The organism is Curtobacterium sp. PhB78 (assembly GCF_003751685.1).
Classification (GTDB): domain Bacteria; phylum Actinomycetota; class Actinomycetes; order Actinomycetales; family Microbacteriaceae; genus Curtobacterium.
In genome coordinates this window covers 229361-286003 of sequence record NZ_RKIA01000004.1, presented here as the reverse complement: position 1 = coordinate 286003, position 56643 = coordinate 229361, and the positions used below count along the sequence as shown (strand labels likewise).

Annotated in this window: 56 protein-coding genes (1 of these 56 running past the window's edge); 20 read left to right on the top strand and 36 right to left on the bottom strand. The window is 70.0% G+C overall.

Translation table 11 applies throughout. The annotated features are described in order from the left end of the window. A protein-coding gene (locus EDF53_RS11160) for a catalase (protein WP_123293639.1) crosses the window boundary here: on the bottom strand, positions 1-282 show its beginning. The gene continues 1248 nt to the left of window position 1, outside the view; the window shows 282 of its 1530 coding nt (coding positions 1-282); its start codon is at positions 280-282; its stop codon lies off the left edge, out of view. A gap of 50 nt (positions 283-332) precedes the next feature. After that, positions 333-812, bottom strand: a complete 480-nt coding sequence (locus EDF53_RS11155) for a Fur family transcriptional regulator (protein WP_123293638.1) — start codon at positions 810-812, stop codon at positions 333-335. Between the two features lie 169 nt (positions 813-981). Here EDF53_RS11155 and EDF53_RS11150 point away from each other — a divergent pair, with 169 nt between their 5' ends. Further along, on the top strand, positions 982-2295 hold the full coding sequence (locus tag EDF53_RS11150) for an acyltransferase (RefSeq protein ID WP_123293637.1): 1314 nt from the start codon (positions 982-984) through the stop codon (positions 2293-2295). Between the two features lie 148 nt (positions 2296-2443). Beyond that, positions 2444-3262 carry a cytochrome c oxidase assembly protein gene (locus EDF53_RS11145; RefSeq protein WP_123293636.1) on the top strand — a complete coding sequence of 273 codons (819 nt, stop codon included), beginning with the start codon at positions 2444-2446 and terminating at the stop codon, positions 3260-3262. A 233-nt stretch (positions 3263-3495) separates the two neighbouring features. Here the strand turns inward: EDF53_RS11145 and EDF53_RS11140 are convergent, their stop codons facing one another. Both EDF53_RS11140 and EDF53_RS11135 read right to left on the bottom strand, forming a co-directional pair. Further along, on the bottom strand, positions 3496-5145 hold the full coding sequence (locus EDF53_RS11140; protein WP_123293635.1) for a DHA2 family efflux MFS transporter permease subunit: 1650 nt from the start codon (positions 5143-5145) through the stop codon (positions 3496-3498). Then, positions 5142-5756 (bottom strand): PadR family transcriptional regulator, encoded by a 615-nt coding sequence (locus EDF53_RS11135; protein ID WP_123293634.1) that lies wholly within the window; start codon positions 5754-5756, stop codon positions 5142-5144. The genes EDF53_RS11140 and EDF53_RS11135 overlap by 4 nt, the downstream gene beginning before the upstream one ends. 188 nt (positions 5757-5944) lie before the next feature. Here EDF53_RS11135 and purS point away from each other — a divergent pair, with 188 nt between their 5' ends. From purS to EDF53_RS11115, 4 genes are read left to right on the top strand one after another with little or no spacing between them, the layout of a single operon-like run. After that, positions 5945-6196, top strand: coding sequence for a phosphoribosylformylglycinamidine synthase subunit PurS (gene purS, locus EDF53_RS11130; protein ID WP_017886272.1), 252 nt, complete (start codon positions 5945-5947; stop codon positions 6194-6196). A 5-nt stretch (positions 6197-6201) separates the two neighbouring features. Beyond that, the gene (purQ, locus tag EDF53_RS11125) at positions 6202-6897 is read left to right on the top strand and encodes a phosphoribosylformylglycinamidine synthase subunit PurQ (protein ID WP_111085606.1); all 696 of its coding nucleotides are present in this window, start codon (positions 6202-6204) and stop codon (positions 6895-6897) included. Between the two features lie 35 nt (positions 6898-6932). Next, a complete protein-coding gene (purL, locus tag EDF53_RS11120) occupies positions 6933-9314 on the top strand; it encodes a phosphoribosylformylglycinamidine synthase subunit PurL (RefSeq protein ID WP_243692490.1) in 2382 nt (793 codons plus the stop codon). 16 nt (positions 9315-9330) lie between these two features. Continuing rightward, entirely contained in the window at positions 9331-10251 is a 921-nt protein-coding gene (locus EDF53_RS11115; RefSeq protein ID WP_165901503.1) for a 2-hydroxyacid dehydrogenase, read from the top strand. A 13-nt stretch (positions 10252-10264) separates the two neighbouring features. Here EDF53_RS11115 and EDF53_RS11110 read toward each other — a convergent pair whose 3' ends face one another. From EDF53_RS11110 to EDF53_RS11100, 3 genes are read right to left on the bottom strand one after another with little or no spacing between them, the layout of a single operon-like run. Beyond that, entirely contained in the window at positions 10265-10684 is a 420-nt protein-coding gene (locus EDF53_RS11110; protein ID WP_123293631.1) for a GNAT family N-acetyltransferase, read from the bottom strand. Between the two features lie 2 nt (positions 10685-10686). Next, positions 10687-11820 (bottom strand): beta-propeller fold lactonase family protein, encoded by a 1134-nt coding sequence (locus tag EDF53_RS11105; protein ID WP_123293630.1) that lies wholly within the window; start codon positions 11818-11820, stop codon positions 10687-10689. Continuing rightward, positions 11817-12152 carry a chorismate mutase gene (locus EDF53_RS11100; protein WP_123293629.1) on the bottom strand — a complete coding sequence of 112 codons (336 nt, stop codon included), beginning with the start codon at positions 12150-12152 and terminating at the stop codon, positions 11817-11819. Before EDF53_RS11100 ends, EDF53_RS11105 begins: the two co-directional genes overlap by 4 nt. A 60-nt stretch (positions 12153-12212) precedes the next feature. Here EDF53_RS11100 and EDF53_RS11095 point away from each other — a divergent pair, with 60 nt between their 5' ends. Continuing rightward, positions 12213-12617, top strand: a complete 405-nt coding sequence (locus EDF53_RS11095) for a DUF1304 domain-containing protein (protein WP_123293628.1) — start codon at positions 12213-12215, stop codon at positions 12615-12617. A gap of 110 nt (positions 12618-12727) precedes the next feature. On the opposite strand, the gene EDF53_RS11090 is transcribed toward EDF53_RS11095, so the two are convergent. Continuing rightward, the gene (locus EDF53_RS11090) at positions 12728-13735 is read right to left on the bottom strand and encodes an iron-siderophore ABC transporter substrate-binding protein (protein WP_123293627.1); all 1008 of its coding nucleotides are present in this window, start codon (positions 13733-13735) and stop codon (positions 12728-12730) included. Positions 13736-13793: 58 nt separating this feature from the next. Between EDF53_RS11090 and EDF53_RS11085 the strand changes: the two genes are divergently transcribed. Continuing rightward, positions 13794-14660: a shikimate dehydrogenase gene (locus tag EDF53_RS11085; RefSeq protein ID WP_123293846.1), complete on the top strand. Its 867-nt coding sequence runs from the start codon at positions 13794-13796 to the stop codon at positions 14658-14660. A 26-nt stretch (positions 14661-14686) separates the two neighbouring features. Here EDF53_RS11085 and EDF53_RS11080 read toward each other — a convergent pair whose 3' ends face one another. The 3 genes from EDF53_RS11080 to EDF53_RS11070 are packed head-to-tail and all read right to left on the bottom strand — an operon-like array spanning position 14687 to position 16496. Then, complete coding sequence (locus tag EDF53_RS11080; RefSeq protein ID WP_123293626.1) at positions 14687-15640, bottom strand: SDR family NAD(P)-dependent oxidoreductase; 954 nt, start codon at positions 15638-15640, stop codon at positions 14687-14689. Between the two features lie 34 nt (positions 15641-15674). After that, positions 15675-16061: a YchJ family protein gene (locus EDF53_RS11075; RefSeq protein WP_123293625.1), complete on the bottom strand. Its 387-nt coding sequence runs from the start codon at positions 16059-16061 to the stop codon at positions 15675-15677. Between the two features lie 9 nt (positions 16062-16070). Next, entirely contained in the window at positions 16071-16496 is a 426-nt protein-coding gene (locus EDF53_RS11070; RefSeq protein ID WP_123293624.1) for an organic hydroperoxide resistance protein, read from the bottom strand. 248 nt (positions 16497-16744) lie between these two features. On the opposite strand from EDF53_RS11070, the gene EDF53_RS11065 reads away from it, so the two are divergent. From EDF53_RS11065 to EDF53_RS11055, 3 genes are all read left to right on the top strand, one after another. Next, on the top strand, positions 16745-17437 hold the full coding sequence (locus tag EDF53_RS11065; protein ID WP_123293623.1) for a hypothetical protein: 693 nt from the start codon (positions 16745-16747) through the stop codon (positions 17435-17437). A 3-nt stretch (positions 17438-17440) separates the two neighbouring features. Then, positions 17441-18067, top strand: coding sequence for a hypothetical protein (locus EDF53_RS11060; RefSeq protein WP_123293622.1), 627 nt, complete (start codon positions 17441-17443; stop codon positions 18065-18067). A 133-nt stretch (positions 18068-18200) separates the two neighbouring features. Beyond that, on the top strand, positions 18201-18950 hold the full coding sequence (locus tag EDF53_RS11055; protein ID WP_123293621.1) for an SOS response-associated peptidase: 750 nt from the start codon (positions 18201-18203) through the stop codon (positions 18948-18950). Between the two features lie 28 nt (positions 18951-18978). Here EDF53_RS11055 and EDF53_RS11050 read toward each other — a convergent pair whose 3' ends face one another. The 4 genes from EDF53_RS11050 to EDF53_RS11035 all read right to left on the bottom strand — a co-directional run bounded on the left by EDF53_RS11050 (position 18979) and on the right by EDF53_RS11035 (position 26435). Further along, positions 18979-19680, bottom strand: coding sequence for an SDR family oxidoreductase (locus EDF53_RS11050; protein WP_123293620.1), 702 nt, complete (start codon positions 19678-19680; stop codon positions 18979-18981). A gap of 142 nt (positions 19681-19822) precedes the next feature. Continuing rightward, positions 19823-25372 carry an Ig-like domain-containing protein gene (locus tag EDF53_RS11045; protein ID WP_148058329.1) on the bottom strand — a complete coding sequence of 1850 codons (5550 nt, stop codon included), beginning with the start codon at positions 25370-25372 and terminating at the stop codon, positions 19823-19825. Positions 25373-25642: 270 nt separating this feature from the next. Next, positions 25643-25972, bottom strand: coding sequence for a hypothetical protein (locus EDF53_RS11040; protein ID WP_260215450.1), 330 nt, complete (start codon positions 25970-25972; stop codon positions 25643-25645). A 133-nt stretch (positions 25973-26105) separates the two neighbouring features. After that, positions 26106-26435 carry a hypothetical protein gene (locus EDF53_RS11035; RefSeq protein WP_123293618.1) on the bottom strand — a complete coding sequence of 110 codons (330 nt, stop codon included), beginning with the start codon at positions 26433-26435 and terminating at the stop codon, positions 26106-26108. A 260-nt stretch (positions 26436-26695) separates the two neighbouring features. On the opposite strand from EDF53_RS11035, the gene EDF53_RS11030 reads away from it, so the two are divergent. Further along, positions 26696-27166, top strand: coding sequence for a VanZ family protein (locus EDF53_RS11030; protein ID WP_173169755.1), 471 nt, complete (start codon positions 26696-26698; stop codon positions 27164-27166). A gap of 64 nt (positions 27167-27230) precedes the next feature. Here EDF53_RS11030 and EDF53_RS11025 read toward each other — a convergent pair whose 3' ends face one another. The 11 genes from EDF53_RS11025 to EDF53_RS10970 all read right to left on the bottom strand — a co-directional run bounded on the left by EDF53_RS11025 (position 27231) and on the right by EDF53_RS10970 (position 40280). Next, positions 27231-27791, bottom strand: a complete 561-nt coding sequence (locus EDF53_RS11025) for a sortase (protein ID WP_123293616.1) — start codon at positions 27789-27791, stop codon at positions 27231-27233. A gap of 86 nt (positions 27792-27877) precedes the next feature. Next, positions 27878-29692, bottom strand: coding sequence for a DUF4012 domain-containing protein (locus tag EDF53_RS11020; protein ID WP_123293615.1), 1815 nt, complete (start codon positions 29690-29692; stop codon positions 27878-27880). Positions 29693-29701: 9 nt separating this feature from the next. After that, positions 29702-30880 carry a hypothetical protein gene (locus EDF53_RS11015; protein ID WP_148058328.1) on the bottom strand — a complete coding sequence of 393 codons (1179 nt, stop codon included), beginning with the start codon at positions 30878-30880 and terminating at the stop codon, positions 29702-29704. A 70-nt stretch (positions 30881-30950) separates the two neighbouring features. Further along, the gene (locus EDF53_RS11010) at positions 30951-31862 is read right to left on the bottom strand and encodes a glycosyltransferase (RefSeq protein WP_185021015.1); all 912 of its coding nucleotides are present in this window, start codon (positions 31860-31862) and stop codon (positions 30951-30953) included. Further along, entirely contained in the window at positions 31859-33058 is a 1200-nt protein-coding gene (locus EDF53_RS19360; RefSeq protein WP_185021014.1) for a hypothetical protein, read from the bottom strand. The genes EDF53_RS11010 and EDF53_RS19360 overlap by 4 nt, the downstream gene beginning before the upstream one ends. Continuing rightward, on the bottom strand, positions 33051-33791 hold the full coding sequence (locus EDF53_RS10995; protein ID WP_185021013.1) for a glycosyltransferase: 741 nt from the start codon (positions 33789-33791) through the stop codon (positions 33051-33053). The genes EDF53_RS19360 and EDF53_RS10995 overlap by 8 nt, the downstream gene beginning before the upstream one ends. A 194-nt stretch (positions 33792-33985) precedes the next feature. Next, complete coding sequence (locus tag EDF53_RS10990; RefSeq protein ID WP_148058327.1) at positions 33986-35146, bottom strand: hypothetical protein; 1161 nt, start codon at positions 35144-35146, stop codon at positions 33986-33988. Between the two features lie 91 nt (positions 35147-35237). Next, positions 35238-36383: a glycosyltransferase gene (locus EDF53_RS10985; RefSeq protein ID WP_123293608.1), complete on the bottom strand. Its 1146-nt coding sequence runs from the start codon at positions 36381-36383 to the stop codon at positions 35238-35240. A 24-nt stretch (positions 36384-36407) separates the two neighbouring features. Further along, a complete protein-coding gene (locus EDF53_RS10980) occupies positions 36408-37883 on the bottom strand; it encodes a sugar transferase (RefSeq protein ID WP_123293607.1) in 1476 nt (491 codons plus the stop codon). Continuing rightward, positions 37877-38830 carry a hypothetical protein gene (locus tag EDF53_RS18970; RefSeq protein ID WP_148058326.1) on the bottom strand — a complete coding sequence of 318 codons (954 nt, stop codon included), beginning with the start codon at positions 38828-38830 and terminating at the stop codon, positions 37877-37879. Before EDF53_RS18970 ends, EDF53_RS10980 begins: the two co-directional genes overlap by 7 nt. A 13-nt stretch (positions 38831-38843) precedes the next feature. Then, positions 38844-40280, bottom strand: a complete 1437-nt coding sequence (locus EDF53_RS10970) for a polysaccharide biosynthesis tyrosine autokinase (protein ID WP_123293605.1) — start codon at positions 40278-40280, stop codon at positions 38844-38846. Positions 40281-40436: 156 nt separating this feature from the next. On the opposite strand from EDF53_RS10970, the gene EDF53_RS10965 reads away from it, so the two are divergent. From EDF53_RS10965 to EDF53_RS10955, 3 genes are all read left to right on the top strand, one after another. After that, positions 40437-41159 carry a CPBP family intramembrane glutamic endopeptidase gene (locus EDF53_RS10965; RefSeq protein ID WP_148058325.1) on the top strand — a complete coding sequence of 241 codons (723 nt, stop codon included), beginning with the start codon at positions 40437-40439 and terminating at the stop codon, positions 41157-41159. Positions 41160-41230: 71 nt separating this feature from the next. Beyond that, a complete protein-coding gene (locus tag EDF53_RS10960; RefSeq protein WP_123293603.1) occupies positions 41231-42442 on the top strand; it encodes an acyltransferase in 1212 nt (403 codons plus the stop codon). 78 nt (positions 42443-42520) lie between these two features. Next, positions 42521-43819, top strand: a complete 1299-nt coding sequence (locus tag EDF53_RS10955) for a PP2C family protein-serine/threonine phosphatase (RefSeq protein WP_123293602.1) — start codon at positions 42521-42523, stop codon at positions 43817-43819. 5 nt (positions 43820-43824) lie between these two features. Here EDF53_RS10955 and EDF53_RS10950 read toward each other — a convergent pair whose 3' ends face one another. From EDF53_RS10950 to EDF53_RS10940, 3 genes are all read right to left on the bottom strand, one after another. Further along, positions 43825-44268, bottom strand: a complete 444-nt coding sequence (locus tag EDF53_RS10950) for a hypothetical protein (protein ID WP_123293601.1) — start codon at positions 44266-44268, stop codon at positions 43825-43827. Between the two features lie 57 nt (positions 44269-44325). Next, a complete protein-coding gene (locus EDF53_RS10945; RefSeq protein ID WP_123293600.1) occupies positions 44326-44787 on the bottom strand; it encodes a GNAT family N-acetyltransferase in 462 nt (153 codons plus the stop codon). Positions 44788-45081: 294 nt separating this feature from the next. Continuing rightward, entirely contained in the window at positions 45082-45705 is a 624-nt protein-coding gene (locus EDF53_RS10940) for a TetR/AcrR family transcriptional regulator (protein ID WP_148058324.1), read from the bottom strand. Between the two features lie 124 nt (positions 45706-45829). Here EDF53_RS10940 and EDF53_RS10935 point away from each other — a divergent pair, with 124 nt between their 5' ends. Next, positions 45830-46303 (top strand): hypothetical protein, encoded by a 474-nt coding sequence (locus EDF53_RS10935; RefSeq protein ID WP_123293598.1) that lies wholly within the window; start codon positions 45830-45832, stop codon positions 46301-46303. Here the strand turns inward: EDF53_RS10935 and EDF53_RS10930 are convergent. Next, positions 46216-47064: a helix-turn-helix domain-containing protein gene (locus EDF53_RS10930; protein WP_123293597.1), complete on the bottom strand. Its 849-nt coding sequence runs from the start codon at positions 47062-47064 to the stop codon at positions 46216-46218. The genes EDF53_RS10935 and EDF53_RS10930 overlap by 88 nt on opposite strands. 54 nt (positions 47065-47118) lie before the next feature. Between EDF53_RS10930 and EDF53_RS10925 the strand changes: the two genes are divergently transcribed. Further along, positions 47119-48345: an MFS transporter gene (locus EDF53_RS10925; RefSeq protein ID WP_123293596.1), complete on the top strand. Its 1227-nt coding sequence runs from the start codon at positions 47119-47121 to the stop codon at positions 48343-48345. A gap of 9 nt (positions 48346-48354) precedes the next feature. On the opposite strand, the gene EDF53_RS10920 is transcribed toward EDF53_RS10925, so the two are convergent. From EDF53_RS10920 to EDF53_RS10900, 5 genes are all read right to left on the bottom strand, one after another. After that, entirely contained in the window at positions 48355-49023 is a 669-nt protein-coding gene (locus tag EDF53_RS10920; protein WP_123293595.1) for a response regulator transcription factor, read from the bottom strand. Continuing rightward, on the bottom strand, positions 49020-50327 hold the full coding sequence (locus tag EDF53_RS10915) for a sensor histidine kinase (protein WP_123293594.1): 1308 nt from the start codon (positions 50325-50327) through the stop codon (positions 49020-49022). Before EDF53_RS10915 ends, EDF53_RS10920 begins: the two co-directional genes overlap by 4 nt. Beyond that, on the bottom strand, positions 50314-51288 hold the full coding sequence (locus EDF53_RS10910) for a CPBP family intramembrane glutamic endopeptidase (RefSeq protein ID WP_123293593.1): 975 nt from the start codon (positions 51286-51288) through the stop codon (positions 50314-50316). The genes EDF53_RS10915 and EDF53_RS10910 overlap by 14 nt, the downstream gene beginning before the upstream one ends. 226 nt (positions 51289-51514) lie before the next feature. Continuing rightward, complete coding sequence (locus EDF53_RS10905) at positions 51515-52075, bottom strand: low molecular weight phosphatase family protein (protein WP_123293592.1); 561 nt, start codon at positions 52073-52075, stop codon at positions 51515-51517. 2 nt (positions 52076-52077) lie between these two features. Further along, entirely contained in the window at positions 52078-53373 is a 1296-nt protein-coding gene (locus EDF53_RS10900; protein ID WP_123293844.1) for an adenylosuccinate synthase, read from the bottom strand. A 382-nt stretch (positions 53374-53755) separates the two neighbouring features. Here EDF53_RS10900 and EDF53_RS10895 point away from each other — a divergent pair, with 382 nt between their 5' ends. From EDF53_RS10895 to EDF53_RS10885, 3 genes are all read left to right on the top strand, one after another. Continuing rightward, positions 53756-55126: a hypothetical protein gene (locus EDF53_RS10895; protein ID WP_123293591.1), complete on the top strand. Its 1371-nt coding sequence runs from the start codon at positions 53756-53758 to the stop codon at positions 55124-55126. Positions 55127-55202: 76 nt separating this feature from the next. Beyond that, positions 55203-56084: a L,D-transpeptidase gene (locus EDF53_RS10890; protein ID WP_123293843.1), complete on the top strand. Its 882-nt coding sequence runs from the start codon at positions 55203-55205 to the stop codon at positions 56082-56084. Between the two features lie 106 nt (positions 56085-56190). Beyond that, positions 56191-56364: an antitoxin gene (locus EDF53_RS10885; RefSeq protein WP_123293590.1), complete on the top strand. Its 174-nt coding sequence runs from the start codon at positions 56191-56193 to the stop codon at positions 56362-56364. Between the two features lie 87 nt (positions 56365-56451). On the opposite strand, the gene EDF53_RS19355 is transcribed toward EDF53_RS10885, so the two are convergent. After that, positions 56452-56616 carry a hypothetical protein gene (locus EDF53_RS19355; protein ID WP_159573348.1) on the bottom strand — a complete coding sequence of 55 codons (165 nt, stop codon included), beginning with the start codon at positions 56614-56616 and terminating at the stop codon, positions 56452-56454. Positions 56617-56643 lie beyond the last annotated feature (27 nt).

The window sequence follows — 56643 nt, the reverse complement described above, 5'->3', positions numbered from 1 at the left end:
CTGGCCCGGCTGCAGGAATGCGGCGCGGGTGTACTTGCTGACGTCCTGCGTGACGGTGAAGGTACCGAAGGCGCCGCCGCCCTTCGCGTGGACGACCCGCTCCGGCACACGCTCGCGGTTGAACTGGGCGAGCTTCTCGACCAGGTAGTGGTCGTGCAGCGCGAGGGGGCCGTCGGCCCCGACGCCCATCGAGTGCTCGTCGCTCGAGACGGGAGCGCCGGAGTTGGTGGTCGTGGTGGGGGTGCCGGCCGGCTGGCCGGGCGTCGTGTTCTGGTCGGACACGGTTCCTCCTTGGGTGAAACGGTTGGTTCGGTCAGGGGTGCTCGGGTGGTTCAGGGGACGCGCGGGGCGTCGGGCGCGGCTGCGTCGCCGGCTGCGTCATCGCCCGCGTCGTCGCGCTCGGCCGCGGCGCACCGCTCGCAGATGCCCCAGTAGGTGACCTCGGCGGTGGTGACGGCGAAGCCGTGCGCGTCCGACGGGGTCAGGCAGGGCGAGTGCCCGACGGCACAGTCGACGTCCTCGATCGCGCCGCACAGGGTGCAGACGATGTGGTGGTGGTTGTCCCCGGTGCGTCGCTCGTACCGAGCGGGGCTGCCGGCCGGCTCGATGCGTCGGACGAGGCCGACGCCGGTCAGCGCAGCGAGCACGCCGTACACGGCCTGGTGGCTGGTCGTCGGGAGTTCCGCCGTGAGCGCCGTGACGATGTCGTCGGCGGTGGCGTGCGGCATCGATTCGGTGGCCCGCAGCACCGCGAGTCGCGGCGTCGTGACCCGGAGGCCCGAGGTGCGGAGCAGATCGGCGTCGGCGTCCATGCTGAGCCTTTCTTTTGCAAGAATCAAGACAACACGGCCACTGTACACGAGCCGTCGTGGCGCGTACCCGTCGGAACACATTCCGCGACCGGTATGCGACGTGTCACGATCTGGCGGCGATCACCTGGAGGGACCCTGGAACGATCGGTCTGCACGCTAACGTCCCGACATGTCCACGAGCCACGGCCTGTCTGAACAGGCGAACAGCGCACCGGACGTCCGGGGGATCATCGCGAAGCGGGACCTGGTCGTCGACCTCATCCGGACGGCCTGCGTCGTCCTCGTCGTCATCGTGCACGTCACGATGGTCGGCGTCGCCGCCGACGACCAGGGGGTCCGGGTGACGAGCCCCCTGCAGGAACTCCCGTGGTACGTCGCCGCCACCTGGGTCGGGCAGGTGATGCCCCTCTTCTTCGTGGTCGGCGGCTTCGCGAGCGCAGTCGGCTGGCGCAGCACCGTCGCCCGCGGTGCGCCGAGCCCTGCTCGCGACTACCTGGCCACCCGCCTCGTGCGCCTGTTCCGGCCAGCGGTCCCGCTGTTCGTGTTCCTCGCGCTCGGGCTCGGTGTGGCCACGGCCGTCGGCACCCCGCCGGACCTCCTCGCCGAGGTCGCGTTCGGCATCGGCTCACCGCTCTGGTTCCTCGCCGCGTACGGCATCACGCAGTGCTGCGTGCCGCTGATGATGCACCTGCACGAGCGGGCACCATGGGCCGCCCTCGGCGTCCTGCTGCTGCTCGCCGGAGCGGTCGACGCGATCCGCCTGGCCACCGGGGTCGCCGAGGTCGGACTGCTCAACCTCGGGCCGGTGTGGCTCTTCGCGCAGCAGCTCGGGTTCCTCTGGGCCGACGGGTGGTTCGCACGGCGGTCGAAGGCGCTCCTGCTCGCGGTGGCGGTCGTCGCCTACGCCCTGCTCGTCCCGATGACCTCGATCGGCTTGTGGGCACCGGACATGCTGCAGGACCTCAACCCGCCGATGCTCCCGCTGGCGTTCCTCGCGATCGCGCAGGCCTGCCTGGTCCAGCTCGTGCACGCCCCGCTCAGTCGCCTGATGCGCACCAGGGCCGCACTCGGAGCCGTGTTCGTCCTCGGCCGCGACGGCATGACCATCTACCTCTGGCACTTGCCGCTCTTCATCGCGCTGAACGGGGTCGCCCTGCTGGTCGGGGTGCCGTTCCCGTCGCCGGGCTCGGGCGGGTGGTGGGCGTCCCGGCTGATCGCGCTGGTCGCGGTGCTCGCCGTCGCGCTCGGGGTTGCTCGCGCGCTCCGTTGGTTCGACCGCCCGCTCCCCCGGCTGCTGCCCCCGGCCGACCGCCCGTCCTGGCCGGTCGTCGCTGTCGCTGCGCTCTGCACGATCGGTCCGGCGTTCCTGGTGATGCAGCTGCACCTGTCGTTCGGGGTCGCGGTCATCGGCGCCGTGGCCGTGCCGATCGGGGTGTGGTTGCTCTCGCGGACCACGCCCGCCCGGGGCGTCACCCGGATCTGAAACGGTTCTCACCGTTCGGGGCCACCCGGGCCTGCACCGGCACACGCGCCGGGCAGAGGATGGCGGCAGGCCGATCCCCTGGAGGCACCCGACGCCGTCGACACCCGAGTTCTGGAGCACCTGGCGGTTCGATCCCCTGTCCGCGGTGATGATCGCCGTCGCCGCGGTCGCCTACGGCTGGTGGGTCGTCGCTGCCGCACGTCGCGGCGCACGCTGGCCCTGGTGGCGCACCCTCGCGTTCGTCGCCGCACTGGTGCTGTTCGGGATCCTGCAGTTCGGCATCGTCGGCGTGTACGACCAGCAGCTGCGGTGGGCGTTCGTGCTGCGGTCCGCCCTGCTCTTCTTCGCGGTCCCCACCTTCGCCGCGCTCGGTGCGCCCGTCTCGTTGCTCCGGACAGGAGGCCCGGATCGCCTCACGCACGCCGCCGACGCCGCCATGCGGTCGCGTCCAGTGCGCCTGCTCGGCAACGCGATCGTCGCGCCGCTCGTCGCCCTCGTCCTGTTCGGCCTGTTGCTGACACTGTTCGCGGCGACCCTGCGCGAATCGTCCGTCTGGTCCGTCGTGATCACGGTGACGGTCCCGATGCTCGGGTTCGGGTTGCTCGCTCCGCTGTCGGAACCCGGGGTGCTGCGGTCGTCGACGTTCGTCACCGCGGAGTTCCTGCTCGCCTTCGTGGAGCTGATGATCGACGCGGTACCGGGCATCGTGCTCCGGATCACGAACCACGTGCTCGACGGGTCGGTGGTGCAGGCCGTGGGGCAGCCGTGGTTCCCGTCCCCGCTGCGCGACCAGCACCTGGCGGGCGACCTGCTGTGGTTCATCGCCGAGGTGGCGGACATCCCCGTGCTCATCTCGCTGTTCATCCGGTGGCAGCGGACCGATCGCCGCGAGGCCCACGCCGTCGACGCCCTGACCGACGAGCAGATCGACGAGTTGACGCGGGAGCACCTGCAGCGCCGGGGTTGAGCGCGCGGGCGGGGCGCCGACCCGGAACGACGACCTCGATGTCGTACGACGTCGAGGGTGTCGCACCCCCGCGGCCGCAACTGTTGCAGACGCGGGACTGCGACGAACCCGTTGTCGTACGACGTCGACGGTGTCGCACCCCCGCGGCCGCAACGACTGCGCCGGGACCCCGGCTACACGCGGGCCCCGGGCCGCTCGTGGGAGCAGCCCGGGGCCCGGGTGGTCGGCGCGGGTCAGGCGTCGGCGTGCTTGCCGTGGTGGTCGATGGCGGCGAGCTCGGCCTCGGCCGTCGCCGGAGCAGCGGCCGCAGCGTGCACGCCGTGCTCGGTCGGCTTCGCGTCGCCCTCGGCCGGCGCAGTGCCCTCCGCGTCGGGCTGCGCGGTCACGCCACCGGTCTGCTGCCAGGCGACGGTCTGCTTCGGCTTCGCCAGGAACAGCGCCGCCACGATCGCCGCGATGAGCACGATCGCCGGAAGGAACAGCGACTCACCCATGGCCCGCGAGAACGGCTCGAGCAGGAACCCGGGCAGCCCGCCGACCTGCTGCTCGGCACCACCGGCGGAGGTCCCACCGGTCGAGGCCGGGAAGTTCGCGGTGATCCGGGCCTCCATCAGCGCCGCGATGCCGGCCGAACCGAGCACGGCACCGATCTGGCGCGTGGTGTTGTAGACGCCCGAGCCGGCACCGGCCAGCTTCGGCGGCAGGTTGCGCGTCGCCGAGACGGACAGCGGACCCCACATGCAGGCGTTGGCGATGCCGAGGAGCGCGCTCGGCAGGAGCACCCATCCCCAGTCGGCACTCGACGACAGCAGGGCTCCGAACCAGAACAGCCCGGCCGAGAAGCACGCGAGGCCGAACGCGGCGACCCAGCGCGGGTTCCACCGGTTGAGGTTCTTGCCGACGAGCGGTGCGAGGCCGGCGGACAGCACGGCCTGCGGCACGAGGAGCAGTGCAGCCTGGGTCGGCGAGAACCGCAGGACGTCCTGCGCCCAGAGCATGATCGGCAGCGCGAACGAGGCGATCGCGACACCGACGGCCGTGATGGCGACGTTGGCCAGGGTGAAGTTGCGGTCCTTGAACAGGCCGAGAGGCAGCAGCGGCTCGCCCTTCTGCACGCCCTGCCAGACGACGAACCCGGCGAGCACCACGAGCCCGACGATGATGAGCGACCACACCGAGATCGGTCCGGCGATGGTGCCCCAGTCGTAGGTCTCGCCTTCCTGGATGCCGAAGACGAGCAGGAACAGGCCCGCTGCGGACAGGAAGATGCCGAGGTAGTCGAAGCGGTGCCCGTGGCGGTCGAACGACGGCACGAAGCGCTGCGCGAGCACGAATGCCACGACACCGACGGGGACGTTCACGAAGAAGATCCACTCCCAGCCGAAGCCGTCGACGAGCAGGCCACCGACGATCGGGCCGACGAGCGAGGCGACACCGGCGACGGCGCCCCAGAGACCCATCGCGGCACCGCGGTTCTGCGGCGGGAAGATGCGCGTGATGACGGACATCGTCTGCGGGCTCATCATCGCGGCGCCGAGGCCCTGCACGACGCGGGCCACGATGAGCATCTCGATCGAGCCGGCCAGACCGCACCAGAGGCTGGCGAGCGTGAACACCACGAGGCCGATCTGGTACATGACCTTCGGGCCGAAGCGGTCACCGAGGCGGCCGGTGATGAGCAGCGGCACCGCGTAGGCGAGCAGGTACGCGCTCGTCACCCAGATCACGGAGTTGATGTCCGCGTCGAGCTTCTGGGCGATGGTGGGGGTGGCGACCGACACGATGGTCGAGTCGACGAGGATCATGAAGAAGCCGACGACGAGCGCCCAGAGGGCGGGCCACGGCTTCTTCTCGGTCGTCCGCGGAGGCGTGACGGTGGTCATCGAGTGGTGTCCTTGCTGTTCGTGGGGAAGTCAGTGTCTGTGGGGACGGCCGGGCCGTCCCACGGGAGGTCGCCGCTGGCGATGCGGTCGACGGTGGTGCTGAGCCACTCGATCTGCGCGGCGAGCATCGCACGGACGTACGACACGTCGAGCCAGTACCGCTCGGTCAGCTGCTTGGCCTGCACGCGCTGGAGTGCCTGGTCGTAGTCGTCGCGCTCCTGTTCGAGTGCGACGATCCGGGCCCGGACGGCATCGACCGCCTCGGTGTGCGGCAGGTTCTCGAGCACGGAGAGGGCCAGGTGGAACTCCGGGTACTCGTCCGCGGGCTCCGCCACCATGCGGCGGAGGCCGTACGCGAGCGCTGCGCGACCGGCGTCGGTGATCGTGTAGGTGGTGCGTTCCGGCCGGTTGCCGTCGCGGTCGGTGCCCACGACCTCGGCGAACCCGAGCTCGGCGAGGCGGCCGACCTGGTGGTACAGGGTGCCCGGGCGGACCTTGACGTTCCGCTCCTCCTGCCGGTGGACCATCGTCTGGAACATCTCGTACGGGTGCATCGGTGCCTCGTTCAGCAGGTCGAGCGCGGCGAACGCGAGGGGCGTGAGCGACGCCATGCGGGCCTCCTGACGGATCGATGCGGCAGTCTTCCGACTGGACTATTCGACTTCGAATATACGGAGTCGAACACAGGTGAGCAAACGCACAGCACGTTCTCCACAGGAGGCCCGGATCCGTCCCGGCGTGTCGCGCGCGCCCCGTAGACTGGTCGCGTCCCCCACCCCTGAAGCGCTGGAGAGAACACGTGCCAACGATCGTCGTCGAGGTCATGCCCAAGGCTGAGATCCTCGACCCCCAGGGCAAGGCGGTGGGCAACGCCCTCGCCCGTCTGGGCAAGGCCGACCTGACCAACGTCCGCATCGGCAAGCGCTTCGAGGTGACCGTCGACGGCCCCGTCGACGACGCCAAGCTGGCCGAGGTCCGCGACATCGCCGCCGACGTCTTCTCGAACGCGGTCATCGAGGACGTCGTCTCCGTGACCGTCGAAGGTCAGTGACCCGGATGCGCATCGGCGTCATCACCTTCCCCGGCTCCCTCGACGACCGTGACGCCCAGCGCGCGGTCCGTCTCGCCGGTGCCGACCCCGTCGCCCTCTGGCACGGCGACCACGACCTGCAGGGCGTCGACGCCATCGTGCTGCCCGGCGGGTTCTCGTACGGCGACTACCTGCGCGCCGGAGCGATCGCCGCGAAGGCGCCGATCATGGCCGAGGTCATCGACGCCGCCGGCAAGGGCATGCCCGTGCTCGGCATCTGCAACGGTTTCCAGATGCTGGCCGAGGCCCGCCTGGTCCCCGGGGCCCACACCCGCAACGCGCACCAGCAGTTCATCCGCCGCGACCAGAAGCTCCGCGTCGAGACCACCTCGACCGCCTGGACCTCCGGGTTCACCGCGCAGCAGGAGATCACGATCCCGCTCAAGAACGCCGACGGCCGGTTCGTCGCCGACGCCGACGAGATCAAGCGCATCGAGGACAACGGCCAGGTCGTGTTCCGCTACGTCGGCGTGAACCCGAACGGGTCGATCGACGACATCGCCGGCGTCTCGAACGAGCGCGGCAACGTCGTGGGCCTGATGCCGCACCCCGAGCACGCGACCGAGCCCGGCTTCGGCCCGGACACCGCCGCTGCCATGGCCTCCGGCACGGACGGCCTCACCTTCTTCACCTCCGTGATCGAGTCGACGCTCGTCAAGTGACGGCCGCGACTCCAGTGACAGGGAACGACAACACCGTGACGACTTACGTGCGCCCGAAGCCCGACACCGTGCAGGATGCCGCGGCGACTCCCGACAAGGACCAGCCGTACGACGCGCTCGGCCTGAAGCCGGACGAGTACGCCCGCATCAAGGAGATCCTCGGCCGCCGCCCCACCTCGGGTGAGCTGGCGATGTACTCCGTCATGTGGTCCGAGCACTGCTCCTACAAGTCCTCGAAGAACTACCTCCGTCAGTTCGGCAAGAAGGTCACGCCGGAGATGACGAAGAACCTGATGGTCGGCATGGGCGAGAACGCCGGTGTCGTCGACGTCGGCAACGGCTGGGCGGTGACCTTCAAGGTCGAGTCGCACAACCACCCGTCCTACGTCGAGCCGTACCAGGGCGCCGCGACCGGTGTCGGCGGCATCGTCCGCGACATCATCTCGATGGGTGCCCGCCCGGTCGCCGTGATGGACCAGCTCCGCTTCGGCGCGATCGACCACGAGGACACCGCACGCGTCGTGCACGGCGTCGTCGGTGGCATCTCGTTCTACGGCAACTGCCTCGGCCTGCCGAACATCGGCGGCGAGACCTACTTCGACCCGGTGTACCAGGGCAACCCGCTCGTCAACGCCCTCGCGGTCGGCGTCCTGCGGCACGAGGACCTGCACCTGGCGAACGCGTCCGGAGCCGGCAACAAGGTCGTGCTGTTCGGTGCCCGCACCGGTGGCGACGGCATCGGTGGCGCGTCGATCCTGGCGTCCGACACCTTCACCGAGGGCGGCCCGACCAAGCGTCCCGCCGTCCAGGTCGGCGACCCCTTCGCCGAGAAGGTCCTGATCGAGTGCTGCCTCGAGCTGTTCCAGAAGGAACTGGTCGAGGGCATCCAGGACCTCGGCGCCGCGGGCATCTCCTGCGCCACGTCCGAGCTCGCGAGCAACGGCGACGGCGGCATGCACATCTCGCTCGACGACGTCCTGCTGCGGGACCCCACGCTCACGGCCGAAGAGATCCTGATGTCGGAGAGCCAGGAGCGCATGATGGCGGTCGTCCGCCCCGACAAGCTCGACGAGTTCCTCGCCGTGGTCGGCAAGTGGGAGGTCGAGACCAGCGTCCTGGGCGAGGTCACCGGCACCGGCCGTCTCGTCATCGACTGGCAGGGCCAGGAGATCGTCAACGTCGACCCGCGCACCGTCGCCGTCGACGGCCCGGTCTACGACCGCCCGGTCGCCTACCCGACCTGGATCGACGCGCTGCAGGCCGACACCGCGGCGTCGCTCGACCGTCCGGCCGACGGCCCCGCGCTCAAGGCGCAGTTCCTCAGCCTGCTCGGTTCGCCGAACCTGGCGTCGAAGAACTGGGTCACGAACCAGTACGACACCTACGTGCTCGGCAACACGGCCCTGTCGTTCCCCGACGACGGCGGCATGATCCGCGTCGACGAGGAAACGGGTCTCGGCGTCGCGATCGCCACCGACGCCAACGGCCGCTACTGCCAGCTCGACCCGAAGCAGGGCGCGCGTCTGGCCCTGGCCGAGGCGTACCGGAACGTCGCCGTGACCGGTGCCGTCCCCGCTGCGGTCACCGACTGCCTGAACTTCGGCTCCCCCGAGAACCCCGAGGTCATGTGGCAGTTCTCCGAGGCGGTCGAGGGACTGGCCGACGGCTGCATGGAGCTCGGCATCCCGGTCACCGGCGGCAACGTGTCGTTCTACAACCAGACCGGCTCGACCCCGATCCACCCGACCCCGGTCGTCGGTGTGCTCGGTGTCATCGACGACGTCGCCAAGCGCGTCCCGTCGGGCTGGCAGGACGACGGCCACAACATCTACCTGCTCGGCACCACGAGCCTCGAGCTCGACGGGTCGGCCTGGGCCGGCACGGTGCACGGACACCTCGGCGGTCGTCCGCCGGCGGTGGACCTCGGTCGCGAGAAGGAGCTCGCCGAGCTGCTCTTCGCAGCGAGCGGCGAGCAGCTGCTGACGAGTGCGCACGACCTGGCGGACGGTGGCCTCGGCCAGTCGCTCGCCGAGTCGGTGCTCCGCTTCGGCCTCGGCGCCCGCGTGGTCCTCGACGAGCTCGAGTCCCGCGACGGCGTCGACACGGCGACCGCGCTGTTCTCCGAGTCGACCGGTCGCGTCATCGTGACCGTCCGGCGCGAGGACGACGTCCGCTTCCAGGGCCTGTGCGCCGGTCGGGGCTTCCCGGTCCTGCGCATCGGCGTGACCGACGCCACGTCGAACGCGCTCGAGGTCCAGGGTGCGTTCACTGCGACGCTCGACGAGCTCCGCGGCACGCACAACGCGACGCTGCCGGCCCGCTTCGGCGACGTGATCGTCGAGGACGTCACCGAGGGGTACGTCGGCCGCGGGCCACTCGACTCCGACGGTGCGTTCTCGCCGCGCACGGACTCCTAGGCCCGGCGGACACCGCGTGCCCATCGTCACCCTGCCCTTCGCGGAGCTCGTCGACCGGTTCGGCCCCGTGCCGGACGGCATCGAGCTGGACGTGTGGGACGTCGAGGCGCCGTACGGTCGCCCGGACGACGTCGCCATAACGTTCCTGCCGTTCTACTTCGGTGGACGGCACCGCTGGCAGTTCGTGCACGACCTGCCGGCGCTCGAGCTCCTGCAGCTGCCGAGCGCCGGCTACGAGCACGCGGTGCCGCACGTGCCCGGTCACGCCCAGCTGGCGAACGGTCGGGGGATCCACGACGACGAGACCGCCGAGCTCGCCGTCGGCCTGGCGCTGACCTCGCTGCGTGAGCTCGGAGCATTCCAGGCCGATCGCGCCAACGGTGTCTGGGACGCCCGGAAGACCCGTTCCCTGGCCGACCGCCGGGTCACGGTCGTCGGCTACGGCGCGATCGGGTCGGCGATCGCCACCCGGTTCGAGGCGTTCCGCACCGAGGTCACCGTGGTGGCCCGCACCGCTCGCGACCAGGACGGTCGCCACGTGCACGCGTTCGGCGAGCTGCCCGAGCTGGCACCGACGACGGACGTCCTCGTGCTCATCGCGCCGCTGACGGACGAGACCGAACGGCTGGTCGACGCCGAGCTGCTGGCCGCGCTGCCCGACGGCGCCCTGGTGGTGAACGTCGCCCGTGGCAAGGTCGTCGACACCGATGCGCTGGTGGCGGAGCTGCAGTCCGAGCGGCTGTTCGCGGCGCTCGACGTCACCGACCCCGAGCCCCTGCCAGACGGCCACCCGCTGTGGACGACGCCGAACACGGTCCTCACGCCGCACGTCGGGGGCAACACCGACCTGAGCGTCCCGCGGTCGATCGAGCTGATGCGTCGGCAGGTCGCCGCGCTGGCCGAGGGTCGCCCGTTCGAGAACCTGATCGAGCGCTAGCGACCTGTCGGCGTCAGTCCAGTCGGAGTGCCATGCCGAGACTCGGCGCGACGTCGTCGAACCCGAGCGATCGGTACAGCCGCTGACCGGGCGGATCCCCGACGAGCGTGACGTAGGCCCCGGCGGGTGCTCGGTCGCGGACGTCCTCGAGCAGCCACTCGACCACACGGCGTCCGAGCCCACGGCGCTGGTGGTCGGGATCGGTGGCGATGTCGGCGATGTGGAAGTACCACCCGCCGTCGCCGATCGTCCGGCCCATTGCCACCGGTGTGCCGCCGGCGTCCACGACGTGGCACGCCGACCAACTGCCGGCGATTGCCCCGGCGCCCTGCTCGGCGTTCTTCGGTGAGAGTCCGGAGTCCTGGCGCAGACGCAGGTAGTCCGCCAGCGGCGGTGCCCCGACGACCAGGGTGTACGGGTCGACCTCGGTCACGGTCAGAGCGGGACGATGCACGTCGGGGTCCCGACGGCGATCTGCTCCACGGCCTCGCCCGGCACACCGTCGGCACCGATCGGCAGCACGGCGATGGCGTCCGACCGCTCGTTGGCGACGAGCACGTACCCCGGCACCCGGGCGAAGTGCCGCGGCCAGGCTCCCCCGCACGACGCGGACCCGACGAGCGCGAGCCCGTCGTCGGCAGCGTCGAGCACCACGATCAGGTCGCGGCCACGGACGGCGACGGTGACGAGTCCGGCGTCGTCGACCTCGATGTGGCTGAGGAGCGACTCCCCCACCGCACCCTCGAACGTCGGGGTTGAGGCGATCGTCACGAGCGAGCCGGACTCGTCGCGGCGGAGTCGGTGGACCGCGCCGTCGAGCTCACCGGCGACGAACAGGTCGCCTGCGTACCAGGCCAGGTGCCGTGGGCCGACGCCGGGCGCCACGTGGTGCACGCCCAGCGCCTCGAGCGTGGGGACGCCGTCGGCCGACACGGTCACGCGGAACTCGTGCAGCGCGTCGCCACCGAGGTCGGCGACGAGCACCGTGCCGTCCGGCGTCGCGACGGACTGGTGCGCGTGCGGCGCATCCTGCCGGTCCTGCACCGGGCCGGTGGCGGCGGGCAGGGTCGCGACGGCGATGGCCGAGGCGGGGACGGCGAGCCGGTCGGTTCGGCCGTGCACGCCGTCTGCGGGCAGGACGACGCCGTCGCTCGCGAGGACCGAGGCGGAGAACGACTCGGCCGCCGCCAGGGACACGGCGGTGACGGTGCCGGAGACGTAGTTGGTGACGATGAGCGCCCCGGACGGGTCGACCCGCAGGTGGCACGGGGCGTCACCGCCGGCGGAGGCGTCCCACAGGTGTTCGAGCGCGCCGTTCTGCATCCGGAAGGCGGAGACGCCGCCGTCGTTCGTCTCGGACACGGCGTAGACACGGTCGCCCGACACGGCGAGGAACGAGGGATCGTCGAGCACCGCGACGGTACGAGCGACCGCGTCGGCACGAGCGACCGCGACCGTACGAGCGCCCGCGCGGGCAGCGCCGCCGTCGACCAGGGAGATGCCGGTCGCGTTCCCGCCGCCGGTGGCGGTGTAGGAACCGACGAGCAGGGTCGGCAGGTCGACGCTCATTCGTCGCGCCCGGCGATGCGCTCGTGGTGGTGGATGACCTCGGCGACGATGAAGTTGAGGAACTTCTCGGCGAACGCGGGGTCGAGGTGCGCCTCGGCGGCGAGACTCCGGAGCCGTGCGACCTGGATCTGTTCCCGGTCCGGGTCGGCGGCGGGCATGCCCGATTCGGCCTTCAGGTGCCCCACTCGCTGGGTGTACTTGAAGCGCTCGGCGAGCATGTGGATGACGGCGGCGTCGATGTTGTCGATGCTCTGCCGGATGCTCCGGAGTTCGGCGACAGCCGTCGCTTCGGCCGTCGCTTCGGGCTCGGGCGGGGTGACGTCGTCGCTCATGCCCCGAGCCTACTGGCGGACGCGCAGCCGAACCCCGCCGACGCCTGCGAGAATGAGCACATGTCGGTCTTGCTCGTGATCTCGGGCGTGTGTGCGGTCCTCGCTGGCCTCGTCCACGTGTACATCTGGTTCCTCGAATCCATCATCTGGACGAGTCCACGCGCCCGCAAGGTGTTCGGCATCGCGACCGAGACCGAGGCCGACGCGACCCGCTCCCTCGCGTTCAACCAGGGGTTCTACAACCTGTTCCTGGCGATCGGCGCGATCCTTGGTGTCGTGCTGGTGCTGGCGGGCAACACCGCGACCGGCTGGACCCTCGTCGTGTTCTCGACCGCGAGCATGCTCGGCGCCGCGGTGATCCTGGTCGGCTCCGGCCGCAAGTACGTCAACTCCGCGTTCAAGCAGGGCACGCTCCCGCTGATCGCGCTGCTCTTCGCGCTGCTCGGCTCGAGCTTCCCCGTCTGAGCCGTCTCGACCAGATCGTCAGCCCCGCCACGCAAAAGCGACAGGGTGCCACCGAAGTTCGGCGGCACCCTGTCGCTTTTGCGGGTGAGAAAAGGCCAGGCCCGGCCAGGTCAGCCGAGCTTGTCCTCGAACTGGGCCGGCAGCTTGTCGAGCGCCCACTCGATCGCAGCGGTGGTGCCCATCGAGAACGCCGACGACACGTCCTTGTCGTCGAAGACGATGTAGTGACCGGCCTCGACCGACGGCACCTTCTGGAACAGCGGGTCGGCCTCGGCCTTCGACGCGTCGACGTAGATCGGCAGGACCAGCGTCAGGTCGGCGTCGAGCAGGTCGAGGTTCTCGTCGGACAGCGTGACGGAGAACGCCTTGCCGGCTTCCTTGTCGATGGCCGACGGGATCGTGAACCCGAGGTTCTTCATGAACGACGAGCGGCTGTCGGTGGAGGCGTACGCGCCGAAGCCCTCGGAGCTGTACGCACCGACGACGGCGGTCTTGCCCTCGAAGTCCGGGTGGGCCTTGCGCGCCGTGGCGTAGGCATCGTCGAGGTCGGAGAGCAGCTTCTTGCCCTCGGACTCCTTGCCGAGCGCCTTCGCGATCATCGTGGTCTGCTGCTCGGTCGAGGCGAGGTAGTTCTCGCCGCCCTTCGGGATCGCGACGGTCGGCGCGATCGCGGACAGCTTGTCGTAGCGGTCCTTGTCACCAGACGACTTCACGTCGAGGATCAGGTCCGGGTTGAGCTTGAGGATGTCCTCGTAGCTCGGCTCGAGCGTCTGGATGATCTTCGGCGACTTCGTGTACGCGTCCTTGAGCCACGGTCCGACGCCGTCGCCACCGAAGGCGAGCCAGTCGCTCGCGCCGACCGGCTGCACGCCGAGCTCGAGCGCGGTCTCGGCGTCACCCCAGCCGAGGGCGACGACGCGCTTCGGCTGCGAGTCGATCGTCGTGGTGCCGAGGCCGGTCGTGATGGACACCGGGAAGGCCCCGTCGGACGAGCCGGACGAAGCCGTGTCGGTGGACGAGCCGGAGCCCGAGGCACAGCCGGCGAGGACAAGGGAGGCTGCGGCGACGGCACCCGCAGCGGCGAGGACACGTCGGAGACGAAGGGATGATCGGATCACGAAGGGTAGCCTAACCTAACGGGGCGTACAGGAAATCAGCTGGATAGGCTGGGTGATCGTGGCCGTCCCAGATCCAGACCGCACGCGCCTCGCGGTGCTCGGCTCCCCCATCGCGCATTCGCTCTCCCCCACGCTCCACGAAGCGGCCTACGACACGCTCGGGTTGGGGTGGTCGTACGGGAGGCACGAGGTCGCGTCCGGCGGGCTCGACGCGTTCGTCGCGGGGCTGGGTCGCGGATGGCGCGGGCTGAGTCTCACGATGCCACTCAAGCGCGAGGCGCTGCCGCTCCTCGACCGCACGACCCCGTTGGTCGACGAGCTCGGGGTCGCCAACACGGTGGCGTTCCGCCACGAGGGCGACAGCATCGTCCGCGCGGGCGCGAACACCGACGTCCAGGGGCTCGTCCGTCCGGTCGAGGCCCTCGGGCACCTTCCCGGCGAGGCCACGATCCTCGGCGGCGGGGCGACCGCGGCGAGCGCCCTGACCGCAGCCGTGCGGCTCGGGGCGTCACTCGTGCGGGTGTTCCTGCGCGACACCGCGAAGGCTGGCTCGCTCGTGGAGCTGGCTGTGCGGCTCGGCGTCTCGCTCGAGGTCCTGCCGCTCACCGACCTGCCCGGCACCCGCCACGGGTTCGTCCTGTCGACGCTTCCCGGCGGCGCGGCCGACCCGCTCGAGCTGGTGCCGTCGGGGTCGGACGCCGTGCTGTTCGACGTCGCCTACGAACCGTGGCCGACCGCCGTCGCGTCGCGTTGGGCCGGTGCGGGCGGCCGGGTGCTGAACGGTCTCGACATGCTCACCGAACAGGCCATCGGCCAGATCCGCTTCTTCCTGACCGGTGACGAGGACGAGCTGCTGCCCGACGAGGCCGCCGTCCGTCGTGCGATGCGCTCGGCTGTCGGCCTGCCCGCCGTCATCAGCAGCTAGCCGACGACGACACCGGCGACCCGCGGTCAGCCGCGGGACCGCGCCTCGGCGTCGAGCAGGGCGACGGACACGTCCCACAACCGGTCGGCCTGGTCCGGGTCGAGCGCCCAGGGCAGCACGCCGTGCAGGCCGTCCTCGATCCGCTCCACCACCGCGGCTTCGTGGCAGTCCTCGAAGTAGCGGCCCGTGACGCCGTCGAGTTCCGGTGCGGTGGCGAGCAGGACCGAGGTCGCAGCTCCCTGCTCCGGTGTCTTCACGGCGTCGGCGGCGGCGATCTTCGTGGCGGCGAGGACCTCCGGGTCCCAGTGCTTCTGCAGCCCGGTCCAGATCCCGCCGGGCATCAGGGCGTTCGCGGTGATGCCGTCGGCGGCCCACCGCCGGCCGGCAGCGACGGCGAACAGCACGTTGGCGGTCTTCGACTGGCCGTAGGCGAGGCCGGGCTCGTAGGGACGCCGGCGGAAGAACAGGTCGTCGAACACGACGGGCGAACCGCCGTGACCGCTCGACGACACCGAGACGATGCGGGCCGAACCCGAAGCGGCCAGGGCGTCGTGCAGCCCGAGCGCGAGGGCGAAGTGGCCGAGGTGGTTGGTCGCGAACTGCGACTCCCACCCGGCGGGCGTGTACGACTCGGGCGCGTCCATGATCCCGGCGTTGGCGACGAGGACGTCGAGCGGCCCCGACCACGCTGCGGTGAACGCCTCGACGGAGCCCGGGCGGTCCAGGTGCAGTTCGACGACGGCCGGTGCGTCCGTCCCCGTCGACCGGGCGATGTCGTCCGCGACCCGTCGGCCGGCGTCGACGTCCCGCACGGCGAGCGTCACGCGCGCCCCGGCTCCGGCGAGTGCTCGGGCGGTCTCCACCCCGATGCCGGACGCGGCGCCGGTGACGATCGCCGTGCGTCCTGTCAGGTCGAGGCCGTCGACGACCTCGGCGGCCGTGGTCCGGTCGCCGAAGCGGGCGAGGTCGCGTGCGGGCATGTCGACTCCTGTCAGCTGGCGTGGTGCGGAGCCGTCAGGCGACGACACCGTCCACGTAGAACCATCGTCCCTGCTCGCGGACGAACGCGCTCGTCTCCTCGAGCGTCCCGCGGTCGTCGTCGGAACGCCACCACGCGCGGAACGCGACCGTGCCCTGGGAGTCGAACGGGCCTCCCGAGGTCGTCGTCAGGACGTCCAACCGGGTCCAGCGCTGGGACGCGTCCAACTCGAGGGCTGCCGGTCGGGTGCGCGGGTGCCAGGTGAGCAGCAGGTACTCCGGCAGTCCCAGCGCGAACGCGCTGAAGCGTGAGCGCATCAGGCGTTCCGCGGTCGGTGCGGCCGCTCCGCGGTGCAGGGGGCCGCAGCACTCGCCGTAGGGATTGCCGCTCAGGCAGGGGCAGCGCGTCTCGTCGGTGACCACGCCGGAACGCTAGTCGACGATCGACAGCGCGACGGTGATGTTGCCGCGGGTGGCGTTCGAGTACGGGCAGATCTCGTGCGCGCGCTCGGCCAGGCGCTGGCGCTGCTCCTGCGGGGCGGCGGGTGCGTAGACGTCGAGCTCGACCGCCAGGCCGAAGGTGCCGTTGCCGGCGCCGCCGATGCCGACCTCGGCGGAGACCTCGGCGCCGGTGGTGTCGAGGTCGAGTTCCTTGCCCGCGGCGTGCAGTGCACCGAGGAAGCACGCGGCGTACCCGGCGGCGAACAGCTGCTCGGGGTTGGTGCCCTCGCCGCTGCCGCCCATCTCCTTCGGCGGTCGGGTGTCCAGGTCGAGCCGGTCGTCCTCGCTGCGGACGTGCCCGTCGCGGCCGCCTCCGGTGGCGTGGGCGGCTGCGGTGTAGACGATGTCGAGACTCATGGAGCCGAGGTCATCGCGCCCACCTGGACGTGTGCTGCGCGTGCCCGGGGCGCCGGGGCCGGGCGCCCGCGCGTGCCCGCGCCGCCGGGCGTGTCCGCGCGTGCCGCGGGGTGCCCGCGGCGCACTTCGTGAACTTCGTGAGCAGAAATGGTCGGGCCCCACGAGCGCACTCGACCATTTCTGCTCACGAAGTACCGAACGCCCGAGCGCCCGCGCCACAATGCCCCGCGCCCGGGTAGACATGACACGTGTTCAAGATCGGGTGGCAGGTGTACCGGGAGCGACTGCCCGAGGTCATCGGTGAGCGCATCCGCCGACGCATGGTGGTCGTCGGCGCGATCGTCGCGGCGACCGCGTTCGTCGTGCTGCTGTTCGTCGGCGTGCTCCTGGACCGCCTGGACGACCCCGTTCCCGGTCCCGCCGGTGTCGTCGTCGCGGTCGTGGTGGCCGCCGGCTTCGGGTGCTTCGGCGCATCGCTGACGCCGGTCGGTCCGAAGGGATGGGCCGTCCCACCGATCCCGGGCATCGGCTGGCGCACGCAAGAGGCCATCGCCCGGTACTACGGCAGGAACCCTCCGGCGGTGGACCCGCAGCACCGCGATGCCGTGCTCCACGGCCTGCTGGAGAGCCGCGACCAGATCGTCCGCGTCGCCACCCGTTCGTTCCTGCAGTTCGTCAGCTGGGTGGGTCTCGTCCTCGGCACGGTGGTCTTCGTCCTCACGTTCCCCGTCGACGGCGACCGGATGATCGTGTTCCTCGGTGTGTGGTCCATGTGGCTCGTCTTCTCGAGCGGCACGGGCGTCATGGGGATCCGCACCCTCGGCCGTCAGGAGCAGCTGCGCGTCGAGGCCGAGGCCCTCCCGCCCGTCCCGCCGGCACCGCCCGCCCGCGGCCGGCCCGGCACCCCGAAGGGCAGCAAGCTCTCGCTGCCGGGCGACTGAGCCGTGTTCGCACTCGGTTGGCGGATCTTCTTCCGGCACGTCGACGACGTACTGGACCCACGTCGTGTCCGCCGCGCAGCAGCGTGGTCCGGCGCAGCGGCCGTGGTCGCGTTGGTCGGCATGCTCGCCCTGGAGGCCCGGCTCGGCTGGACGGCACAGCCTCCGCTCCGCAGCGTGGCGGCCATCGTGCTGCTGGCGGCCGGCGTGGGTCTGCTCACGTTCGCGTGCTTCCCGACGCGGCGCCCGCCGGACCCCTCGGCGACGATCAACGGGCGGCAGGTGCGGGCCTCGTGGCAGAACTCGGTGCGGACCTCGGTGCAGCCGTACCTGCTGCGACGGCCACGCCCCGTCCGTCCAGACGACCGCGAGGCGGTCCGCACCGACACGGTCCTGCTCCGCCGCGGCCTGATCGGCACGCTCGCCCGCGTCACCCCGCTGCTGGGGGCAGGGGTCGCCGCCGTCGGTGCTGGCCCGTTGCTCGACGTCGCGCCCTGGTGGCCCGTGGTGTCCGTCGCGCTCTACGTCCTCGTGCTGCCCGAGTACGTCGTCCGCCTCGGCCGCTCCGAACGCGCGCGGGTCGCCGCCGAGGCCGCCGAGCCGTTCGAGGTCCCCGCCGGCCCGACTTCGTGAGCAGAAATGGTCGGGTGGCGTGACGGGACCCGACCATTTCTGTTCACGAAGCGGAACGGGACAAGGGAACAGGCCGACACGACGCAACAGCCCCGCCCGCGCGACTGTCGGGGGCACGGGGCACACTGGGCGCATGTGTGGAAGGTTCGTCGTCTCCGACACCACGGCCGATCTGTTGCCCGAGCTCCTCGGTGAGCTCGCCGACCGGACCGAGCACGTCGACCAGGACACCGGCGTCGTGGGGACCGGCCTGGTGCCGAGCTGGAACGTCGCCCCGACCGACCCCGTGTCCGCGGTGCGCCAGCGGCACGGCGAACGCGAGCTGCCGCAGATCAGCTGGGGCTTCGTGCCGAGTTGGGCGAAGGACTTCCAGAAGCAGCGCCCGAAGCCGATCAACGCCCGCATCGAGACGGTGGCGACGAGCGGCATGTTCAAGCGGGCCTTCGCGACGAACCGGTGCATCGTGCCGGCGCAGGGCTACTACGAGTGGGTGGTGCGCGAAGACGGCAAGGAGCCGCACTTCGTGCACGAGCCCGGCGGTGCCCTGGCGATGGCCGGGGTCGTGAGTGCCTGGCCGGACCCGACCAAGCCCGAGGGCGACCCGGACAAGTGGCGGCTGTCGCTGGCGATCATCACGCGCGACGCCCACGTGGCCCCGGGCGAGGTGCACGACCGCATGCCGGCGTTCCTGACGCCCGACGGCTACGACGACTGGCTCGGCGGCGGCACCGGTGGCGCCGGGGGCCTCGGCACCGACGACCTGCTGGCCCTGCTCGACCACGAGTCACTGACGGTCGCGGCCGGCCTGGAGCAGTACGAGGTCGCCCGCACCGTGAACAGCGTGAAGAACGACGGCCCGCAGCTCATCGAACCGGTGGCGTAGCCAGCGAGACGCAACCCGGCCCGGCGCCCTACTCGACGCTCGGACGCACCCACAGTTCGGCGATCTGGGAGTCCCGCGGAGCGTCGATCACGAACCGCACGGCCGAGGCGACGGTGGATGGTTCACTCCGCACCACGTCGGGGTCGGCCGGACCGTACCGATCGCCGGTGTGCGCGAGCGGGGTGTCGGTCGGTCCCGGCGCGACGGTGCTCACCCGGATCCCGTCGGCGCTGACCTGCTGGCGGAGTCCGTCGGTGACGGCCTGCAGCGCGTGCTTCGACGCGGAGTACACGGTGCTGTTCGGCACGGCCCGTCGCGCGGCACCCGAGCTGATCACGACGACCGACCCGGCGGCCCGGCGCAGGTGTGGCAGGAACACCCGGCTCAGCTCGGCCGGCGCGATGACGTTGGTGGCGAAGGCGCGCTGCCAGTCCTCGGAGCGGGCGTCCTCGACACGCAGGCGTTCGACGATCGCTGCGTTGTGCACCAGGACGTCGAGCTCCGGTACCGAGTCGGCGAAGGCCGGGAACCCGGCGGCGTCGGTCAGGTCGAGCTGCACGGCGGTGACGTGGTCGAGCGCCCCGACCTCGTCGAGCCGCACGCGGTCACGCCCGACGGCGATCACCTCGTGGGTCCGGCGGAGCTCCTCGACGACGGCGCGTCCGATGCCGCTGGTCCCACCGGTCACGATCGCGGTGGGTCGGCCGGGTGCGGTGGGTCGGTCGCTCATCCTCCGAGGCTAGCGAGCGGCGGAGCCGCACCGCCCCGCGTGACGGCGTGCGTCGGACGCGACCACGGCACGACGACGGGAGGCCCGGATCACGTGCGCCTGTCGGCTGACGTGATCCGGGCCTCCCGGTCGACCGCGGTGGTTACGGACGCGCGCTGCGTCGGATCCCCGGGGCGGCTGCGATGCCCGCCGCGATGCGGCGACGCGTCACGAGCAGCACGCCGGCCAGGAGCAGTGCGATCGCAGCGAGGCCGAGGCCGACGAGGCCGGTCGCACCGGTGAAGGCGAGCTCCGCGGTGTGGACCGCTGCCGCGATGCCGGTCGGGTAGGTGACCGTGATGGTCGCCGTCACCGTCTGGCCGTTGCTGTCCGTCACCGTGTACCCGATGAAGGTGGTGCCGGTGTGGCCCTTCGCCGGGGTGAAGACGACCTTGCCGTCGCGGACGGTCCAGGTGCCCTCGTGGCTGACGACGACGCGGTCGGACTGCTTGCCCGTCTCCGGGTCGATCAGGTGCAGGGTGCCCGTCTCGAAGGTGGCACCGCCCGAGGCGGAGTCGTTGTCGAGCGGGTCGATCGTGACCTGGTGCCCGACGGTCCCGGTGGCGGCGTCGTCCTTCGCGACCGCGGCGGCGACGACCGTCATCGTGGCGGTGGCGGTGGTGGTCTGCCCCGAGGCGTCCGTCACCGTGTAGGTGAAGGTGTCCGTGCCGGTGAAGCCGGCGGCCGGGGTGTAGACGTACGCGCCGGTGGGCTGGACCGTCACCGTGCCGTGGGCCGGCTTGCGGTCCAGCGCTGCGGTGAGGCGGGTGCCCTGGTCGTTGGTGAGCAGACCGTGGGCGGCGTCGCGGGAGATCGGGGTGCCGGCGATGGTGTGGCCGGCGTCCTTCGTCGCGTCGATGCCGACGGTGACGGTGACGGTGGCGTCGACCTGCTGACCCGAGCCGTCCTGTGCCCGGTAGGTCACGGTGTCGGTGCCGGAGAAGCCCTTCGCCGGGGTGTAGACGAACGTGCCGTCCGCGGCGATCGAGACCGTGCCGTGCCCCGCCTTGCCGGAGGTCACGACCGTCAGGTCGCTGCCGTGGTCGTTGCCGAGCACGCCGGGGCCGGCGACGGTGACCGGCTTGCCGGCCTTCGTGGCTGCCTTGTCGTTCGTCGCCGTCGGGGTGACGGTGATCGTCACCAGGCCGGTCGCGGTGTTGCCGTCGTGGTCGATCGCCGTGTAGGTGAAGGTGTCGATGCCGGACCAGTCGCGCTCCGGCGTGTAGACGTACGAGCCGTCCTTCGCCAGCGCCACGGAGCCGTGTGCCGGCTTGCGGTCGATCTTCGCCCACAGGTCGGTGCCCTCGTCGTCGGCGAGGACGCCCGTGCCGACGGTCGCGGTCACGGTGCCGTTGGTGGCGGTGCGGCCGGTGTCGGGGGTCGCCATGGTGCCGACCAGGACGGTGACGGTCGCCGTCGTGGTCTGGCCGGAGCCGTCCGTGACGGTGTACGTGAACGTGTCCGTGCCGGAGAAGCCCTTCTTCGGCAGGTAGACGAGCGAGCCGGGCTCGGTGCCCTTGGTCACGGTGCCGTGCGCGGCGTCGCCGTGACCGGTGACCGTGAGCGTCGTGCCGTGGTCGTTGGCGGTCAGCGTCGTGCCGGCGATGGCCAGCGCGGTGCCGGCGCTCGTGCGCACGGTGTCCGCGACGGCGACGGGCTTGACCGTCACCGTGACGGTCGCCTTCGCCTTGCCGCCGGTCGGGTCGGTCACCGTGTAGGTGAACGTGTCCGTGCCGGAGAAGCCGTCGGCTGGCGTGTACGTGACGGTGCCGGTTCCGGTTCCGGTTCCGCCTCCGGTGATCGCGGCCTCGCCGTGACCGGGCTTGGTGACCGCGGTGACGGTGAGCTTCGTGCCGGAGTCGTTGCCCGTGACCACGACGTCGACCGGGGTCGAGGCGGTGGTGGTCGCGGTGTCGGCGACGGCCTTCGGGGCGACGGCGATCGTCACGGTGCCGGTCGTGGTGCCACCGGCGCCGTCGGTGACGGTGTACTCGAACGAGTCCGGGCCGGAGTAGCCGGGCTTCGGCGTGTAGGTGTACCCGCCGTCCTCGTCGACGACGACGTCACCGCGCGACGGGTCGGTGTTGTCCGTGACGTGCAGGTCGGTGCCGGTGGCGCCGTCGAGCACGCCCTTGTCGGCCGGCACGGTGATGGATCCGTCGGCGTCGGTGGTCGTGGAGCCACCCGCCGTGACGGGTGTGACCCGGACGGAGACGGTGCCGGTGTTCGTGAGGCCGTTGCGGTCGGTGACCGTGTAGGTGAACTCGTCGGTGCCGGAGAAGCCGGGCTTCGGCGTGTAGGTGACGGTGCCGTCGTCGTTCCGGACCGCGGTGCCGTTCGTGCCGCTCTTGCCGACGGGGATGTCGAGCACGGACAGGCCGGTGCCGAGGTCGTTGCCGGTCAGGTCGGCCGAGGTGACCGTCTTGCTGCCGCCTGCCTTGACCGTGATCTCGTCCGGCTCGGTGCCGGGCTTGACCGTGATGGTCACGACACCCGTGGCCGTCCCGCCGGAGGGGTCCTTCGCCGTGTAGGTGAAGGTGTCCGTGCCCGAGAAGCCGTCCTTCGGGGTGTACGTGTACGACCCGTCCTCCGCCAGCTCGAGGTCGCCGTTCGCGGGCTCGAGGTCGACCGTGGCGGTGAGCTTCGTACCCTCGTCGTTCCCGAGCACGCCCGAGCGGTCGTCGCCGTCTCCGCCCACGCTCAGCGTGGTGCCGGCGGTGGCGGTCGCGGTGTCCGGGGTGGCCATCGGGCCGACGACGACGGTGATCGTGCCGGTCGTGGTCTGGCCGGAGTCGTCCCGCACCGTGTAGGTGACGGTGTCGGTGCCCGAGAAGCCGGGCTTCGGCGTGTACGTGATCACGCCGGTGGTCGGGTCGATCGTGACGTCGCCGTGCGTTGTGCCGTCGGCGTCCGGCACGGCGGCCGCGTCGGTGACGGTCAGCTTCGTTCCCTTGTCGTTGCCGGTGAGCGTCTCCGGCGCGATGGTCAGCGTCTCGCCGGACTTCGTCGACACGGTGTCGCCGTTCGCGACCGGCTGGACGGTGACGGTGACCGTCGCCGGGCCGGTGGTGACCTTCGAGCCGTCGGTCACGGTGTAGGTGAACGAGTCGGTGCCGGAGAAGTCACCCGTCGGCGTGTACTCGACGGTGCCGTCCTCGGCCACCACGGCGGTGCCGTTCGCCGGACCGGTGACGATCGTGGTGACCAGGTCCGAGCCGCGGTCGTTGTGCTGCACGTCGACGTTCACCGGGGTGCCGGCGCTCGTCGTCGTGGTGTCGTTCGCGATCGCCGGGTTGACCGTGATGGTCACCGTGGCGGTCGTCGGAGCACCGGCGGTGTCCGTCGCGGTGTACCGGAACGAGTCCGTGCCCGAGAAGCCGTCGGCCGGCGTGTAGGTGATCGCACCGGTCGCCTTGTCGAGGGTGAGCTCGCCGTGCGCGGGCTTCGTGTTCGACGAGATCGTCAGGCCGGTGCCGAGGTCGTTGCCCAGGACGCCGGTGGCGCGGGTGTCGGCGGTGTACGTGGTGCCGGCGGCGACGCGGACGGTGTCGTCCTTCGCCAGCGGGGCGACGTTCACGGTCACGGTCACGGTGTCGGTCCCCCCGGTGCCGTCGGTGACGGTGTACGTGAAGGAGTCGGGGCCGGAGTAGCCGGTCGTGGGCGTGTAGGTGTAGCTGCCGTCCTTCGCGACGACGACGTCACCGTGAGCGGGCTTGGTGTTGCCGGTGACCGTCAGGTCCGAGCCGAGGTCGTTGGCGAGCAGGCCGGGGGCGGTGCCGGGGGTGCCGGTGCCGGGGGTGCCGGTGCCGGGGGTGCCGCTTCCGCTTCCGCTGATCGGCGAGCCGGCCGTCGCGGTGACGGTGTCGGCGACCGCGGTCGGCAGCACCGTGATGGTGACCGTGCCGCTGATCGGCGCGCCGTCGCCGTCCTTCGCCGTGTAGGTGAAGGAGTCCGGGCCGGAGTAACCGGCGGTCGGGGTGTACGAGTACGAGCCGTCCTTCTCGACGGTCAGGTCACCGTGGGCGGGCTTCGTGTTGCCCGTGACCGTCAGGCCGGTGCCGTGGTCGTTCGCGAGCAGACCCGTCTTGGCGTCCGCGGTGGCGGTCTGGCCGGCGTGCACGCTGAACGCGTCGTCGGTGCCCGCCGGGGCGACGGTGATCGTCACCGTGCTGGTCGACGTCTGGCCGGACGAGTCCTTCGCCGTGTACTGGAAGGTGTCCGTGCCCGAGAAGCCGTCGGCCGGCGTGTAGGTGTACGAGCCGTCGGGCTTCACGGTCGCGGTGCCGTGGGCTGGCGTGGTGTTCGACACGACGGACAGGCCGGTGCCGCTGTCGTTCGACAGGACGCCCTTCGACGCGGGCACCGTCAGCGTGGTGCCGTTCGGCGTGTTGCCGGTGTCCGAGGTCGTGGTGACGTGGACGGCCTTGAGCGTGTTGGTGAAGGTCACCATGACGTCGGTGCCGTCGGCGGTCGTGGCTGCGGGGAACGTGAAGGTGCCGGTGTTCCCGGTGCCCCTCGCGATGACCGCACTGGTGGTCTGGTTCAGCGCCACCCACGACGTGTCGTAGTTCGCCAGGTCGGTGGTGCCCGAGGCGGTCTGCGTGACCGTGTAGTCCTTGTTCGGCGTGCTCAGGACCGCGCCGGCACGCTGCGACTGGGTGCCGGTGCTCTGGCCGGTCGTCGTGGCCGAGGTGCCGCTCTTGGTGGGGTCGATGCCGCCGCCGGTGATGGCGAGGCCGAACTGGTCGCCCGTGTTCCAGCGCTTGTCGACGCTCGACTCACCGGTGACGGTGTCGGCGTAGTTGCAGCTGGCCAGGTCGCTGGCGGCGTAGTTGCCGACGATCGGGAAGCTGCGGACCTGCGCACCCGAGGTGGGGTCGAGCTGGTAGATCGTGGTCGTCGAGACGCTGTTCGCGGTCACGGTGTTCGAGACGTACAGGTAGCCGTCGGACGAGAACGCGATGCCCGGGCTGCTGGTGCCTGCCGGCAGGGTCGCGATCGCGGACGTGGTCATGACCGTGCTGCCCGAGGCGCTCGGGACCTCGTCGGTGTTGACGCGGTAGACCGTGTCGGCCGCCACGACGAAGAACAGGCCGCGCGAGCTGAACGCGAAGTCACCGTTGCCGGCCTTCAGCCCGTTGATCTGTCCGACCTGACCGAGGTACGTCTTGGTCGCGGGGTCGTAGGCACCGAGCCACCCGGTGTTGTCGCCGTAGTAGTAGATGCCGTTCTTCGGGTTGACCGCACCGCGGATCACGGTCCGTGTCTTGTCCGTGGCGATCGGATCCGACGCGACGTTGGTCTTCGGGTCGTACTGCCGCAGCGTGGCGCTGACGTTGTTCGACGCGGCGAACATCGACAGGCCCTCACGCGAGATGCCGAGGCCGTTGTTCGCGCCGGTGCCGAGGTTCGTGACGTCGGCGGTCGTGCCCTTGGAGTCGCCCGTGGTGATGTCCACCGCAACGACCTTGCCCGTGCCGTCGATGGCGTAGAGCGTGTTCTGGTCGCACACCAGTGCACCGTTCGAGATCGCGGTGACGGCCGAGGCGGGCTCAGCGGCGATGACCGCCGTGGTCGTCGAGAGACCGGCGCCGACGAGCAGCGCGGCACCGAACATGGCGACGGTTCGGACGCCGAAGCGGCGTCGAGGCACAGCGGTGCCCTGGTTCCCAGGCAGCATGATCACTTTCGGGTCGAGACGATGCGGGCGCTGATCAACAGCCGTCGGTTCAGGGAGAACGGTCGTTGGCGCCGGGTCGATACTGGCAGGTCTCGATACCGAAGTGGGGACGGAACGGGTCCCCAATAGGGGGGACCACTCGTTGTGGGGGTAGGCGCGTCACAGGCCCACGTCACCCGCTCGGGGCACAGCAAAACCCCACCGGGATCCGGTGGGGTTTCAGGGGCTCGAGCGTGGTCCGGATCAGGCGGTGGCGCGGATCACGTCGGGCAGCAGCACGTGCAGCCGTTCGGCCAGACGGCCCTTGGCCTCGTCGAGGGAGCGGAAGTCCCCCACGTACTCGCCGAACGTGTCGGCGACGAAGAAGTGCGTGCCCTGCCGGTCGACGGTGCCGCCGTAGTACCCGCCGTAGTTGGCGACCCAGAGCCCGGTGTCGGGCTGCGCCCAGCTGATGCGGACGCGAGCCGGCGCGGTGTCGGCGACGACCTGCGCCTCGATCTCGGCGATGACCTCGATCGTCCGGGTGTCCAGCGTCACTTCGGTCTGCTGGCGGTGATCGGCGGTCATGCTCATGGTGGTGCTCCTTCGGGCTGTGCTGCGTGCTGGTGCTGCGTGCTGCGTACTGGTGCTGTGGGCGTCGCGGACGCCGATGGTGCGCGATGGGACGGATGCCGGCGGTGCGGTGGCGCCGTGGCGCCGGTGACGCCTACTCGACCGGTCGGATGACCGACGGGAGCATGACGTGGAGCTGGTCCTCGAGCTTGGTCTGCGCTTCTTCCAGCGATGGGAACTCACCGACGACCAGGCCGAAGGTGTCCGAGGCGACGAAGCGGCCGTCGCGCTTGTCGACGCTGCCACCGAAGTACCCGCCGTAGCCGGCGATCCACTCGCCCTGGTCTTCCTGCACCCAGGTGACCTTCGCGCGGGTGGGACGCGTCGAGGTCGCCGCGTCGGCTTCGAGGATCGCGATGGTGTCGACCGTGTCGGTGTCGAGGGTGACCTCGGCCTGCGTCGCGTTGTTGACGGTGATGCTCATGTCGCTCTCCTTCACGATCCGGGGTACATCTGCTGACACCAGAACGCTACGAGAACCGCGGCCCGAACCGCCAGCGATGCCCGTTGATTCACGGGTTCCGTCAATGCGACCCATCGGCGTCCCCCGGGTTTCCGGGGTGGTGTGACGTCTTTCCGGGGTACACGGGTCAGATCGGGGTACTCGTTTTCCGGACCTCCGAGATGCGTCACGGAATGACGGAGACACTCATCCGGGAGGCCCGACTCACTACCGTCGGTCGGGTGACCTCCGACAGTCCCCGCGATCCAGGGCGCGCCCCGGCCACCGGACGCAGCCGTCGGGTGGCGACGTGGCTCGCCGCCGCCTACGGCGTCGCGGTGGTGCTCGTCGGGTTCTGGGGTTCACCCGTCGACGCGGCAGCCGGTCCGACGCTCGACCGGGTGATCGAGGTCGCTCATCGCCACGGGGCCCCCGGCTGGTTCGGCTACGGCACGATCGAGTCGCTGTCGAACGTGGTCTTCTTCGTCCCGCTGGGCCTGCTCGTGGTCCTGCTCGCGGGCGCTCGGTGGTGGTGGGCGGCTGCGGCTGCGGGCGTGGTCGTCAGCGTCGGCATCGAGACCGGCCAGGCGCTCTTCCTGCCCGCGCGCACCGCGTCACTGGCCGATGTCCTGGCGAACGGCCTGGGTGCGGTCCTGGGCTCGCTGCTCGGGGTGCTGGTGCTGTCGTGGGCGGCGCACCGACGGCGTCGCTGACACCCGGACACGACGAAGCCCCCGGAGCGATGCGCTCCGGGGGCTTCGTTCAGTAGCTCGAGACTCAGACGGACTCGCGCTGACGACGGACCGAGGTGCGGACCAGCAGCAGGCCACCACCGAGCACGACGGCGCCGCCGGCGACCCAGATCGCGAGCATCGAGATCGTGGAACCGGTGAAGGCGAGCTCGCCGTTGCCGTTGGTGCCGGCAGCAGCGGCCGGGACGACGGCGGTGCCGTCGGCCGGGACGACCGTCAGGGCCGAGGTGGCCACGTTGCCCGAGGTGGCGCCGGTCGCGGTGAGCGAGTAGGTGCCCGACGCGCCCTGCGGCAGCGTGACGGAGACCGCAGCGGCACCGGTCGACGACGCCGTGTAGGTCTTGGAGACGGTGGTGATGGGCAGCGCGCCCAGCGTGACGGCGCCAGCACCGGTCACGGAGACGGAGACCGTCTCGTTGGCGACGAACGAACCGGCGGCGAAGCCGACGGTCGCGGTGCCACCGGAAACGGCTGAACCCGAGACGCTGACGTTCGACGCGGGCACGTAGCCGGCGGCGTTGGCAGCGGACGGAACGGCAACGAACGCAGCAGCGGCCAGGACGACCGCAGCGATGATCTTCTTCATGGATGTGTCCCCTAGACCCTGATGGCTTCGCGCGGATGGAAGTGCGACCAGCCCCGAGTACTTGCAGGCGCGATTGCGAAGTCGGCTCAATCTACCGGGGATTCACAGCTGGTGGCCAGGGGCTTTGTAACCGACTGGTGAACACCGGGGGTCGACACCGCGTCAACCGGCGTTCGTCCCTGGTCCGGTCCACCGAGGTACTGAACCCGGATCGTCGTGCTTTTCCCTGGTGAGAGGGTGGTCTGGAACTGCGCGACGGGATGGTCGCCGTCCGTCGCCGTCTGCGGGGACGCAGTCTTGCCATCCTGAGTGGATGTGACGTACACCCCTGAAGAGGGGGCGTAGACCGCGACGTTTGTCCGGACTGCGCCGGGCGCCACGCCGAACGCTCCGGCCCCAGTGACGTACTCCGGCAGGCTCGTCGCTGCGTCCGCCGGGGCAGTACTCGTCAACGTGACCTCGACCGTCCACGTCGGTCGGCCGTCCTTCCGGCACACCTCGCTGCCGACCGAGACGGTCTTCTCGAGGTAGTAGTCCATCTTCGCGCCGGTGGCGTCGTTCAGGTAGACGCCGAACTGCTGCGAGCTCGAGTCGCTCGTCGGCAGACCACCCGCGATGGCGGTCCCGGTGAGCTCCGACTGCTCGCTCTTGTCGGCGCTCCAGAGCTTGACCCGCCCTTCGTCGACGCCGGTCGTCAACGCCGCGATGAACTCCTTCGGGTCGAAGCCGCCCTCGGACACCTTCGTGAACACCGCACTGGCTGCTGAAGCGAAGAACAGGTCTTGCACCGCCGGGTCCGGATACTTGGCGTACGCGTCGCTGAGCAGCAGCTGCACCGCGTTGTCCGACGTCAGCTCGTCACCGGTGGCGAGCTTCACCGGTCCGGTCGCCTTCAGGATGTAGCCGAGCGTCACGGGGTCGATCGACAGCACGCCGTCGACCCGCTGCCCGAACTGCCGCTTCCACATCTCCCGGGCGAGCTTCGCCGAGGTGTCGAACCGTGGCGTCAGAGTCACGTCCTGGATGAACTCCCCCGTGATCGAGCCGTACAGGCCCTGCGTCTCCGTGGTCAGCGGCAGCACTGGCTCGTCGGCCTGCGGGAAGTCCGACGTCGACGCTTGCTGCCCCAGCGAGATCGCACCGTCCTTGACGTCCAGCAGCGCCACCGCTCCGGGGATCCCCCCGCCGGCACGCAGCTCCGCGTTGTTCTGGAAGAGCACGAGGTACTGCTTCGCGCCACCGTCGCCGAGCATCGCCGGCGCCAGCTGCACCACCTTGTCCGCGACAGCCGCCTGTTCCGAAACAGACGCCAAGGAGGCCCGGAGCTGGTTCACGGCGTCCGTCACCGCCGACACGGTGTCACCGGTGTCGATCCGGTCGGCCGCGCTGGTCGCTTTGCTGAGCGCGGTGGTCGCCTTGGCGACCGCCGGCTGCGCCGCCACGAGCGGCTGCAGGTCGATCTTTCCGTCCTCGGGTTTGAACGCGTCGACGTCCACGTCGCCCAGGACCCCGGCGACCGGACGGACGGCGTCACTCGCCACGTCGTCCACGATCGCGGACACCTGGCGGACGGCGCGGAGATTGCCCCCGATGAACGGCGTGTGCTCGAAGACGGCCCACACCGGGTCACTCGTCTTCGCCCGTGCGTCGGCGGCACTCGACTCGAGCTGCACCGCCGTGCGCTGTGCAGCTGCAGTGTCGCCCTTCGCCAACTGCGACCGCAGGGTGTCGACGTGTGCGACGGACGACTCAAGGTCCTGCTTCGCCAGCGCCCCGCGGATCGTCACCCAGGCGACCGCGGCGATCACGAGCAGGACGATGAAGAGGACGCCCCACAGGAGCCAGCGACGTCGAGGCCCCCGGGTCCGAGCAGCACGTCGAGACTCGGGTTCGTCCGACATGGCCTCAGCTTACGAGACGGGAATGGGTTGCGAACGCCCCTTGCCGGGTGGGCGTGACCGCGAGATCAGGAGAGCGCATTGCGGTACGAAGGCGACCATTTCGCCGATGGCGACGCCAGCGGCTGCGCCGAGAGCGCCGAACCCGACCACGCCGGCCGCCACGAGCGGCACCGAGGCGATACCGCCGATAAGTGTGTACTTCGCCAGCTGCTTTCCCTCGCCGAGCGCTAGCAGGCAGACCAACCCGACAACCTGGGCAGCCACGAGCAGGACGAGCACGAGGGAGAAAGCTATGACGAGGGGCCAAGCAAGCTCGATCTGGCCGTGACTGAGCAGCTGCGCAGCCCATGGCGCAACAACGAGGAAAGCACTCGAACCAATCACTACAAGCCCGAGGCCGATGAGCGCCGCGCGTCTGACGCGAGACGCCATCGCGCCTGGTCCGCCTGCGGGCACCCATCCTTGGAGGAACTGCACGAACGGTGAAGCTGCCGTTGTTCCGAAACGCAAGAGCTTGTCACCCAGTGCGAATGCTGGAAGAGCAGCTGGCGCAAGCGCCGCGACGAGGATCGCTGGTAGCGCGGCGTTCGCCGCGGAGACGGAAGCGAGAACCAGCCCGTGCGACTGTCCTCGGAGCACTGCGAGGGACCGACGCATCCGGAGACCAGTGACGACCGCCTTCCCGCCCGCGATCGACGCGGTCGAAGCGATCACCCCGACCGCGATACCGACCAACTGCAACCCGGGGTAGAGCGCGAGCGGTCCCCCCAGTAGGAGAGCGATCACGCCTGCCGCTGCGCCGCCGACACGTGGAGCCGTGTCGAGGAGGATGAAGGAGTTGGGCCGTGCGGCACCGGTGAAGAACCAGCCGGCCAGCAGCCCGGTGAGCGCGTAGGCCGCGCAGTTCAATGCCGCTTCCCACCGCGCGGACGGCACCACGTAGTAGGTCAGGATGACTGCCGCTGCCGTGATGGGCAGCGCGAGGAGGAGCCGCGCGCGGTAGGACTCCAGGTAGAGCGCGCCCCGGTCGCCGGGCGCGGCCCGCGCGATGTCAGTCGGACCGGTTGTCCCCCAACCGAAGCCGATGAGGACGGACGCTCCCGTACCGATCGATTGAGCCGCGGCAAGGGCCCCCCAGGACACGGGGCTGGCGTGTGCGATGACGATCGGGATACTGACGAGCGTCACCAGCGCTGAGACAACAACGGAGCTCGCATACGTCGCGACTGCGCGGAAGTGCCGCGATCGAGAAGTCATCTCAACGCGTTCTCGTGAGAGCACGACGAACTGACGAGGGTGCCTTCGAACGACGGCCAAGCAGCCCATCCCGGACGCCCATGAGGAATCCTGCAACTTGCGCGACAGGGTTCGGCCCGAAGACAAGGGACAACACGAGCGTCCTCGCCTCCGCGAGCGTGTCACGAGCGATCCACCCGGGTGCCGCGCGCAAGTACCGCGGGTACACGAGCAGTCGGTTCCGGGTGATGTAGTAGCGCCGGATCGACGAGTGCACCGACACGGACCGCGCACGACCACGCACGATGAGCCGCCGTCCCGCAACTTCGATCGGGTAGGGCTCGCCGACTGGATGTGCCATGTCCGTTCCGGCTGCCAAGACCACATCGAGACCGCGCCGACGGGCTCGGAGACACCATTCGGTCTCGACTCCGTCGATGACGAGGGAGTCGTCGAACATTCCGACGAGTTCGAAACTGGCACGCGGGAACAGCATTCCGGACTGCGCAACGTGCAGCGCCGTCTGGAATCCTGACGTGCTTCCGATCGACTTCGCTGGCTTGCCGTTGTACCGCGCGGTCGCCGTCGCCGCGACGCCGATTCCATCCGCCGCCGCTGTCTGGGCCACACGAGCCGAGGTAGCGACGAAGTCGGGCCCGAGTACGGAGTCCTGATCCACAGTGAGGAGATACTCCAAGCCCTCGCGCTCTGCCAGGGCTCTCCCGACGCCACGGTTGATCGCGTTCGCGATTCCGGCGTTGTGCTGACGCTCCAGGACGACGTCCTTCAGGTGTGTCGGCAGCACGATGGGTGTCTCCGACCCATCATCCACGACCACGATGAGACCGACCTGCCCCTTGAGCAGCAGGAGGCGATCGATGAACCCTGGATCGGGGTTGAACGCCGGCACAACCGCCGCGACTGTCAGATTCACCGGCGAACGCGTCCCGCGTCGAGCAGCCGCTGCCGGAGCGCTCCGAATCCGGGCAGCCGCTTCTTCACAACGGAGAACTCGTCCGGGAACGTGTACTTCGCTGCGATGGAGGCGTCGCCGAGAGTCAGAGCGAGCCGCGACACCAGCGCTCGGCGACGCCACGCACGGAATCGCGCGACCTCGTGCCCGACGAAGGGTGACGGCAAATGACTGCCAGCTGGCATCTCGAGGAGTTGCTTACGGTAGGCACGCCGGGTTCGCTTCGACAAGAGTTGCCCGTCGGCGTCCCGAGCGAACCCGTACTCCGGAGAAGGCCCGAGTTCGCCCTGCGCCGCGATGACGGCGGCAGCGTAGGCACGGCTCACCTCACCGAGCGCAGGGAAGGAGTCGCCGACCTCACGGAGGTCGACCGAAAGACGAACACTGACGGCCTCCGGTTGAGCCGGGTTGAATCCGCTGAAGTGCAGGAGGCGAAGTTCACCGCCGGGTTCCTCCATCGAGTACCCAGCCTCCGCACCCTCGAAGCGTCGTTCGTGGAGGTTCCAAGGCCCGACGTTGTAGCCGCGATGACGGAGCGAGTGGGCGCCGAAGTAATTGGCTCCCACGTCTACCCACTTCTGATCGACGAACATGCCGAGCAGCGGGTAGATCAGACACTCACGCTCCAGGTGTGACCACCACCAGTCGAGGAACGAAACAGCGGAACGGCCGACTGCGCAGAAGCCGAGGTTGTAGATGCCGACCGTCAGGTCGTGTCCCTCGGTGATGTGCTCGACGGATCGGGGAATCGGATCGAGGAAATGCGGTGTGAGCACGATTCCGTGCGCATCGACGAGTTCCTCGAGCTCCGCCAGCGGAGAGGCGATGACCATGTCCGGGTCGAGATAGACGACCCTCTCCGCCTCACCCAGAAGCGCCTTGAAGAAGAGCGGCTTGACGGACGTAGAGAATTCGACGACGTCGTAGATCGCCGCGAGCTCGAGTACCGCACGTGACGATAGACCCAGCACTTCCGTGGTCACCACGCGGAGCCCGGGGCGCCCTGCTTCGAGTTCGCGTCGGTCGCCGTCGACGACGAGGACGACGAGTTCCTTGTCCGGCTCGATCCTTCGAACACTGTCGTAGAGCGCCAGCGCTTGGGGCAGGTAGTTCTGCGCGACGACCGTGCAGTAGATCGTTCCGGTGATGTCAGACACCCAGTTCCCTCTCGATTGAATGCTGCACAGCAGCGGCGACATCGGACCAGGTTCTCATCACGGGTCCGTTTGCGAACGTGTTGCCCCATTCGCCTTTTTGCAGCTCGTCGAAGCCCTCCGCCCATGCCTCCGGCGACGACGCGTCCTCGACCGGCACACCGTGCGCGCCGACCGTCTCGGCCACGACGGCGCACGCCGATGCGAATGCGACCGGCACCCCGCTTGCTCTCGCCTCCAGAGCCGGTAGCCCGAACCCTTCGTGGAGCGAGGGGAACACCAGGCCCGACGACGACGCGTACAACGAGGCGAGCTGCTCATCGTCGACGCTGCTGCGGACATCGACGCGTTCGGTCAGGCCTGCCTGCTCCGACCATGCTCGCGCTCTGTCCGCGTCGCTCGTGACGACCGTCAGGTGGTAGTCGGGCCGGTGCCGGAGCGCGTCCCAGAGCACAGCAGCGTTCTTGTGGGGTTTGAGATTGCCGACGTAGAGGAGCTTTCCGGGAGTGGGCCTCGGCACGTCGCGCCCGAACACATCCGTGTCCACCGAGTTTCCGACGTTCACGACATCAATCCGATCGTCCCGCAACCACTCTTGGATCCGTCTTCGAGAGTGCTCGGACACCGTGTGGACCACCCGCATTCGTTTGATGGCGGGCCGCAGTACCGACTCGTAGTAGAACGTCTTCTTCGCGGTCGACTCCGCGGCATCGTCCAAGTGGATGAGGTCGTGCACCGTCAGGAGCTGACGCTGGTGCAGTGAAACGTTGAAACCCGGAGAGTAGCGCAAGTCTCGGAGGCCTCCCCCAAGAGGCAGCCACGGTGAGCCCCGGTCGATTCGTCGCCACTCTGCGGGGAGCCGACTCACCACTTCGGCCCCGAAGCGAGCGATCCCGAAGTGCCCTGTCCACCGGTTGTCGAGCAACGGCGTCATAGCTGCCTTTCCGTTCTGATCGGCGTACAGAACTCGAACGCGAAGCTCAACGCAACAAGGGCATTCAGTGGGAACACCGATTGCACGGGGAGGTTGACCAACGCAACCAGGATCGCCACCGAGAGCGTCGCTGACGCGAGGTGGACGGCTCTCGAGCGGTCATCCGTGCCACGTGCGTTCACCATCGAACGGTGGAGGAGCGCAAGAAGCGCAAGGACGTAGACGACAGCAAACGGAACACCTTCCGTGCCGATCAGATCGACATAACCGCTCTCGACCGTGGCCAGCATCGGGTCAAATCCGAGGAGTTGACCGAGGCCGAGCCCGTCGAGGATGGTCAGCGCCTCCAGATGCCCCTGTACGCTGCCGGACTTTCCTTCGACGAACGCTTCCACGACCGGGTTCGATACCAGCGATGCGAGTCTGACCGCTGCAGCGATCACGACCACCACGAGGAAGGCTGGGATCCAAGTTGATGTGAGACGCAGCCGAAGGACCCACACGATGACGACAGCTGCCAGGGTCGCGACGATCCCCGTCACGGACTGCGTCAGGACGAGGGAACCCAGAAGCAAGAGCACCATGAGGATTCGGAAACGCCGGAACCCAACTGCTGCGACGGGAAGCAGGTAGGCGATCACGACCGCGAAACCATTCGGGTCGTCCCAAAGGGACCCGAACCGGATCGAGGTGGTCCCCTCGTAAGCGAGTGCCGGCAATCTGCCGACAGCAAGGTACAGGCCGATCTGCAGCAGGTTGACGGCTAGGGCGATGACGACGAAGGCCTTCGCGGTTCGAAGTGTCCCGCTCACGTCGAGTTCCGGCGCGACGAGGAGGTAGAGCACTGTGAGGACGAAGAACACTCCGGTCTCGACGAGGTCAGGCCGTCCGAAGAGCATGGCCTGCGCCACCGGCCACAGGGCCACGACGCTCAAGCCGAGGACGACGAGGGGCGGTACCGACACACGAATGAAGGGTCGACGCGCCCGAGACACCGAAAAATACACGAGCGCCGTCGCGGCAATGCCGACGAACAGGCCGTACTTGGCCGCCTGCAGCGTGGCTGGCGTGTCCTGGTACGACGGACTCGTCATCGACGAGTTGATCTGGAACGGGTACCGGTAGGAAAGGTAGTAGAACGCGACGACAAGGGCCACCGTCGCCAGCCTCGTCGCACCGCGGTCGGGGATATCGATAGCGCCTCGCGGCACGAACCGCTCTCGGGCGGTGATCGTTGTCGATCGTCGGCTAGCCACAGGACCCGCTACCTCGCCCGGCTGTATCGCTGGCACCGACCCAGTCATGCATCTGCTGCACGAAGTTGCCGTGACCGAATGATCGCGCACGCTGCGCCGCACGTACGCCGACATCACTGCGAGTCAGCCGGTCCAGGACCTCGCGGATTTGAGATCGATCGTCCGGTGTGACATGCGCACCTGACACACCGTCTTCGACCGTCTCCGCCGCGCCGCCGATGCAGTTGACGATCACCGCAGCGCCCGCAGCCATGGCCTCCACCGGGACGATGCCGAAGTCCTCCACTGATAAGAACAGGAGCGCGAGCGCACGCTGGTACAGGGCTCGCAACAGAGGCGTCGAGGGCGCGATGACGAAGTCCGCGCTGACTCCGAGGTCAGCGGCCAGTGCCCGCAGACGCGCCTCATCCGGACCAGCCCCCGCGATGACCACCGGAAGACCTTCCGCGGCGCCTATCTCCAGCACGGCATCAAGCCGCTTGTACGGCACGAACCTCGAGACCCCCAGTAGGAAGTCCGCCGGGAGAGCATCGAGACGAGTTCGGTCCGGTTCGCTGAGCGACTCAGCCCAGACCCCGATCCGCTGGATCGATTCAACCGGAACCGGCGGATGGATCACGCGACTCTGCACGTTCCAAGCGCGAAGCATCCGTTCCCGGACGAATTCGCTGTTCGCAGCGAACGAAGCCGACCGGTCCACAGCAGCGCGGTCCATCGCCCGAAACGCAGGACGAACCGCCTGGACGATTCGGCTCGTACTCCGCTGATCCAGGGCCGGATCCCACACGTAGCGGGCCGGCGAGTGGGTGTAGACGTACTTTGGGATCCCACGGTGCGTCCGTAGCCGCGCCTGGTGCGCGAATGCGTTCGAACTGACAAGCATCCAGTCGGGCGCGTCCTCGACTCGCACGCCCCGCCACACCATCGGCATGAACGGAAGGGCAGCCGCCTTGTGCCGTCTGAGCGGCGTGCCCGCGAGCCAGGATTGATGCACGGTGGTCCGAGCGGAGAACCGTTCCCCGGCGTCGTCCCAGAGCGCAAAGAGCTCAGCGCCAGGGAACGCATCAAGCATTGCGTCCACGACGACTTCGGCTCCGCCGCGTTCTTCGAGCCAGTCATGCACGATGAGACCGCTCATTCGAGGTCGCCTCCGTCTCGGGTCTCAGTACGCACCGCGACTCCTGATGACAGCGTTAGCCGTTCTCCACAGGATGACCAGGTCACCGGCCGTGGACCAGTTCTCGACGTAGAAGAGGTCCAGACGGACTGAGTCTGACCACGAAAGGTCAGAACGGCCGCTGACTTGCCAAAGCCCGGTGATACCCGGCTTGACGAGGAACCGCCGATGGACGTGCGCGTCGTACCGTTGGACCTCACGCTCGAGTGGCGGTCGGGGACCGACGAGGGACATCGTTCCAGCAAGAACGTTGAATAGCTGAGTGAGCTCGTCGAGGCTGAACCTCCGTATGATCCGTCCGATCGGGGTCACGCGTGGATCGACCCGCATCTTGAAGAGGACGTCGTTGCCTTCGGCTCGATCGAGTGCGCTCAACTCCTGCAGTCGATCCTCGGCGTCCGCGACCATCGACCTGAATTTGATCATCATGAACGGACGCCCATTCAGCCCAACACGCTCCTGTCGAAAGAGGACCGGTCCTGACGAGGTGAGCTTCACGGCAAGTGCGAGCACAAGCAGCAGCGGAGACAGTGCAGCAAGCAAGACGATGCTGCCGACGACGTCGAAGGCTCGTTTCGCATAGAGCTTTCGTCCCTCGTACGTCGGCGTCTCCACGTGGATGAGAGGGAGCCCCTGCACCGGACGTGTGTGGATCCGAGGACCGCCGATGTCCGTCAGACTCGGAGCCACGACGAGGTGCTGTCTCCCGGGTTCAAGAGTCCAGCTGAGCTCTCGGACACGCTCTGGGGGGAGATCGTCCGCACTCGTGATCACGACGGTGTCGGCGCCGCTGTGCTCGAGCGCGGTCTGAAGGTCGTCGAACCCGCCGTAACTTCGGATGTCCGAACCGGGAAGTGTCCCGACGCGACCGCTGGAGACTGCAGCCCCAAGGACGCGGTAGCCGGCTTCGGGTGACCGCGCGAGTTCTCCCGCGATGTGCAGGACGCTCGGTTCTGAACCGACGAGCAACACCTTCGCCGAGTAGCGGCCGGATCGCCGCTGCGCGACTAACCACTGACGCCACATCCAGCGGGAGAGCAAGAGCACGAGTATGCCGACGGGGAACGCGATCAGTACGTACCCTCGCGCGAGCTCCAGATGGAACAAGAACGCAGCGATCGCGAGTATCCCGAACACACGGGCGCTCGAGTCCGCGACGAGCCGGTATTCGGCGCTCCCGACCCCGAGCACGCGAGCGCCGCGCGTGCCATAGGTCGCGAGGGCTCCGAGCCAGAGCAGGATCACGAGGAGAGAAACTCCGGTGTACGAAAGCCGGAGATCGTTCTCATTGGCTGCCAGGTTCGAGTCGAAGCCCAACCATGCGATCTGCACTCCGAAGACAACCCAGAAGAGCACCAGGAAGTCAGTAAAGAGCACGCGTCGCGCGTAGGTGCGAGTCCAGTTCGTCGCCGACGGAGCCGTCTGATCGACGTTCGTGGAGTCGGGTGCACGCATCACCATGAGGTGCCGCCATCGTTCGACACGAGTACGTCGTCTCCTGCCCACAGCCACACGGCTGAGCCGGAGCGAGCGAGCGCGGGCGTGCCATCGGCCTCGGCCTCCGGCGCACAGCCGACCGGGGTCGCCGACGTGCTCGGCGTCACACCACTCGCGGGCATCGACACGATCTGCACGCCACCACAAACATCGGCGCCCGTTCGCGCGAGGGTGTACTCGCCGCCTTCGACCGCGATCGATCGAACGCCTTTCAGAGGTACTGGCACCCACTCGGTCGCACCGGTGCGCCACTGGACCGTACCGTCGCAGACGACAGCCGTCGTTTGCTCGCCCTGATACACCGCGCGTGGGTCAACACACGGCGAATCGCCGATCCCGTTCGACAGCACGAGTCCGTCGGGTCCGATGCCCGCGCCAGCGGTCCCTGCCGCACCCGCGTGCCAACTCCTGCCGCCGTCAGTGGAGGTCCGGACGGTCGGTTCGCAGTCGTCGCCCTCTCCGACAATGAGCGAAACACCGTCGGTACTGGAACGCAGAGCGAGTATGGCCCCGGTCCCCGGTCCGAACCCCACGGCCGTCCAAGTCACCCCGCCGTCCACGGTGTGTTCCAGCACACCCTCTGCTCCGCCACACACTCCGCTGGAGGCGCGCCATGCATCGCGATTGTCGACAGCGGACAGCAGACGGCGGCCGGGCGCGACCATGCCTGCGGGATCCGCCGTGGCGGTTCCGGAAGGCTTGGTCGTCGCGGAGCCTGGCGACCGGGGAGAGCTCGAGAAGGTCGGCACCGGCCCAGGAGTTCCGTTCGATGAAGGTGCCGTGCGTGCCAGCGCGAGTGCGACGAGCACCACGTCCACGACCACCAGGACGACGACGATGACGGCGACCCAGACGAGCGTACGGCGCGAGAAGACGCTGCCGAGGGTGCGGAACCCCCGGCGCGGACTCACGTGCGGACCGCCGTCATCGAGCGGCTCCGCGGGTGGCTGCGACGCGGCCGCGCTTCGGGGGCTTCGGCATGGGGGTGTCCTCGTCCTGCAGGCCGTAGCCGTACGCGTAGCCGTAGCGGCCGTAGCCGTAGGCACCCGGGCCCTTGGTTGGCATCATCGTCATGACGAAGCCGGCGATCGGGGCACCCACGTTCTCGAGCGCACTGACCGCGCCGGCGAGCTGGCCCTTGTGGGTGCGGCCAGAGGCGACGGCGACGATCGCGCCGGAGGCCTTCTTCGACAGGATCGCGGCGTCCGTGACGGGCAGCAGGGGCGGGGCGTCGAACAGGACGTAGTCGAACTGCTGCTCCAGACCGGCGATCAGATCCTGCATCGCGCGGGAACCGAGCAGCTCGGACGGGTTCGGCGGGATCGGCCCAGCGGGGAGCACGACGAGGTTGCCGCGGCCCCACGGCACGGCGACGTCCTCGATCGTCGCGCGTCCGATGAGCACGTCGGTGAGACCGGCACCGCCCTCGAGGTCCATGTACGTCGCGATCTTCGGGCGGCGCAGGTCGGCGTCGATCAGGATCACGCGGAACCCGGCGCTGTCGAGCGCGATGGCGAGGTTCGCGACGGTGGTGCTCTTGCCCTCGGACTCGACCGACGACGTCATCACGAAGGTGCGCGAACCGGTGCCGAGGTCGAGGAACTGCAGGTTGGTGCGGAGCGTGCGGAACGACTCCGCGCGCGGGCTGCGCGGGTCGACCTGCACGATGAGCGGGCGCTCCGAGGCCTTGCTGTCGTAGGCGATCCCGCCGACGACCGGCTTCTCGCTGATCTTCTCGACGTCCGACTCGGTGCGGACACGGTTGTCGAGCGTCGAGCGCAGGACCGCGACGCCGACGCCGAGCGCGAGGCCGACGAGCAGGCCCAGCACGACGTTGACCGGCACGTTCGGGCTGACCGGTGCGCTCGGCACCTGGGCTTCCTTGACTCGGGTGAGCTTGACCGTGCTCGTCCCGTCGGCGTCGGTGGCCTCGATGTTCTGCACGACGTTCGTCAGGCTCTCGGACGTCGCGTTGGCGATGTCGGCGGCCTGCTTGGCGCTCGTGTCGTTCACGGTGATGGAGATGAGCGTCGTGTTGGCCGGCGCGTCGGCAGTGACCAACTCCGCCAGCTGGTCCGAAGTCATGTCGAGCTTCAGGCTGGAGATGACCGGCAGGAGCACGATCGGCGTCTCGACCAGGTTCGAGTACGTCAGCACACGCTGCTGCGTGAAGGTGTTGCCCTGCGCGAGATCGCTTGCGCTACCGCTGGTCTGCGTCGAGACGAAGACCTGCGCGGAGGCGGAGTAGACCGGCTGTTTCAACAGCGAGAAGCCCGCGGCGGCGGCGACGCCGACCAGTGCCAGCACCAAGATGAAGACCCACCCCTTGCGCAAGACCGCGATGTAGTCGCGTAGCTCCACGCGGCACCCTTCCCCGAATGTCGCCGCGTCCTGCAAGTCCCGTCACAGGTCGGCCAGGATTGTCCTAGCGTTCGGCAGGGAAATACTGCCACACCGATGAGACGCGCTCGGGTCGTGGGACGTCGAGTCTCGTTCTGCGTCCCGTACGGTGGCGGCATGCAGCCCGAACCGGACGCGTCGACCGCCGCCCGTCCCTCCTCGGCGGTGCGGGACCTGCAGGTCATCGTGATCGCGCTCCTGGTCGCCGTGCTGCTGTCCCGCATCGTCGGTGGAGTCGCCCGGACTGGGGGTCTGCCTGCGCCGATCACGCAGGTGCTCGCTGCGGACCTGGCGGTGTGGGTCCCGCTCGTGCTCGGTGTCGGGTGGGTGCTCCGGAAGTCCGCTCCGGCCGTCCTCGTGCGGCGGCTCGGGCTCGGGTGGGCCGACGTCGTCGCGGCGATCGGCATCGTCGTCGTGTGCCGCGGGCTCGACGCCGTGCTGTCGGTCGCGTTCTTCGGTGCGACCGGGCTCACGCCGCAGCCGACCCTCGGCACCCCGGACGTGCTGCTGCTCGTGGTCTCGGCGATCGGGGTGTGCCTGGTCAGTCCGGTGCTCGAGGAGATCGTGTTCCGCGGCGTCATGCAGCGTCGACTGTCGGCCGAACTGACACCGCGCACGCGGTTCCTCGCGGTGTTGGTGACCGCGTTCGCGTTCGCGCTGATGCACCTGGCGATCAGCACGACCACGTCGTCGGTCGCGGGCTTCGAGGTCTTCGTGACGACGTTCGTGCTCGGCCTGCTGACGGGGGCGCTCGTCGCCATGACCGGGCGCATCGGCGGGGCGATCGTGGCGCACGTCCTGTTCAACACCGTGGCGGTCGTGCTCACCTGGCCGCGCTGACGTCTCCTTCCGCCTAGTCCGGGGTGCGCCGCAGTGCACTTCATGACGGCCCGGAACACTACTGTTAGCCCGTGCAACTCACGGGGGCCATTGCGCCGCACGGCCGTATCGATTCACTCCTGGGCTTGCGTGGCCTCGCGGCGCTCATCGTCGTCGTTCACCACTGCATGCTCCGATTTCCCGCTCTCACCGCGGTCTACGACGATCCGGTGGCCGTCGCCCAGGTTGGGTCGCCGACGTGGTGGCTCGTCCACACTCCGCTTCACTTGTTCTGGGCAGGAGGTGAAGCCGTGTTCGTCTTCTTCGTCCTCAGCGGATTCGTTCTCACCCTTCCCCTTCTGCGCCCGCGGCGGTTCGACTGGCGCGCGTACTACCCTTCCCGCCTCGTCCGCCTTTACGTGCCGGTCTGGATGTCGATCGCATGGGCGCTCGGCCTTTTCGCATTGACGCGGACGCTGAGCGCGTCAGCGGGGGCCGCTTGGGTGGACGAACGACACATCTCCACGGACATCCCCCAGATCATCCTCCGCAGCCTCGTTCTTCACGATTCGAACTACTACAACGGGCCGCTCTGGTCGATCGTGTGGGAGGTGCTCTTTTCGCTCCTTCTGCCGATCTACTTCATCGTCCTCGTCAAGGTACGAGTCGGATGGCCGTCGAAGCTCGCGGCGACACTGACCACGACGCTCCTGGGTGCGTATCTCCGGAGTGACGTGCCCGCGATCGGGAACTTGCTCATGTACATGTCGATGTTCGCGGTTGGTGTGCTGATGGCGGCGAACTTCAATGTTCTCCAGCAGTCCACGAAGCGGCTGTCGTCCGGCGGCGCAACCAGATGGAATCTGTGGGTCGCATCCAGTCTTCTGTTGCTCTGTGCGTACTGGTTCGCACTGCTCTGGACGTCGAATGCCCATCTGCTCGACATGACAGCATCGTTGCAACTTGTCGGGGCAGCTGGACTCGTCGCCGCAGCGATCTTCGACGATCGGCTTCGGCGTTTTCTCGAATCCCACCCGCTGAAGGCGCTCGGCACGATCTCGTTCAGCCTGTATCTCGTCCACGATCCGCTGATCGCCGCGCTGCACTACCTGGTAGGTAGTCACCTCGTCGACTTCGTCGTCGGAATACCACTCTCACTCGCCATTGCTTGGATCTTCTACGCTGTCATCGAGCATCCAAGCCACCGACTGGCTCAGACCATCGCACGCTCCCTTTCCCGACCCATCGCGCACGGGGTGAGCGATGGAGACGATTCGGCCCTCGCTGGCCATCAGCCTCGTTAGGTTTGGCGGTCGTCCTCACCTGGCCGCGCTGACACCGACCGCACGATGAGCCGCCCCGACCGGTAACGTCCTTCTCGAATGTCTCGCCCAACCAGCATCCTCGAGAGCCCCCTCGCCCGGCAGGCTCCCCTGAGTGCGCTGTTGGCGCTCGGAGCCGTCCTGAGCATCACGGTGCCGTCGCTCCAGGTGACGGACGACGGCCTGTTCGTCGCGAGCCTCGCGGTCACCGGCGTCGCGACGGTCGTGGCTGCGGTGGCACTGGCGTTGCCGCACTCCGTCGGACTCGTGCCGGCGTTGCTGGTGCTCGACTTCGTGGCGATCGCACTGTTCCGGACCAGCACGGGCGCAAGTGCTTCCGTCTTCACCTCACTCACCGTCCTGCCGGTCGTCTGGTGCGGGTCCCTGCGAGGGCGCATGACCGTCGTGTACGCGGCACTGGGCGTGACGCTCGTGATCATGGCGCCCTACTTCCTGACGCCGACGAACGTGCCCGGTGCGAGCGAGCTGGTCCGTCTCGGCGTCACCGTGATCGTGTTCGGGACGGTCGCGGCGGTCGTGCAGGAACTCTCGCGGCGAGCGCGGCGCAACGTCCGCGCTGCCCGGCTGGGCGAGGAGCGCGTCCGTGCGGAGATCGACCGGGCCGCCGCCGTCCAGCGGTCGCTGCTCCCGACGTCGACCGACCACCTGGGCGCCGACGTCGCGGTGGCGGGCGCCTGCCTGCCCGCGAAGTCGGTCGGTGGAGACTTCTTCGACTGGTACGAGACGAACACCGGGATCGCCGTCAGTCTCGGTGACGTGATGGGCAAGGGCGTGGGGGCGGGGCTCATCGCAGCGGCCGTGCGTGCAACGGTCCGCAGTGCCCGCACCGTCGACGACCCGTCCGAGGCGCTCCTGCGGGCGGCCGACGGGCTCGCGGCCGAGGGCAGCGCGACCGACGTGACCTTCACCACGCTGTTCCACGCGCGCATCTCCACCGACGGGACCTTCCGGTGGGCGGACGCCGGCCACGGGTTGAGCCTGGTGCTCAGGTCAGACGGTGGCGTGGATCGGCTCCGGTCGAGCGACCTCCCGCTCGGGATGGGGCTCCGCGACGAGTGGGCGACGACCGAGGGGTTCCTCGACACCGGCGACCTGCTCATCTCGTTCAGCGACGGCGTGCTCGACCTGTTCGGCGGGCGCGAGGACACCGTCGACGCCGTGGCCGATCTCGCACGGGCCTGCGGCTCCGAACCCACGGCGCTGGTGGCGGCACTGTCCGCGCGAGCGGACGAGGTCGCGCACGACGACGACGTGACCGTGATCGCGATCCGACGAGCACCGGTGGCGACCGGGGCCTCCGCACTGCCCGCGCAACCGGCGCGTCAGGAGCGCACGTGACGAGGTCAGTCGCCGGTCGGTGACTCCTGCTCGCGCCGGAACCGCTCGATCTCCGCATCGACCTGCCGCCGCGAGAACCGCTTCGCCACGACGATCCCCCACGTCACACCGACCGCGGTGAGCACGGCCCCGAGGACGATCCCCTCGATGCGAAGGTCACCGTCGCCCCGGTTCGGCACGATGGCACCGACCAGCAAGCCCACCCCGATGACCGTGATCGTCGACAGCACGAACGTGGCGACGGGGCTGCCCAGGCGCGGACGGCCAGTCGGCAGTGACCAGGCCGAGGTCGCGAGCACGAACCAGCCGACGAGGACCCCAGCGCTCACCGGGAACCACTGCCCCAGCACGAGCAGCAGCCCGAGCGACAGCACGAACCCGCCGACGCACCAGAGCCACCACCGGTTCCGGTCCCGCCGCTGCTGCCCGGCCACGTCGTCGTTCCCCATGCGTCGACCGTAGCCCAGCCGCGCAGCCGCCCGGCCGCAGCGCCCAGCGACTGCGCCTCAGAGCGCCCGTGAGAAGCAGACCGACTCGGGGTCCTCGCGGTACGGCCCGAACGGCTGGATCCGCACGAACCCGTTCCGGACGAGCAGTGCGGCCGCGTGGGGCTGCAGCACTCCCATCTCCGCCACGACCGCCGGTGCCTGCAGCTCTTCGGCCTGCGCGAGCAGTTCGAGCACGAGCAGGTCGCCGACGCCCTGCCCGCGGGAGTCCGGTCGGACGAACAGCCGGCGGATCTCGAAGACCCCGTCCCCCGCGGCGCTGAGCGACCCGGTGCCGAGCGCCAGGCCCGAGGGGTCGCGGGCGATGACGTGCACGGCGGCGGTCGCCCCGGTGAGCGGCCGTCCGGTGTCGGCCGAGCGCCCGTAGAGCCGGTCGACCTCGATCCGGGCCGCGGCGCGCAGCCGGACGGCGTCCTCGAGGTCGAAGGGCTCGGCCGCGACCGAGATCGTCAGGTGCTGCATGTGCTGTGCGTTCCTCGCCGGCACGGCGTCGTCGCCGTGCCACGTGGGTGATCGGTGTGCGTGCCGCCGCTCGAACCCGAATCGAGCGGCGGCACGGTGGGTGCGCTTCCGCTCGAACCCGAATCGAGCGGTCTCGCATGCAGACGGCTGCGTCTGCCCTCGGACGCCCTAGCGTCCGTGGTCTGTGGTGGGTCTGGGTCAGCCCACGAGGTCTGGGTCAGCCCACGAGGTCTGGGTCAGCCCACGAGGTCTGGGTCAGCCCACGAGGTCTGGGTCAGCCCACGAGGGTCCGGGTCAGCTCACCAGGTCGAGGTCCCAGACGGGCGCGACGTAGGTCCGCGACCATCCTTCGCGCAGGCGGGTCACGGCCCGGTCGAAGGACTCCAGCAGGTCCATCTCCGGCCGCACCATCGACTGCAGCTGCAGCCCCTCGTAGGTCGCGAGCAGCTGCTCGGAACCACGTGCGGGCTCCATGGTCCGCGGCTCCCGGCCGAGCAGGATGTCCCGCTCGAGGGAGTGCTGCACGAAGGCGTGGAAGCGCCGCCAGCGGGAGTGCAGCATCGGCGCCAGCGGGTGCTCCGGCGAGGCGGCGATGTTCAGGCTGGCGGTGAGGAACCGCATGAGCGACGGGTCGGCGATGTTGGCGGTGACGATCGCACGCAGGAACGGCACGGTGCCGTGCTGTTCGGCGAGCGGCATGAGCGGCGTGGTGCGCTGGTCGTTCCAGCGGTCGATCGTCGCCAGGAGCAGGCCGTCCCAGCTCGGGAACGTCTGGTCGACGACGTCGACCGACTCTCCGGCCTCGGCCGCGACGACGGCCGGGGTCACCTCGTGCAGCGGGCGGGCCCGGAGCGCGCGGATCATCCCCTCGACGACCGTCGAGCGGAGCGACGCCGGGTCCGGCATTTCGATGTGCATGCATTCACCACACCAGGCACACGCGTCCCGCCAAAGCCCCCGAACGGGTCCTGTTCGCTTATCGGACCAGCACGATCCGGTCACGGTGCTCCCGACGGAGCAACGTGCGAGCGATACTCATCCCATGGGTTGGGGACGGATCGTGCCGGTCGTGGTGGTGGCCGTGCTCGCGAGCGGCGTGCTCACGGGGTGCGGCGACGACGGCCGGATCCAGGGGATCGGGCCGGGGACCTCCGTGAGCTCCTGCATCGACTACGTCCCCATGACGGCGGCCGAGCGCCTGGACGCCGCCGACCTGGTCGTCGACGCCCGGGTCACCACGACCGACCGCACGGTCGAGATCGGCGGCGTCTACGACGTCCACGACGCCGAGGTCACGAAGGTCGCCAAGGGTGACGACCCCGGCACCACCATCGAGGTCGTCAGCACGTCGGACAAGTGCACGACGAGCGGCGAACCCGTCGAGTACCTCGACGGCGACGTCCTCGCGGACGAGGGCCGCTTCCGCCTCTACCTGACGAAGGCCGACCCCGACGACGACGACAGCGTCTGGCGACTCGTCGTCCCCGGCGCCGCCGACCCGCTCACCACCGGCTGACGCCGCCGGTACACCCCGGGCGTCATGCCCACGAGCGGCGTGAACTGGTCGATGAACTGACTCGTCGTCGCCCACCCGCACGCCGCCGCGACGTCGGTCACCGAGGCCCCGCCGGCCAGCAGGACGAGCGCGCGGTGCACCCGCAGCTGTAACCGCCACTGCCGGTACCCCATCCCGGTCTCCTGCCGGAAAAGGCGGCTGAGCGTCCGCTCGCCCACGCCGACCTCGCGCGCCAGCTCGCCGAGTCCGCGCGGCCGGGTCAGGTCCCGTTCGACCTCGCGCACCACCTGCCGCAGCCGCGGATCCCGCGGCTGCGGCAGGTGCAGCGGCTGCTCCGGCGCGGACGCGAGCTCGTCCACGACGACCGCCCGCAGGTGCTCGATCGCCGTCTCGGAACGGCGGGCGTCCGTCGTCAACGCGAGCAGTGCCTCCCGGGCCAGCGCCGAGACGGCGAGCACCGCCGGACCGGACGGGAGGCCCGTGGCTGCGTCCGCCGACAGGAACACGACCCGCATGTCGGTCACCCCGTGGGCCCGGTGCCGGTGCTCGGCACCGGCCGGCACCCACGCGACGCGGTTGGGCGGCGCGATCCACGCGCCGTCGTCGGTGATGAGCGACAGCACGCCGGAGGCGGCGTGCACCAGGTGACCGAGCGGGTGTGTGTGCGTCGGGACGGTCTCGGCGTGTGCGAAGGCGAAGGCGGCCTCGGTGCGCAGGTCGACGGTCCGCGCGTCGACCGGCACTTGGCTGGAATCCGACATCGGGCGGCAGTCTACGTGTTCCGGGCCGGTGACGAGCAGTGGTGGGATCGACCCATGACCACCGCCTCGATCCCCGTCACGACCACCAGACCACGGCTCCTCGCCGGCTGGTACGTCGGCGCGGGCCTGCTGCTCATCGCGATCAACCTGCGGATGGGTGTGGCCTCGGTCGGGCCGGTGCTCGGGGCGATCGAGCGGTCGTTGGGGCTGTCCCCGTCGGCGGCGAGCCTGCTCACGACGATCCCGGTGTTCGCGTTCGGGGCGTTCGCGTTCCTGACCCCGGTGCTCAGTCGGCGCATCGGCCTGCACCGGCTGCTCGGCCTGACGATGGCGGTGCTGGCGATCGGCATCGCGCTCCGGCTCGAGCCGCACGGCTGGGCCCTCTACGGCGGCACGGTGCTGGCCGGAGCGGCGATCGCGGTGGCGAACGTCTGCATGCCGGCCGCGATCAAGAGCGACTTCGCGCACCGGGTCGGGCTGATGATGGGCCTGTACTCGACGGCGCTGTTCCTCAGTGCGGCGATCGCCTCGGCGGCCGTCGTCCCGCTGATGGCCGCGTTCGCCGGGTCGTGGCGCCCGGCACTGGCATTCTGGGCGATCCCGGCGGCGATCGCGTTCGTGGTGTGGCTGCCGCGAGCTCTGCAGCGCCCGGACGCCCCGACCCGCACCACCGGCGCGGGTGCCGCCGACGAACCGACCTTCGCGCGGCTGCTCCGCGACCCCGTGGCGATCGCCGTGACCGGCTTCATGGGGCTGCAGAGCCTGTCGTACTACGCGTTCCTGACGTGGGTGCCGACGGTGCTGCAGGACGCCGGCGTCTCGGCGCACACCGCGGGACTGATGCTCGCGTACTCGAGCCTGCCGGGGATCCTGACCGGCATCACCGGGCCGGCGATCGCCCGACGCCTGCGCCCGGCCTGGCTGCCGGTGCTGGTCGTCGTGGTGCTCTGCGCCGCCGGGTTCGCCGGGTTGCTCATCGCGCCGGCCGTGGGCGCCTGGGTGTGGATGACGCTGCTCGGACTCGGTCAGGGCGGCGCGATCAGCCTGTCGCTGAGCTACATCGTGTGGCGCTCCCCCGATGCCCGGCACACCGCCCACGTGTCGACGATGGCGCAGGGCATCGGGTACCTGCTGGCGGGGCTCGGGCCGCTCGGCCTCGGCCTGCTGCACACCGCGACCGGGGGCTGGACCGTGCCGATCGTGGTGCTGCTCGTTCTGCTCGTGCTCCAGTTCGTGGCCGGTGCCGCCGCGAGCCGCGACCGACACGTGCTCCGCCGGTAGCACAGCGTCCTACGGTTCGGGGACCGCCACGATCCGGTTCTGGTACGCCCACACCACGGCCTGCAACCGTGACCGCACCCCGAGCTTCGGGAGCATCCGCGCCAGGTGCGACTTCACGGTCGAGACCTCGAGCACGAGCGCGACCGCGATCTCCTCGTTCGACATCCCCTGCGCGAGCAGCAGCAGGACCTCACGTTCGCGGGCGGTGAGCACCCCGTCGGCCCGGTCCCCCGACACCGGCTGCAGGCTCCGTCGCGACACGAACTCGCGCAGCACCCGCCGCGTCAGGGCCTGGTCGAGCGTCCCGTTCCCCGCGGCGACCTGCCGCACGGCGTCGACGATGGTGTCCGGCTCGGCGTCCTTCAGCAGGAACCCGGAGGCACCGGCCTCGAGCGCACCGAACACGTAGTCGTCCAGGTCGAACGTCGTGAGCATCAGCACCGGGATCGCCGGGTCGGCGTCGGGAGCGCAGAACAGCCGCGCGAGCTCGATGCCGTTCATCACGGGCATCCGGATGTCCAGGCAGGCGACGTCGGGCCGCAACGAGCGCGCCAGCGCGAGCGCCTCGCCGCCGTCGGCGGCCACGCCGACCACCTCGATGTCGGCCTCCGCGCCGAGCAGGGCGGACACCCCGGCACGGACCAGCGGCTGGTCGTCCGCCACCAGCACGCGGATCACGCGACCACTCCGCCACCGGCGGCGGCCTGCGCGGGTGCGGCAGGTGCCTCCCGGCCGAGCGCCAGCTCCACCAGCCATCCGCCGGTGGCGGTGGGACCGGTCTGGAGGCTCGCCCCCACCAGGTCCGCCCGCTCGCGCATCCCCCGCAGGCCGTTGCCGCCCGACGGTGAGGTCGGCGCTGCCGGAGCGGCAGCCGGTGCGTTCTCCACCCGGATCACCACCCGGGTCGGGTCGCGGTCGTCGACGGTGACCGTGCACGGGGCGGACGGGGCGTGCAGGGCGGCGTTGGCCAGCGCCTCCTGCACCGTCCGGTAGGCGGCGAGCTGCGCGAGCGGGCCGACGCCGTCGGCCAGCGCCTGTGCTCCGCGCGCGTGGTCACCAGCGAGCACGTCGAGGCGTACGTCGCTGCGGAACCGAGCTCGCTCGACCAGGTCGACGATGCCGGCGACCGTCTCGACCGCACGTTCGGCGGGGACGTCCTCGCGCAGCAGCCCGACCAGGCGGCGCAGGTCGTCGAGGACGGCGGTGCTCTGCTCCCGCACCTGACGGGCACCCTCGTGCGCGCGCTCCGGGTCGCTGTCGATCTGACGGTCGATGACGGCGGCCATCAGGGCGATGCCGGACAGGTGGTGAGCGGCGATGTCGTGGAGTTCGCGGGCCATGGCGGCACGTTCGCGGGAGACCGCGGCGTCGACCAGGGCGTCCTGTTCGCGGAAGACCGCGCTCGCCTCGGCGGTGCGGGCGGCGCGGACCTCGCGGCGGGACCGCACCAGCAGGGTGACCAGGAGCGGGAGCCCGACGGCGCCGACGGCCTGCAGGACGCCCTGGCCGAGTGCGCCGGACAGGACCGCGCTGCCCGCTGCCACCAGCGCGCCGGCGACCAGCAGGGTCGGCCACAGGCGTGCGAGCGGGACACGGAGGGCGGCGAGGACCACGGCGACGACCACCGGCAGGGCGGTGAGACCGAACAGGTCGAGCGACTGCGGAGCGAGCGCGGCGACCAGTACCGGCAGCGCGGACACCGCGACCAGCACGGTCCGTGGTGCACGACGGGCGGCGAGCAGGGCGGCGGACTGGGCCAGCAGGCCGAGCGCCAGGACGGTCCACGCGGCGGTGAACGGCGCCGGGACCCGCAGGGCCAGGGCGGGGCCGTCCGGCTCGAGGGCGTCGAGCGGCGGCAGGCCGATCAGCAGGCCGAGGGCCACGACGGCCGTGCCGAGCGCGACGAGCACGTCGACGCGGCGGTCGCGGGCGCGCGGGTCGCCGTCGCGCGACGTGCGCGTGCGCGGGTCAGCGGAGGCCATCGTGTGATCCTACGAGGCGGGTGCGGGCGGGGACCGGGGCGTCGATCGGCAGCGAACGGCGAGCCGGGTCGTAGCCCAGGCGGCCGCGGGTCACCACGAGGAGCACCGCGGCGGCGACGGTCGAGGTGATGGTCAGGCCGATCATCAGCGTGCCGGCGGTCATGCTCGGGTACATCTCCGGGAACAGCGTCGAGATCGTGTTGTTCACGCCGACGTGCAGCAGCAGGGCCAGGGGCAGACTCTCGCCGGTCTTGTTGAACACCTGGATCATCACGACGTTGAACGTGATCGTGAACAGGGCGAAGACCACGGGCTCGCTCCAGTGTGCGTTCGGCCACCCGCCCCAGTCGCTCAGGTAGAGCGGCATGTGCCAGAGCGCCCAGATCGGACCGAGGATCGCAGCGGCTCCGAGCCCTCCGAAGCGGTGCTGCAGCCGGGGCAGGGCGAAGTCGCGCCAGCCGGGCTCCTCGCTCAGGCCGGTCGAGAACAGCTGGATGAGCAGGCCGGGCACCAGGGCGGCGAACGCCAGCGCCGAGGGAGCACGCACGTCACCGCCGGCGAAGGGCAGCGCGGACGCGACGATCACGGCCGGCACGACAACGAGCGCCAGGGCGTACCAGTACCAGGCGACCCGCCAGCGGAACAGCCGCCCGACCCAGCGGCGCAGGCCCGGACGGCCGTCGGCGACCGCGGTGACGATGAACGCGCCGCCCAACGGGCCGAGCAGCGCTCCGGGCAGCACGCCGGTGAACTGCGCGGAGCCGAGGACCTCGGGGAAGTGCAGGTCCCACACGCCCAGGCCGTGCGGCGACAGGATGTACGGGATCCACGCCAGCCAGCTCAGGCCGAGTGCCAGGGTGAAGAAGGACACGAGCGGGTGCCGGGCGATGACGCCGCTGACTCCCCCACGCCCCTGCGGAGTGGTGCCGGCGGTGGGCCGGACTTCGGTGGTGTTCGTCATGCACACGACGCTAGGAACTGCGGCGTCGCGGGACGACCGGCTTCGGGATGCACCTGCCGGACTTGCATCGAAGGGTGCAGGCGGTGGCGCGGCTGCGGCGCACGGTGCGGTGTCCGCCGGCCCGTGCGAGGTTGACCGCTCCGTGCGCCGCCACAACCCCGCACCGAGCCACCAACCTCGCACCGGACGACAGAGCTCGCACCGTGCGGGTCAGCGCAGCGCGGCGTCAGCGCAGCGCGGCCCGGAGGGCGTCGGCGATCAGCGCGAGCGCGGCGTCGATCTCGTCGGCGACCCGAGCGTGGGTCGCCTCGGACCGGCGGTAGGGGTCGTCGACGTCGTCGTCCGCGGGGTCGGCCGGCGGCGGGACGGTGCCGCGCAGGCGGGCCACCCGTTCGCCCAGGGCCTCGGGCGAGTGCACGTCGGTCAGGTCACCGGGCTCGAGCCCCGCGAGCACCCGCGCGAACTGCTTGATGGTGAACGCCCGCTTTGTCACCCGGGGTGCGAGCGACACCACGGCCGCGCGGTGCGACCGTTCGGCCGTCAGCACCAGGTCGGCCTCCTCGACGATCGCGGCCGTCAGGTAGCGCGAGCCGTGCCCCGACGGGTCACCGCCGAGCCGGACGGACTGTGCCGCGGCGGCGCCGTCCATCGCGGCACCGTCGTCGGCGATGGTGCCGGCGGACTCGACCACGAACGCCGCAGCGTCCGGGCCGAGTCGCGCCGTCAGGACCTGCGCGCCGAGCGGCGAACGACAGATGTTGCCGCTGCAGACGAACAGGACCCGCATCGTCAGGCGCCGGCGCCGAGCAGGTCGTGCCGGACGACGATGGCGTCGCGGCCCGGACCGACACCGATCGCGGAGATCCGCGCGCCGGACATCGCCTCGACCGCGAGCACGTAGTCCTGCGCGTTCTTCGGCAGGTCGTCGAACGAGCGGGCGCCGGTGATGTCCTCGGTCCAGCCGGGGAACTCTTCGTACACGGGCTTCGCGTGGTGGAAGTCGGACTGGTTCACGGGGACTTCGTCCACGCGGACGCCGTCCACCTCGTACGCGACGCAGACGGGGATCGTCGACAGCCCGGTCAGCACGTCGAGCTTGGTCAGCACGAAGTCGGTCACGCCGTTGATGCGCGCGGTGTACCGGGCGATCGGGGCGTCGTACCAACCACAGCGGCGCGGACGGCCCGTCGTGGTGCCGAACTCGAAGCCGTTGGCGCGCAGGAACTCGCCGGACTCGTCGAACAGCTCGGTCGGGAACGGACCGGCACCGACGCGGGTCGTGTACGCCTTGACGATGCCGATGATGCGCTCGAGCTTGCCCGGGCCGATGCCGGAACCGGTCGCTGCGCCACCGGCGGTCGCCGACGACGAGGTCACGAACGGGTAGGTGCCGTGGTCGACGTCGAGCATGGTCGCCTGACCGGCCTCGAACAGGACGGTGTCGCCACGCTCCAGGGCCCGGTGGATCTCGAGGGCGGTGTCCGCGACCATCGGGCGCAGGCGCTCGGCGTAGGACAGCAGCGACTCGACCACTTCTTCGGCATCGATCGCGCGGCGGTTGAAGACCTTGACGAGCAGGTGGTTCTTCTGGTCGAGGGCCGCTTCGACCTTCTGGCGCAGGATGTTCTCGTCGAAGATGTCCTGGACGCGGATGCCGACGCGGTTGATCTTGTCGGCGTAGGACGGACCGATGCCGCGACCGGTGGTGCCGATCTGGCGCTTGCCGAGGAACCGCTCCGTCACCTTGTCGATGGTGCGGTGGTAGTGCGTGATGAGGTGGGCGTTCGCCGACACGAGCAGCTTCGAGGTGTCGACGCCGCGGGCCTTCAGCGCGTCGAGCTCCTGGAACAGCACCTCGAGGTCGACGACGACGCCGTTGCCGATGATCGGCGTGACGCCGGGCGTGAGGATGCCGGAGGGCAGCAGGTGCAGCGCGTACTTCTCGCCGCCGACGACGACGGTGTGGCCGGCGTTGTTGCCGCCGTTGAACTTCACGACGTAGTCGATGCGGGAGCCGAGGAGGTCGGTGGCCTTCCCCTTGCCCTCGTCGCCCCACTGGGCTCCGATGATGACTGCTGCGGGCATCTGGTTCTCCTCACGTTGGCGGAGGACCTCACGCGACCAGGCGGGCCGGTGGTCCACCCGAGTCTATCGGCTGGTCACTCGCGCGCCACCCATCGGACACGGTCGCCCGCACCGTCGCCGCGTCGGTGAATTGTCCTCATTACGCGTCGGTGCGCACCGAACGTCCCCACAAGGGGGGACAAATAGTTCCAGGCCGGAACATCTCGGGAAGCGCGACGTATCGTGCACCGCGACGTCGGTTTCCCTGTCGGCGTCACGTCGGAGTCCAACCCACTCCGTTCAGCCAGCGCGAGATTCGCGTGAGCACCACCGGACGCTGCAGCGCGCCCGGATGCATCAGAACAGTCGTGCCCTCATGCAGCACGGAAAGAAGAGTTCAACGATGAACAAGGCTCTCTGGAGCAAGAAGGCGCTCGCTCTCCCGGCGTGCGCCGCGATCGTCGTCGGTGGCGTCACCTTCGCCGCCTCCCCTGCGATGGCCGACCCCGCCGACCTGTCCATCACCAGCCAGTCGGTCTCCGGCCGCGTGCTGACGGTGACCGGCACCGGCACCCCTGGTGAGAACATCCAGCTCGACGAGGACTTCCGCAACACCCGCCAGGAGATCCCGGCGAGCGGCACCTGGACGATCTCGTACACGATCCCCGGTACGGACACGACGACGCAGACCTACACGTTCGAGCAGCTCAAGGGCCTGAACCAGGACGGTTCGGTGACGGTCACCGCCGCCCCCGAGGCCACGGACAAGCCCTTCGCCGTCACGTCGCAGTCGGTCTCCGGCCGAACGCTGACCGTCTCGGGCACCGGCGCCGTCGGCAACACCGTCAACTTCGACGTGGGCTTCCCGGTGCAGCGCACCGCCATCAAGGACGACGGCACCTGGACGATCTCGTACGAGATCCCGGGCACCGACACCGACGAGCACACCTACACGATCAACGAGCAGCGCGCGAACCTGTCGACGGTCGACTCCGTCACCGTCACGGCTCGCGCCGAAGTAGCCGTCCTGCCCTTCGCCGTCACGTCGCAGTCGGTCTCCGGCCGCACGCTGACGGTCTCCGGTACCGGCGCCGTCGGCAACACGGTGAACTTCGACGTGGGCTACCCCGTCCGCCGCACCCCGATCGCCGACGACGGCACCTGGACGATCTCGTACGAGATCCCGGGCACCGACACCGACGAGCACACCTACACGATCAACGAGCAGCGCGCGAACCTGTCGACGGTCGACTCCGTCACCGTCACGGCTCGCGCCGAAGCCGCGGTTGCGGACTTCAACTTCTCGCTGACCAGCCCGACCGACGGCGACACCGTCGACTCGCGCACCGTGACCTTCACCGGGACCGGCGCCGTGGGCGACACCGTGAACGTGCTGGACGCCGATGGCAACCGCGCTGCTCCGCAGACGATCGTGGACGCCGACGGCAACTGGTCCACCACGGGCACCTTCTCGGACTCGGCTGCTGTCGAGCAGGACCTGAGCGTCAACCAGGTCGGTGGCGGCCAGGGCCAGGGCAACATCGAGTTCTCGATCACGCTGCCCGCCGTGGCAGCGGCCCCCGGTGACGGTGGCGACGAGGGCACAACCCCCGGCGACGGCGGCGACGAGGGCACAACCCCCGGCGACGGCGGCGACCAGGGCGCGACCCCCGGCACCGGCACCGGCACGGGTACCGAGACCGGCGCTGGCGGCGCCGCTCCGACCGCCGGCCGCACCCCGGCCGTGGGTGCACTCCCGGTCGTCAGCGGCTGACACCGGAACCATCCACCGAGCGGGGGCGCGACGGATCGTCGCGTCCCCGTTCGCCGTCCCGACCCGGAATCCGCACATGCACGCAACTCGCTCAGCTCGCCTCGTCCTCGCCGTCGCCGCCGGAGTGCTGCTCTCGCTCGGCCTGGCGTCCTGCCACGCTGATCCCGCCCCGACCGCTGCGAGCAGCACGGGTACCGCCACGGCGGCCCCGACGGCGTCCGCCGAGCCCTACCGCGCACCGTCGACGAAGACGGTCGCAGCACTCCCCGAGGCCCGGTACGACGCGGTCATCGGCGGGCTCCTGCCCTCGTACGACCCTGACGTCCCGGAGGCCGCAGGACACGCGTACACGATCCAGCGCGACGCGCCGCTCTACGGCGACGACCGCACCGAGCCGGTCGCGAGACTCACAGCCGAGAACTTCCTCGGCGACCCCACCGTCGTCGTCCCGCTGCGGTTCCAGGGCGACTGGGCCCTCGTCATGACCCCGAGCCGACAGGCACTGCCGTCAGCTGCACCGGGCGGCGCTCCAGCCCAGACCGCCGGCTGGATGCGCCGCGGCCTGCTGCACCAGGGCGGCGCGCTCGACGACCACGTCGTCATCTCCGTCGGCGACCAGACCGTGTCGATCGTCGCTGCGAGCGGCAAGGTCGTGCACGAGTTCCCGGCCGGCGTCGGTGCCGGGGACACTCCGACCCCGACCGGTGTCGTCGGCTACATCCAGGCGAGGTACCTGGATCCCGCCCAGGACCAGACGGTGCACCAGATCAACCTGACGACGCTGCACTCCGCAGCGGCGGACGAGCCGTTCGGCGGTGACGACGGCGGGCTCATCGGCGTGCACTACGAATCCGTCGCCCGCGGAGCGGTGTCCCACGGGTGCGTCCGCCTCGACGGTGATGCCGTCGATGCGATCAACGCACTCCCGCTCGGCACCGTCGTGCAGATGGTCGCGTAGTCACCGGTACCGCGACCTCTCGTCCGGACCACACAGGCTGCGTGGACGCTCGGTGAGTCCGGAGCACCGTCGGACCCGTCAGATCCACCATCGGAAGGAGCACGACATGAGTGACCTCGGTGACAAGGCCAAGGACTTCGCGAACAGCGACAAGGGCGAGCAGGCGTCCGACGCCGGCCTCGACAAGGCAGGCGACGCGGCCGACAAGGCGACCGGCGGCGGCCACGGCGACCAGATCGACAAGGCCCAGCAGGCGGCTGACGACAAGGTCGGCGAGTAACGCCCGGTACGCACCCTGGTGACGGACGGAAGGCCCGGTGCCAGCTGGCACCGGGCCTCCCGTCCGCATGTGACGTGCGTTCCGCGATCAGGCGCGGAAGAAGTCCTGGTACGACGGGTCGCCGACGGGCTGCGAGTACCCGGGCTCGGCGAGACGCTGCTCGATCATCGCCTGGACGACGTCGGGCGGGGTGAGCCCCCGCCGGCGCCACTCGGTCGGGTTGGCCCGGAGCTGGCTCAGCGTGTTCTGCATGCTGCAACCCTGGCACCCAATAACTAG

Excerpts from the sequence above, each read along its gene's own strand:
- EDF53_RS11155 (WP_123293638.1), bottom strand. The coding sequence starts at position 812 with ATGGACGCCGACGCCGATCTGCTCCGCACCTCGGGCCTCCGGGTCACG.
- EDF53_RS11150 (WP_123293637.1), top strand. The coding sequence starts at position 982 with ATGTCCACGAGCCACGGCCTGTCTGAACAGGCGAACAGCGCACCGGAC.
- EDF53_RS11145 (WP_123293636.1), top strand. The coding sequence starts at position 2,444 with ATGATCGCCGTCGCCGCGGTCGCCTACGGCTGGTGGGTCGTCGCTGCC.
- EDF53_RS11140 (WP_123293635.1), bottom strand. The coding sequence starts at position 5,145 with ATGACCACCGTCACGCCTCCGCGGACGACCGAGAAGAAGCCGTGGCCC.
- EDF53_RS11135 (WP_123293634.1), bottom strand. The coding sequence starts at position 5,756 with ATGGCGTCGCTCACGCCCCTCGCGTTCGCCGCGCTCGACCTGCTGAAC.
- purQ (WP_111085606.1), top strand. The coding sequence starts at position 6,202 with ATGCGCATCGGCGTCATCACCTTCCCCGGCTCCCTCGACGACCGTGAC.
- EDF53_RS11105 (WP_123293630.1), bottom strand. The coding sequence starts at position 11,820 with ATGAGCGTCGACCTGCCGACCCTGCTCGTCGGTTCCTACACCGCCACC.
- EDF53_RS11100 (WP_123293629.1), bottom strand. The coding sequence starts at position 12,152 with ATGAGCGACGACGTCACCCCGCCCGAGCCCGAAGCGACGGCCGAAGCG.
- EDF53_RS11095 (WP_123293628.1), top strand. The coding sequence starts at position 12,213 with ATGTCGGTCTTGCTCGTGATCTCGGGCGTGTGTGCGGTCCTCGCTGGC.
- EDF53_RS11080 (WP_123293626.1), bottom strand. The coding sequence starts at position 15,640 with ATGCCCGCACGCGACCTCGCCCGCTTCGGCGACCGGACCACGGCCGCC.
- EDF53_RS11070 (WP_123293624.1), bottom strand. The coding sequence starts at position 16,496 with ATGAGTCTCGACATCGTCTACACCGCAGCCGCCCACGCCACCGGAGGC.
- EDF53_RS11055 (WP_123293621.1), top strand. The coding sequence starts at position 18,201 with ATGTGTGGAAGGTTCGTCGTCTCCGACACCACGGCCGATCTGTTGCCC.
- EDF53_RS11050 (WP_123293620.1), bottom strand. The coding sequence starts at position 19,680 with ATGAGCGACCGACCCACCGCACCCGGCCGACCCACCGCGATCGTGACC.
- EDF53_RS11040 (WP_260215450.1), bottom strand. The coding sequence starts at position 25,972 with ATGAGCATGACCGCCGATCACCGCCAGCAGACCGAAGTGACGCTGGAC.
- EDF53_RS11035 (WP_123293618.1), bottom strand. The coding sequence starts at position 26,435 with ATGAGCATCACCGTCAACAACGCGACGCAGGCCGAGGTCACCCTCGAC.
- EDF53_RS11025 (WP_123293616.1), bottom strand. The coding sequence starts at position 27,791 with ATGAAGAAGATCATCGCTGCGGTCGTCCTGGCCGCTGCTGCGTTCGTT.
- EDF53_RS11020 (WP_123293615.1), bottom strand. The coding sequence starts at position 29,692 with ATGTCGGACGAACCCGAGTCTCGACGTGCTGCTCGGACCCGGGGGCCT.
- EDF53_RS10985 (WP_123293608.1), bottom strand. The coding sequence starts at position 36,383 with ATGAGCGGTCTCATCGTGCATGACTGGCTCGAAGAACGCGGCGGAGCC.
- EDF53_RS10980 (WP_123293607.1), bottom strand. The coding sequence starts at position 37,883 with ATGGTGATGCGTGCACCCGACTCCACGAACGTCGATCAGACGGCTCCG.
- EDF53_RS10965 (WP_148058325.1), top strand. The coding sequence starts at position 40,437 with ATGCAGCCCGAACCGGACGCGTCGACCGCCGCCCGTCCCTCCTCGGCG.
- EDF53_RS10955 (WP_123293602.1), top strand. The coding sequence starts at position 42,521 with ATGTCTCGCCCAACCAGCATCCTCGAGAGCCCCCTCGCCCGGCAGGCT.
- EDF53_RS10950 (WP_123293601.1), bottom strand. The coding sequence starts at position 44,268 with ATGGGGAACGACGACGTGGCCGGGCAGCAGCGGCGGGACCGGAACCGG.
- EDF53_RS10945 (WP_123293600.1), bottom strand. The coding sequence starts at position 44,787 with ATGCAGCACCTGACGATCTCGGTCGCGGCCGAGCCCTTCGACCTCGAG.
- EDF53_RS10940 (WP_148058324.1), bottom strand. The coding sequence starts at position 45,705 with ATGCACATCGAAATGCCGGACCCGGCGTCGCTCCGCTCGACGGTCGTC.
- EDF53_RS10935 (WP_123293598.1), top strand. The coding sequence starts at position 45,830 with ATGGGTTGGGGACGGATCGTGCCGGTCGTGGTGGTGGCCGTGCTCGCG.
- EDF53_RS10930 (WP_123293597.1), bottom strand. The coding sequence starts at position 47,064 with ATGTCGGATTCCAGCCAAGTGCCGGTCGACGCGCGGACCGTCGACCTG.
- EDF53_RS10925 (WP_123293596.1), top strand. The coding sequence starts at position 47,119 with ATGACCACCGCCTCGATCCCCGTCACGACCACCAGACCACGGCTCCTC.
- EDF53_RS10915 (WP_123293594.1), bottom strand. The coding sequence starts at position 50,327 with ATGGCCTCCGCTGACCCGCGCACGCGCACGTCGCGCGACGGCGACCCG.
- EDF53_RS10910 (WP_123293593.1), bottom strand. The coding sequence starts at position 51,288 with ATGACGAACACCACCGAAGTCCGGCCCACCGCCGGCACCACTCCGCAG.
- EDF53_RS10905 (WP_123293592.1), bottom strand. The coding sequence starts at position 52,075 with ATGCGGGTCCTGTTCGTCTGCAGCGGCAACATCTGTCGTTCGCCGCTC.
- EDF53_RS10900 (WP_123293844.1), bottom strand. The coding sequence starts at position 53,373 with ATGCCCGCAGCAGTCATCATCGGAGCCCAGTGGGGCGACGAGGGCAAG.
- EDF53_RS10895 (WP_123293591.1), top strand. The coding sequence starts at position 53,756 with ATGAACAAGGCTCTCTGGAGCAAGAAGGCGCTCGCTCTCCCGGCGTGC.
- EDF53_RS10890 (WP_123293843.1), top strand. The coding sequence starts at position 55,203 with ATGCACGCAACTCGCTCAGCTCGCCTCGTCCTCGCCGTCGCCGCCGGA.
- EDF53_RS10885 (WP_123293590.1), top strand. The coding sequence starts at position 56,191 with ATGAGTGACCTCGGTGACAAGGCCAAGGACTTCGCGAACAGCGACAAG.
- EDF53_RS19355 (WP_159573348.1), bottom strand. The coding sequence starts at position 56,616 with ATGCAGAACACGCTGAGCCAGCTCCGGGCCAACCCGACCGAGTGGCGC.